The following is a 57,671-nucleotide window of genomic DNA, read 5'->3' on the forward strand; positions in this document are numbered from 1 at the left end:
AGGATATCCACCCACAAAAAGCATCGGAGCAAGGGCTATCATAGTAGTTACAGTACCACTGAAATCTGCAAACATGATCTCTTTGGTTCCATCGAATACGGCATCATGGATATCCTTACCCAATTCACGGTAGTGCCTCTCGATATTCTCCATCACCACTACTGTGTCATCCAACAACAGCCCCAACGCCAAAATGATCGCAGTCAGTGTCACTACGTTAAAGTCTATGCCCACAAGCCACATAAGAGCAATGGTCGAAGCATACACAAGAGGAATTGTCACAAGTACTACAAGTATCTGACGGAAGCTTGCCAAAAATAGGAAAACTACGATCGTGGACATGACAATAGCATCTCGAAGTGACTCAAACATATTCATGGTGCTTTGTTCAATGGTCTCTTTTTGTGTATCACTCACTTCAAAATTAATGTTGGGGTATTTGGCTTTAAACTCCTCCATCATCCCTTCAACTTTATCAATGGTCTTGATCACATCTGCGGTGATTGAACGTTGAACAGAGAGTGCGATTGCCTCTTTTCCATTTCCAAAATAAGCTGCAGAGTTCTCATAATGTCCGAAATAAACCTCAGCTACATCTGAAAGTTTTACATCACTGCTGATAGGAAGAGCTCTTAACCTGTCTACCTTCTCTCTTTTACCTTGGGATTTAAGCAAATATCGATGCTCTTCATTACTGACAAATCCTACAGCATACTCATTATCATTCTTTTGAAGTGTAGCGATCACTTGTCCCAATGAGAGATGGAAACTATCCAGCTTCTCTTTATCAATGATGATCTGTAACTCTTTTTCATACCCACCGAAAATATCTACATTGGCTACCCCTTTGGTTTTAAGAAGTTTATGTTTGATCTCACCACTTGCAAGGTCACGAATATCCTCCAATGTCAATGAGGTGCCCTCTTTAGGTGACATTGCCACTACAAGTACCGGTGCTGTGGCTTCCGTAATCTTAATGATCTGAGGCTCTTTAATATCTTTTGGCAGTTTTGCACGTATTTTAGACAGTGCATTGGTTACATCATTGACTGCAGTGTCAATGTTCTTACTGTACTCAAACTCTGCGCGGATCACAGTCACTTCATCAATAGTGTTGGAATAGGCACGACGTATCTCATCGAGAGCATAAAGCTCCTCTTCTACAGGTACGGCAATATTACTCGCCATCGTTTTGGCAGAAGCTCCCGGTTGCACAATAACAAGGGCAACTTCAGGATAGTTTGAGTTGGGAAAAAGGTTGCGGTGTATCTTTCCGTATCCCATGATACCGGCCAGCACAAAGAGAGCTAAAAAAGAGATAATGATATGAGGTTTTTTCAGAACCTTCTCTACCCAGGTAGTAGACTCTTTACTCATTTTTTTGCTCCTATGATCTCTACTTTATCGTAGGCAGGAAGCTGTGCAAGTTTCACTTCACTTGCTTGTGCTATAGGCATTGAAGGACAAGGAGAAATTAAAATACGATTACCCTCTTGCATCTGCACATCCACTTTCAATGGAGTGAACTTGCCATCTTCATATCCCATGATGAATGTACCCTCTTTTTTATGTAAAAGTGTATTGTCCGGGATCACACATCCTTTAGCTCCTTTTGTTAGAACTTCAATATTAATACTGCTTCCTACCGGCAGATTCACCTCTTTACTAAGTATCACCTCTGCACTTACCAAACCGTTTTGGGATGTAGTATAGATGGATTTGACACGACCTATCTTCTCAGCATCCCTAAATACAGGTTGATCTTTTACAATATTTGTGTTTGTTGTCGGAGCATAAGAAAATACCAGTTTTTTTACACCATTGCTCATGCTGAGAATAGGCTTGCCTGAAGCTGCAAGATCACCTTCATGAAGGAAAAGCATATCTATCTCTCCATCAAACGGCGCTACGATCTGAAGGTAAGAGAGTTGATGCTTGAGTTGTACTATTTTCTGTGTGGTATTTTCAAGAACTGACTCTTTTACTTTGAGTGATACAGCAGAGATATCCAACTTCTCTTTTGCTAAACCGCCTACCTTATAGAGCTTTAGATTTCTGGCATGGATGCTCTTTGCCAAGGCAAGATCATTACGTTGGGCACTCAAAGTCGCTTTAAGTGCCTCAATATTTGAACGTAACTCAATGGCATCAATACGTACAAGTACATCCCCTTTTTTCACTTTCTGTGACTCTTCCACAAAGACTTTTTCAACATATCCGGCCAATTTGGTTGAGAGGTTGATGCTTTTATCCGAAAGGATCTGTGCCAAGAAAGATACTTGGTTTTTCAACATTTCTTCTGTTGCTTTTACAACAGGTACGGTAACCGCTTCCACCGTAGGAAGTGCTTCATTGGCAACCTCAGCTTTCCTGCTTTCCAAAAGTCCTTTACCTTTCATTCCCAATGCTACAGCAGCGATCAAAACAACCACTGCAATTATCCCTTTTTTTATCTTCACTGTTTTACTCCTCTTTCCATTAAATAATCCAAATAATAGATACTTTTTTTATAGTTATATTTACTCTCTATCACTTTTGCAAGTGCCAATTGACTCTTCCCTTTTGCAAGAAGCAGGTCATTAAGGGTTGCTGCATCATTCTCATAACGCACCCTTTCGATCTTTTCACTTTTTTTGCTCAGACGCAGTTGTGCAGTATTGCCAAGATACTCTGCATGACTCTGTTTGATCTTCTCTACTGCCTGTGTTAAAAGTTTTTTCAGATCCAACAAGGTCTGTTCTTTTTGAAATATCGATTCCATCTTTGCAATTTTTGCTTTTTGTACATCAATGTCTCTTTTTCCAAAATCCACAAGGTTATATTTTACATTCACACCTACTTGCCAAAGTGTTTCATTGTCCCAATCTCTACTCGCTAAGTCTTCACCATAGTTTTTACCCACATAAGAGCTAAGATTTACCTGAGGGAGTTTAGCTGACCTGCTTTTGGCTATCACTTTATCTGCTTTTTTAAGTGCCATATCTTCCATCTCTACTTTTGCAAGAGTTGAAGCTTTTTTGTAGAGTCTAGATACAGAATAGTGCGGTTTTTTAACTTTTATGCGTAAAGGACTTACTCTTTTTACCCTTTTGCCTACAAGTGCACCAAGCGTAGCTTTTGTTATCTCTATATTCGAACGGATCATCTCTTGCTGTGTTTGAGAAGCACGTAAGTCTGACTGCGCTTTGATCAGATCGATCTCTGCTTTCTTACCTACTTTGACCTCATATCCTATCTGCTTGGTTAATTTTCTTAATGCATTGGTATAACTGCCTTGGGCTTTAAGTATCTCTTTTTGAGCCAAGACAGAGAGGTAGAGTGAACGGATATTATAAACCAGCTGTTCTTTGGTCAATTTTGCTTTAGCCTGAGACATCTGCCTGGCAATGCTGTCTATTTCTATCTGTCTGGTTTGTGCAAACCCCGTAAAAAGAGGAACAGCATAACTTAAACCTGCAGAAAAAAGGTCTTTTGTTGTTGTAACAGGTATGCCGCTTCCAATTGAAGTTGGAGAAAGCGGTGCAAGTGTTCGTTCAGTGTTATAATGTGTATAGTCTCCCACAACATTTAACTCTCCGTACTGCTGTACTCTGCTCTCTTTACGTTTGAGTTCGGACAACTCCATCTGTGCCTGACTCTGCTTTACCACTGTACTGTGTTTCGTTGCATACCCAATGAGCTCATTCAAAGTACTGCTGAACAAAGGCATTGTCAATAAAAGTATATAAAAAATACGTATCATATTCCCTCCCAAATTAGAAAACATTAGGATACAATACTAATCTGAACGTAAAGTGAATTCCTTAAGGTTTATTGAGGTAAGACCAACCTTTTCTTTACATCAAATTGATCTACATATTCTTTGATTGTTTTTTTCAAAGCTCTATCATCCAGTTCAAGTGCCTCTTTCATAGGGAATTTAAGAAAAAACTGGGGTGGCATAATGGAATTTTCTTTCCTGGGATTTTTCAAATATAGAAATATCGCTTCTTTGATACGTTCAGGAGAACTGTACTTCATCAAATACCGTTTATAGATCAGACTGCTGGGGATCTGCTGAGTTTGATGACAAAATACACAGGTATTATCCAATACCTGTCCCTGGTCAGATATCTGTTCTGCATATAAACACAAACTCAAAATACTGAATATCATGACTATTTTTTCCATTTTACTATCACCTCCGTTCCCTGATCTTTCTGTGAATTGATCTGAAGGACAAATCCATAGCTATGAACGACCTGATTGACAATATCCAGTCCTATACCAAAACCGCCTTCACTTTTATTTACCCGTTTGAAACGATTTAAGATCGTTTTTATATCCTTCTTTCCAATACCGATCCCTGTATCTGTTACACTGAAAAGATCCTCTGTAATTCTGATATGCAATGTACCGTACGGATTATTATATTTGATCGCATTGGAGATCAGGTTGTCAAGTAGCCGGATAGCATCATTCCGGTCCATCTGTAAAACAATATCCGAATCAATATCAGCAGTTACTTCCAAGCCTTTTGCTTCAGCCATTGCAGAAAAGTAGATCATACGTTCCTGCCCCAATCCGCTCATATCCAATGTTTCTATCTGTCGATGATAATGATGATTAAGATTGAGATAGGTAAGATCATCATATATCCGGCTAAGGGTTTTGGAAGCGATCTCTATACGTTTAAGTTCAGCTCTGTTCGCTTCACATTTTCCGAAGGTTTCTATCATTTCGACATTGGTAAGGATCGTGCTGATCGGTGTATTGAGCTCATGTGTGGTATCTTCAATGAAATGGTTCATTTGCTCTATGGAGTCACGCATAGGTGATACAAAAAGTCTTCCCAGAAAATAACCAAGTATAGAAAAAAAGATTCCTGCAGCAAACATAAATAAAATAATATTTTTTTGTAGGTTTTCAATAGGTTTGAAATCTATAGTTTTGGATACCAGCAAATAAGCAGCACCCAAATAGTAGGGTTCTATTTTAGAAATATAGTAAAGCTTTGTTTCATCTCTCTGATTATCTAACATCTGTTTTGTTTTAAATGTACCGAAGATATACTGTTTATCTATATCATAAATAGCTGATTCCATATCTTTGCTTGCAGGATATATCAATATTGCATCATTAGATTGGTGCAGTACTCTCAATTGGGATTTAATATGTTCAGATTCATATTTTATAGCTTCTCTCTGCCGGTCAAGCAAATGATGTTTTGCCGAAACATAAAATATCCAGGAAGCAAAAGAGAAAAGCAGAAAAGTTGAGCTTAAATAAATCAGTAAAAAGCGAACTAAACTTCTCTTCTCACTATGTAACAAAGCGATACCCTATATTTTTGATCGTTTCTATCTTCTCTTTACCTATGACCGATCGAAGTGTTTTAACATAAGTACGAAGTGAACCGGCACTTGGCTCTTCATCATACGCCCATAATGCTTCAAATATTTTCTCATATTCAACAAGTTCATTGGGGTATTGCAGAAAAAGAGCAAGCAGTTTTAACTCTTTGGTCTTCAAAGAGACCCGTTTATTTTTCTGTGTCAATAGCAACGATTTGATATCAAACAGCAGACCGTCTCCCAGATCTATCTTTTCTTCATGTGTCCCATAGGTACGTTTCAGCAGAGATTCTACCCTGACCAAAAGTTCTTTCAGTGCAAAAGGTTTACGAATATAGTCATCACACCCACTATCAAATCCCTGTGTAACATCTTTTACACTATTAAGGGAAGTAATAAAAATAGCAGGGGTATCCTTGCCCTCACTACGCAGTGCCTTTAAAAAATCAAACCCATTCATATGTGGGACTTTTACATCCAACAGCATCAGATCAATATATTTTTCATAAGCGATATCTTCTGCCTGTAATCCATCATATGCACAAAGTACTTGATAGCCTTTGAATTCGAGGAACTGCTTGACAGTATCACTCAGTTGCAAATCATCTTCAAGCAGTAGGATAGTTTGAGTCATCGTTTATCTGCCTTGACCTTTCCCAAATCCTTTTCCCTGTCCCATACCCCGAAAATTTGCAGGGGGAAAATTATCGAACATCCAACTTGTTATCTGTATAAGTTGAGCTTCTGTCACATTACCTTTTTGTGACGGCATCAAACCAAAACGTTGAATTTTTTGCGTCATACAGATCGCTTTCTCTTTTTGAGGGTCCAGCACATAATCCACCATAAATTTCACAGCTTCATTTTTCTTCGGATACGACATCTTTACATGTCTCATTACTCCCATGATTGGAGGTGCAACTATTTTGGATATATCAGCAGGTCTTGTTTTTGTATGACATATGGCACATTTAACATCAAAAAGCCCTTCAGCAGTTTCAGCCGCCTGTACAAAAGTCGTAAAGGCAGCAATAGTTCCCAGTGTCAATAATGTAGTTTTAAATTTCATAATACTCCTTTTTATTTTGAATACTTCTAGAAAAATATCGGACTTATACTCCATTGACTGTAACAGCCACTCTTTCTCCTGTTTTTGGCTTCAATCAGACAAATCCGACACTCTCCTGGCAAAAGTTATTCTCAATAGATGATAATCTACCAAAATGAATCAAATATGAACTTTCTCCAAATTTAAACTCACACTCGTACCTTTTCCTTTTTCAGATTGGATCTGAATCTCTATTCCTTCATCATCACAATACGCTTTAACCAAAGCCAGTCCTATTCCCTGACCTTCCTGTTTACTGTCACTTTGATAATAACGTTCATATACCCTGAGCAATTGTGTTTCATCCATTCCTATACCCTGATCCGTGATCATCAGGATACCCCTTTCCAGGGTGACCTCTATAAGTGACTCTTTTGAAGAGTACTTCATTGCATTCATTAGTAGATTATCTATCATCTTTTCAAAACCGATCTTGTCTATCTCAATGACCATCTCACCGACATCCAAAAAAAAGCGGTTTCTACCGAATGCCTCAAATATTTCTATCCGTTCTTTCAATAATGGCTCCAGCAAAAGTCTCTCTTTTTCAATAGGATGGATCTTTTTCTTAATGCTGTAAACCAACTCTTTATAAAGCCTTTCAAGTCTTACCGAAGAGGCCTCTATACGATCAAGACGCTGCAGGGATTTCTTATCCTCCCCGACACGTTTTCTAAGCATCGTACTGTTTGCCTTGATCGTAGCAAGAGGAATATTAAGTTCATGAAGTATTTCTGTACTGAGTTGAGAAAGATTTGCATCAAGTTCTGCCTTTGGGGCAAGGAGATGTTCAGCAATAATATATCCCCACCCTGCCGCCAATATAAGGACCAGGGCACTCACAATGAGAAAATTCGATTCTAAAAACCCCTCATTTTTCAGGAACCAATACATAAAACTTAAAAGTATGGCAACACTCGAAAGATAACTCAATGCTGCAAGAAGGGTCTTTTTTTTCATTTTAATCTGTTACCCATCTGTAACCCACTCCACGTACATTGGAGATATGTTCCGGGAAATATTTTTTCAACTGTGTAATGTATACTCTCAGTGATCCACTGCTCGCATTCTGTCCTGCTGCCCAAAGTCTGTTTTTAATCTCATCAATACTTACCACTTCTCCGTTCGCCTGCACAAGCAATACCAAAAGTTCAATAGCTTTCTGTGTTATATCAAGTGCCTTATCCTCAAAGTAGAGTATTTTCGCCGTTGTATCAAGACTGTATTGTCCTATACCCACTCTCTCTTTTCTAATTTGACGGCGAAGGACAGCCTGTATACGAAGTAAAAGTTCATCAAGATCAATAGGCTTTTTCATATAATCATCCGCCCCGGTACCAAACCCCCGGGTCAAAGAATCCTTGTCATCTCGTGAAGTCAAAAAGATCGCAGGGGTCATATCACCGCTATGACGCAACTTTTCCAAAAGGTCAAAACCATTTTCATAAGGAAGGTTGACATCGAAAAGATACAGATCAAACACATGCTTATAACTCAGCTCCAGTGCACTGTAAGGATCCAGCGCGCACTCTATCACATATCCTTCCTCTTCCAAAAAGTCTTCTAACGTTTCATTAAACAACCGGTCATCTTCCAATACAAGTATCCGTGCCAAAGCTTTTCCTTCTTTCCCCTATAATAATCCTGATCTTCAAATAAAATATTTATAGTCCTTTTTTAATACACTAATTGCAGGAAGCACTGAATTTCTATTTTAAGATTTTGGATATTATACCTCAATATTATTTATCATGTTATAATTTCATTCAATATCATATAAGGCTTACTCTTGAAAACCGGTCATACATTTTTCAAACATACTGAAGGGAGGATTTTAATTTTAGGCCTTGCCCTATTAGGCGGTTTTTTTCTGTGTATACTCTACTCTGCTCTTTTTTTCCCGAACTATCTGCAGCAGCTGCTCAGTATTACGGCTACAAATATCATTTTTGGAAGAATGGCAGGGCTCTCTATAGGGATCGCTTCTCAGATGGATACTTCTCTTCTTGTCATACTTAATTTTTTTATCGAATCAATTATGGTATTGATCCTCTACCCGCTTTTTGTACTGAATTGGCATAAACTTGGCCTCATTTCCTATCAACCGCTCAATCGGCTCCTGGAAAGTTCTAAAGAGAATGCGCATAAATATGAACCTGTCATTAAACGTTATGGCATGATCGGTCTCATTTTATTTGTATTGACCCCTTTTGCCATGACAGGGCCGGTAGTAGGGAGTTTTGTAGGATATCTGATCGGTTTTCGGCATCATGTGACTCTGTTTATTGTACTTTCCAGTACACTTATTGCTATCATATTATGGGTTTATCTGATCAAGAATTTTGAAGCCATACTGATCACATACAGTGACATACTCATGATAGGGCTTCTTATTGCTGCCACTGTCATGCTGTTATTGTATTTGGTAAAAAAGTAATATATCGTATCCTCTTCCCAAAATCAGCCTTGCAGACCATGATCCTGGAAAATCCAGGATCACATATACATCCCGCCATTGACTTTGAGTGTTTCACCTGTGATATAAGAAGCGTGGTCTGAAAGTAAAAATGCTACTGCTTCAGCTACCTCTTTAGGCTCACCAAATCTTGCCATTGGAATCTTGGCTGTAAAGGCATCTTTCACCTCATCTTTAAGTACATCTGTCATCTCAGTGGCAATGAAACCTGGAGTGATAGTATTATAACGTATGCTTCGAGGTGCTGCCTCGATGGCAAAACTTTTCGTCATTGCTATGGTTCCACCTTTACTTGCAGCATAGTTTGTCTGACCGGCATTTCCTGTCTCACCTACGATAGAAGCAATGTTCACTACAGAACCAAAACGTTTTTTACCCATCACTTTTACTGCTTCACGACATCCGATAAATGTTGACTTGAGATTTGCTTCGATCACTGACATAAAGTCCTCTGTTTTCATGCGCATCGCAAGTTTATCGTTAGTGATCCCCGCATTGTTTACAAGGTAAGAGAGTTCACCATCCGCTTCAACGATAGATTTAATACCGGAAACAAATGCTTCTTCATTACTTACATCAAAACCAATAGTTTCCGCTTTCCCCCCTGCAGCTTCTATTTCAGCTTTGACAGCTTTTGCTTCAGCTTCACCGCTTCTATAGTTCACCCATACTTTAAGTCCCATAGCAGCCAACGTTTTAGCGATTTGTGCTCCGATACCTCTGCTTGCTCCGGTAACAAGTACATTAGTTCCAGAAAATTTCATTTTTATCCTTATTTAGGTTTGTTTTTAGTTAGTGATATTGTAGCATTTAGGTGGTTAGACTTAGTCACAAGAAAAAAGTCTATTTTTAATATTTTCAAAAATTTTATAATCCTCCGGACTGATCTTATCTGAGTAGATCATATGATTAAGCTGCTCCATAAGATGAAATTTTGAAAGTTTATCTTCACATAATGCTTGATTGATAATCTCTATATGTTCATCCAGGTCATACTCTTCATTCACAATTCTATAGAGAAAATCTTTTGCCTCTTCATTGGAACAATCAAAGTTTTGTCCCATAATCTCACAAAAAAGTGGTGCTTCTTTCTCTATATCCCTATTATCTACTTTAATAATATGTGCCAATAGTGTACCAACTGATTCTTTTATCTTTTTTTCCATAAGTACAACCTTTTTTTACCCATATTGTAGCATAAAGCGTAGCGTGGGCATTTTTGTTTACACTACGCTTTAAACCAGCGGCTCATCCATCTCTTCAGGTATTTCAAGCCCCATGAGTTTTAACACTGTTGGAGCAATATTATTTAATCCACACCCCTCTTTTAGCTTTTCTACACCATCAGCCAAAATAAAACACCATACTTCACCTACCGTATGGTTCGTAAGCCTATGCCCTTCTCTATCACACATCTCTTCACAGTTCCCATGATCTGAAGTAAGTACAACAGCATATCCGTCTTCCTTGGCTTTTGCTATGATCTTCCCAAGCTCTGTATCTACAGCATGCACAGCTTCACGGGCTGCCTCATAATTACCGGTATGTCCTACCATATCACCATTGGCAAAATTAACTACAATGAATTCATATGCTTCGTCCATTGCCGTACGTACTGCCTCTCCGACCTGAGGTGCTGACATTTCAGGTTTCATATCATACGTTTTTACATCCGGACTGGGAATAAGCACACGGCTTTCACCGATCATCGGTTCTTCTATTCCACCATTAAAGAAAAAAGTCACATGGGCATATTTCTCTGTTTCAGCTGTATGTAACTGCTTCAGCCCGGCATTTGCAATCACCTCAGCCAAAGTATTTTCCGGTGCCTTTTTAGGAAAAAGGACCGGATAAGGAAAACTTGCATCATACTGTGTAATGGTGGCAATATGCAATGGAATATAGATTCTGTCGAACGCAGAGAAATTTTCATCCCCCAATGCTGTGGTGATCTCACGGACCCTGTCTGAACGGAAATTCGTCAGTATGACAACATCTCCTTTTTGCATCCCTTCATATTCATTAAATGCTACCGGTTCTATAAACTCATCCGTCTCATTTTTAGCATAGCTTTCATCAATATACTGTTGCGGAGTAAGTGACGTAGAAGGCTTGGCCTCAACGATTGCCCTGTATCCTTTCTCCACTCTTTCCCAGCGGTTATCTCTATCCATTGTAAAGAAACGTCCGCCTATGGTAGCAATAGAGATATCTTCATCACATATCCCCTGTATTTGCTCTATATAGGTTTTGGCAGAGGTAGGACTTACATCTCTGCCGTCAGTGATCAGATGCAAAAAAACTTTTTCCCCTCTGGACTTTGCCAGCTTTGCAAATCCTATTGTGTGTTCTATGTGTGAATGTACCCCGCCGTCACTCAGCAAGCCTATGAAATGTACACGGTCACTCGTAGCCAGTGTTTCACTCAAAACCTGATTTTTTTCTATGCTTCCATCTTCAAGTGCCAAAGAAATTTTGACCAGATCCTGATATAAAATACGACCGGATCCTATGGTCATATGCCCCACCTCTGAATTTCCCATCTGTCCTTCCGGCAATCCGACACTCAGTCCATGTGTAGAGATAAGTGCTCTGGGAGCCGTTTCAAACAATTTGTCATACGTAGGTTTTACCGCATCTTCAAAGGCATTACAAGTACTGTGCGGCTTATATCCTATACCATCTGTTATAATTAAAAGTGTTTTTTGAATACTCATGATCTGCCTTCTTGTTTCCGTCATTCCCAAATTATTTAAGAATGCTATGAAAGTCTTATATTTTATTGAAATAATAGTAAAATAAACTTTCTTAATTCTTTAATAAAAATTTTTAACCTGAATTATGCGCTATGGATGTATAAAAACAGCCTATGCCGCGTTATATTGGTTTAATGAAAGTCGCCTATGCTATACGAACTCTCCCAACTCCTGAATATCAATCTCTTCGGATATATTTCTGTTCGTGCCGGATTTGCCTTTTTTATTGCTTTTATCATTACACTTTTTATCATGCCGAAATATTTGGCATGGGCTATTTCCAAAAAAGCCAATCAACCCATAAGCAAATATGTCCCTGCACATGAAAACAAAAAGCACACACCAACCATGGGAGGAGCCATATTTTTAAGTGCTACCATATTCGCTGCATTGCTTACTGCCGATCTAAGCAATTTTTATATACTTGGAGGACTTATCACCCTTATAGGTTTCGGACTTGTCGGATTCAAAGATGATATAGGGAAAATTCTTTCAGGAGATAATCTGGAAGGACTGACGCCCAAAGGGAAAATGGGACTTCAGATCCTTGTAGCGGTTTTATCGACAGGGTTACTTCTTTTTGCAGGCTTTCCTACAGAATTTTATATACCTTTCCTCAAAACCCCTCTTTTTGATCTGGGCTATTTTTCCATACCTTTTTGGATATTGGTCTTTTTGGCCACTACCAATGCGGTAAACCTTACCGACGGTCTTGATGGTCTGGCTACAGTACCTTCTATTATTGCACTGGTATCACTCGGCCTTATCGTTTATGTTACAGGACATGCTATTTTCAGTCAATACCTCCTTGTACCGAACATCAAAGGGGTAGGAGAGGTATTGGTCCTTGCCTCAGCACTTGCAGGTGGACTTTTGGGCTTCCTCTGGTACAACTGTTATCCTGCTGAGATCTTCATGGGAGACACAGGCAGTCTTGCCATAGGCGGTTTTTTGGCTTATCTTGCTATTCTTGGAAAGAGTGAAGTACTGCTTGTACTTATAGGGATCATTTTTGTCATAGAAACTGTCTCGGTCATCTTGCAGGTAGGAAGTTATAAACTCCGTGGTGAACGCATCTTCCTTATGGCACCCATCCATCATCACTTTGAACTTAAAAAATGGGCAGAGAACAAAATCATCGTACGTTTCTGGATGATCTCATTTATTGCAAATATCCTTGCGTTGATTTCATTTAAGTTTAGATGATCAAAGCTCATCTTTGAAATAAAGAATTAAGAGTGAAGAGTGAAGAGTTATGGTAAGCTTTTCTTGCAAAAAGCCTTTATTGGATGAGAAGTAAATGAGTATTTTAGAAGAGAAAAGTTATGCTTTTTCTATTCGTATTGTAAAATGTAGTCAATATTTGCAAGAAGAGAAAAAAGAATTTATTTTGAGTAAACAACTTCTACGTTCAGGTACAGCTATAGGAGCACTCATTGCCGAAGGAAAATATGCTCAATCAAAATTAGATTTTATCAATAAACTTTCTATTGCATTAAAAGAGGCGAATGAAACAAAGTATTGGTTAAGACTTTTAAAAGATTGTAGTTATCTTCAGGAAAAATTGGCAATAAGCCTATTGGATGATATAGAAAATCTTATTAGAATGTTAGCATCTAGTATTAAAACAGCTAAAGAGAACAATCATGAAAAATAAAACAGAAGTTTTGCTCTGCAAAACATACCAACACTCTTCACTCTTCACTCTTCACTCTTCACTTAAAAAATTCCAAAGGAATTTTTCATGAAGCCAACCCTTTTCGGATACGGACTCACCACCAAAGCCATCGCTAAAAAACTGGGTGGAGGTTGTACTTTTTTTGATGACAATGTGAAAGAAGCTTACACTGACGATGAAGGAAACCATATCCTGCCTTCTTCTCTTTTTGACCCGAACAAAAGTGATCTGGAAGTGACAACACCAAGCCTCCCGCCAAAACATCCACTGATTAAAAATGCAAAACATCTACTAAGTGAATATGATTATTTCCTCTCTCCTGAACGCTCAACACTCCACGCTCAACGCTCCCAACCCTTCACGGTTTGGATATCAGGTACCAACGGCAAGACTACCACCACGCAAATGCTTACCCATCTTCTGGAAAAAAGAGGTGCACTCAGCGGGGGGAACATCGGTACACCACTGGCAAAACTGGATGCAAATGCACCTATCTGGGTGCTGGAGACAAGTTCATTTACCTTACATCATACACATACAGCTTCACCGGACATTTATCTTCTGCTTCCTATCACCCCGGACCATCTTGACTGGCACGGCACAGCAGAACAGTACGAAGCCGACAAACTCAAACCTCTGCTTACTATGAAAGAGGGTGAACTTGCACTTGTACCTAAAGGTTTAACCCTTCCTAAAACAAATGCCTATGTAGTTGAGTATGACAGTAATGCGTTCATAGCAGAGTATTTTAAACTCGATAGTTCCAAAGTACGTTTCAAAGCTGCTTTTCTGCAAGATGCCTTATGTGCTCTTGCTGTAACCAGAGTACTGTTTGATGAAGCAGATTATGATCTTATCAACCGTTTTACTCTTGATGCACATAGACAAGAAGAGTTAAAAGATGCAAAAGGAAGGCTCTGGGTTAACGACTCCAAAGCAACTAACCTTGATGCAACCATACAAGCTCTCAAAGGATATGCAGACAAACACATTCACCTTATCCTGGGAGGGGATGACAAAGGGGTGGATCTGACCCCTCTTTTTGAGACCATGAAACCCCTTGACCTTACACTATATACTATAGGAGAAAATAACAATAAGCTTTTACAGCTTGCCAATACCTATAAAATAGATGCCGTAGAATCCAAAAATATTGAAACTGCCATAAAACAGATCGATGAAGTTCTTACCTTGGAAAGTGTAGCCCTTCTTTCACCTGCAGCTGCAAGTTTTGATCAGTTCAGATCCTATAAACATAGAGGAGAGACTTTTATGAATTTTGTAAAAAAACTAAATTAAACTCCAAATTTTATATTTTTACTTTTTACTTTAAGGTTTGGCTGTTATAATTTCAGCCACTTAAACGGACATCTTGTCTTTAAGTTGGCTCCATAGCTCAGTCGGTAGAGCAAAGGATTGAAAATCCTTGTGTCGGCGGTTCGATTCCGTCTGGCGCCACCATTCAACTTCCCAATCCATAATAATTAACCAAAATCCCATAAATTCATTTACTTTTCTTAAGAAAATGCTATTTTTTGATAAAAAAACAGCTTATTAGCGCCTTTTTAACTAAAGTGAAACCCTTTAAATCTCCCGTATAAACGTCATTCAACTACAATTATTAACTATTTGTTAACTTTTTATTAATTTTATTGACATTGTTTAATGGTATTTGTTATAATTTGGGGTATTCAAAAAATCAAGGAGATTACAATGAAAAAAGCATTATTACTTTCAGTAGTAGCGTCAACAATGATCATGGCAGGTGGAGATATCGCTCCAGTTGAGCCAGTAGTAGAAGCGCCGGTAGTAGAAACATCCGGTTGGGATTTTAGCGGACAAGCGGTAGTTTATTATCAAACAGGTGATTATGCTACAGCTCCATCAGGAGCAGCAGATGCAGATCTTTTTGATCAAGATGGTTCAAGAGCAAGTGCTGGTCTTCAACTGAGAGCAGTGAACAAAGATGTATTCGCTGGAATCGGTGCAGGAGTTGAACTAACTGGTCTTTCTACACTTAATCTTGAGAACAGTGTAGTATCTGACGTAATGCAAGGGGCTGGCAATGGTGACCTTGATGATATGACCGATGGCGGTTGGATCTCTCAGGCTTACTTGACATACAGTGTTAACAACACTAGCTTCAAAGCAGGTCGTCAACAACTTCCAAAAGCACTTTCTCCATTTGCTTTCTCAGAAAGTTGGAACATATTTAAAAATACATTTGATGCTCTTCTTATTGTAAACACTGATATCCAAGATACAACATTGGTATATGCATGGGTTTATGGTGGAAACAAGAATGGTCTTGGTGTGGCTGCAAACATGACTGACTTCAATGCTATCAACGATGATAACGGTGTTCATATGTTAACTGCACAAAACAAGTCTTTTGAAGGTTTGACTTTGACAGGTACTTGGTACTATGGAAAGGACATGGGTATTACTGATGATGTAAATATCCTTTGGGGTGATGCTAAATTTGCTGTTTCCGGTTTAAATGTTGCTCTTCAAGGTGGTAGCGTAATGAGCGATGCATACCTTAATGACACAGTTGCATTTGGTGCAAAAATTGGTGGAAGCATCAATAGTATTGATCTTTCTCTAGCTTACTCAAATGTAGATGATGGCGATGCTGGTGTATTTAATGTTGGTGGTGTAAAAACTCCACTTTATACTCAAATGATCCTTAACCAGGGTGCAATCGCTTCAGACAACGATACAATCGTTGCAAGAGCTAGCATGAAAGCACTTGGCGGTAAAATTAGTCTAGCATATGACTATACAACTGATAACTCATCTACAGGTGATGATTACCAAGAACTGGATCTTGTTTATAAAACAAAAGTATTCAATGATTCTACAACACTGTTTGCAGGTTACCTCTACCAAGATTCTGACAGTTGGGCTGAGGAAAGAAACAATCTTCGTTTCTGGGCAAGATACAACTTCTAAGAACTATTTCTTAAAGTTACAACCCTTTAGAGTTCAGGCTTTCGCCTGAACTTTGACTTTTTCTTTTTATTTTCTCATTTTAATTTTTTCTTTTTGATATTATTTTAATTTGTTTATATTTTTATTTGAAATTTAAATACTATTGTGAACCCATGGGCGGCACCCCAAGGGCATTTCCTACGGGCACACAGGGATCTACCCCTACAAAATATACCAATTATGCTATAATCACGAAAAAACAAAGAACAGTGATATGCAAAAAAAACTACACCTTGTAAGCCTAGGCTGTACCAAAAACCTTGTCGACAGCGAAGTAATGCTTGGCCGGCTCAAAGAGTATGAGATCACCGATGACAACACGGAAGCAGATGTGATCATCGTAAACACTTGCGGCTTTATTGATGCGGCAAAAGAAGAGAGCATTAACACGGTACTGAACCTGCATGATGAACGCAAAAAAGACTCTATTCTGGTCATGAGCGGTTGTCTCTCAGAACGCTACAAAGAAGAGCTCCAGGCAGATATGCCGGAGATAGATATTTTTACAGGTGTGGGGGATTATGAGAAGATAGATGAACTCATCACCTCCAAGCAGAGTACTTTCTCTCCGGAAGTCTATTTGGCAACTGAGACATCAGGAAGGGTCATTACCGGTTCCAACTACCATGCTTACATCAAGATAGCAGAGGGGTGTAACCAAGCCTGTTCTTTCTGTGCCATTCCCAGTTTCAAGGGGAAACTGCACTCACGTTCACTCTCCTCCGTTGTTAAAGAGGTGACAAATCTGGCAGCACAAGGGTTCCATGACTTCTCTTTCATCTCACAAGACTCTTCAAGCTACGGAAGAGACATGGGGCTTAAAGACGGGCTCATAGACCTCATCAAAGCCATAGAGAACATAGAAGGAGTACAGAGTGCCCGTATCCTCTACCTCTATCCCAGTACAACGACTTTTGAACTCATCGATGCCATTGCTGATTCCAGCGTATTTCAAACCTACTATGATATGCCTATCCAACACATCGATGATGCTGTGCTTAAAACTATGAAAAGAGGGTTTGGAGAAGAGAAGACCATAGAGCTGCTTGAATACATGAAAAGCAAACCTAATGCTTTTCTGCGTACTTCTGTCATCGCAGGGCATCCCGGTGAGAGTGAAGAGAGTTTTCAAAAACTTTGTGACTTTATGGAGGAGTTTGAATTTGACAGATTCAACACTTTCCACTACTCAAATGAAGAGACCACCACAGCCTACACTATGGAGCAGATCCCTCAAGAGATCATCGATGAAAGAGCTGATACCTTAGGTGAAATAGCTGAAGCCTCTACATTAAAGTCATTGGAAAACATGGTAGGGAAAACGCTAACCCTTGTTATAGACGGGGAAAGTGATGAACATGAGTACTTACTCTCTGCCAGACCACTTAACTGGGCTGTAGACATCGATGGAGAGATCCTCATCAACGATACTTCAGACTTGCCTGTAGAGTATGGGAAAAGGTATGAAGCCAAAGTAACTGAGTTGGTAGGGAATCAACTACTTGCAACACTTATTAAATCCATCTAATCACGCAAAGCGTGCTCTGTCGTGGCGAACGCCCTTGAAAGCGAAGCGATTCGAGAGCCACGACGATTTTTTGCTTCGTTTTTTCTAAAAAAACGAAGAGAGAAACAATACCTCGGTTTAAATAAAAGGAACTTATGCTAAATTTAGATACATGCCATCTTAAAAATAAAAAGAATTTACTTGCTTTCTCAGCAGGTGTAGATTCCTCTTCACTTTTCTTTTTACTTTTAGAACATAATATCCCTTTTGATATTGCTATTGTTGACTATGGTGTAAGAGAAGAGAGTAAAAAAGAAGTAGCACATGCCAAAGCACTGGCAAAAAAAAATAAACTCTTTTGTCATACCATTCAAGCCCCTAAGTTTGATACCCACTTTGAAAGCAAAGCACGAAAGTTTCGTTATGAATTCTTTGAATCGCTCATACAAATTGAAGGATATGACAACCTGCTCACAGCCCATCAACTCAATGACCAGCTAGAGTGGTTCTTGATGCGTCTTACCAAAGGAGCGGGAACATCTGAACTACTTGGACTTGAACCTGTAAGCAAAAGAGATAACTATACTCTACTGCGTCCTTTATTGGAATATAGCAAAGATGAACTGCTTGAGTATTTAAAAGAAAATAACTACCCATACTTTGTCGATGAAAGTAACAGGGATGAGAAGTATGAGCGTAACAAGTTTAGAAAAGAGTTTGCAGACCCTCTTATGGCAAAGTACAAAGAAGGGATCAAACGCAGTTTTGATTATCTTAGAAAAGATAAAGAGTCTCTTGAAAAAGAATTTGAAACTCTCTACTCTCAAAAAAAGTTAAGAGTCATCAAGCTTCATACACTTGCAGCAAAAGTGAAAGCTGCTGACCTTACACTGAAAGAATTAGGTTACCTTCTTTCTGCTTCACAACGAAAAGAGATAGAAAAAGAAGAGCATTTGGTTATAGGTGGGAAATGGGCGGTAGAACTTCAAGATGACTTACTCTATATTGCACCCTACCTGACTACCGATATGCCTAAAAAATTCAAAGAGAGATGTCGAGTCTTAAAAATACCATCTAAGATCAGAGCGTATTGTTTTAAAGAAGATTTAGATATAGAAAATATATCGTAGGGTGCCGTTTGCTAACGCACCTTTAAATACCTTTAGCCCTTACGGCGAAATTTTTATTGTATGCACATTTTATGATGTGGTGGGTTGAAAACCCACCCTACGGTTTTGCCAACGGATGTGCTTTCATATACTCCTGCATCTTCTTTACAGATCCAAGCTTTGTATAAACCTGAGTTGTTGCCATAGTAGCATGGCCTAAGAGTTCACTTACATCTGCTATCCTCGCACCGTTATTAAGTAAATGTGTTGCAAAAGAGTGACGTAGTTGGTGAGGGGTTACTTTGAACCCTGCTTCTTTAAACAGTTTTGTGAGTTTATAACGTAACTGAGCACTGTTCATCGGTGAGTTGCCTTTTTCAAAGAGGTACTTCTTGGGCATAGCTTGTGCCCTATAAAGCTTGATGAGCTTTTTTAATTCACCCAAGAGTGGTAACTCCCGTACTTTATTACCCTTACCGTGTATCTGAATCCAACTCTCTTTGATATCTTCCAGTTTGAGTTCACTCAGTTCAGAGATACGAAGTCCCAAACCATAAAGCATAGATATAAGCAGTTTCTCTTCTAAATTTGCCTTACTTAAGACTTCCTCTATATATGTTTCTTCTATAGGCTTGGGGAGGCTCTGGGGGACCTTTATAGACTCATCTGCTATGAGTTTTACTGACATATGCATTTGATCTTCCAGATATTTTACAAAAGAACGAATAGCAGAGAGTTTTTTAACAATGGTCTTTTTGTGATTTTTTACTATTTTGAAACGAAAAGGGGTAATATCTAAAACAGTAACAGCATCTTCTTCATAAAAATGGCTCACCTCAGCCATCTGACGCAAAGCGATATCGTATGTTTTAACTGTCTGTTCAGAGTAACCGCGTACATCTAAAAGGTACTCAAGAAAATCATCAATGTATCCTCTTAACTCTTCACTCTTCACTCTTCACTCTTCACTTTTTATTGTGTGTTCTAACATCTTACGCGAGAGGTACTCTCTGGCTTCATCAAGTTCCATCCCTTCAAGTGAAATACTCTGTATATAAAAATCAACTTTTGTAAAAGGTTTAGGAATGACGAACTTATCCCAACTTTTCAACTGCCAAAAACTTTCAGCCGTAAAGTTCATAATAAAAATAGGGAGTTTACTTTTAAGTGCTATACCTATGGCTCCATCACTCATATGATGTCTAGGTCCTTTTGGTCCATCGGGTGTAATAAGCACCTCTTCACCTTTCTTGATACTTTTAAACGCTTGAAGCAGTACTTTGTGTGCTCCCTTTCTACTGGAGCCTCTCAATGGTCTTATATCGAGTAATTTGAGTGTACCTGCGATAAGGGAACCATCAAAATGAGAAGAGATAATAGCTGAAGCAGGATGTTGTTTATGGATAGTTCTGTAGGCTTGTGGACTCATGAAAAGTTCTCCATGCCAACATACACAAACATGTTGTTCTTCACCTATGGGTGTAATAAAATGAAATTTTTTGGAAGTAGTAAACCAAACAATACGCATCAACAGATACACAAGAGGAGGAATAACAACCTGCCCTACTTGTCGTAAAAGGTTTTTCATACCTTAAACAAGTACACCGTCAAGTGCACCCCTTGAGGTTTTAGTGATCTTCACATCTACTATCTGTCCCAAAAGCTCTTCACTCCCTTCAACAAACACTAGTTTACCGTCATCTGTACGCCCGGATACTCTTCCGTTAGGTTTAAGTTCATCAAAATAAACTGTATGTACTTTTCCCAACTGGGCATCCATGATCTCATCCAAAATTTCAGTATGCCGTGCCTGAAGACGTGTTAATCGTTCTCCTGCAATAACATTATCTATTTGGTCGGTAAATTCAGCTGCTTCAGTGTGTGGTCTAGGAGAATATTTGAATGAGAACATCTGCTCAAAACGTACCTTTTCAAGTACATCCATTGTATCTTCAAAGTCTGCATCGCTCTCCCCCGGAAATCCTACAATGATATCTGTAGAGATAGTTGCTTCCGGGCACAGTGTACGTATTTTTTCACAACGGTTCAAAAAGTTTTCTTTGGTATACCCACGCTTCATCGCTTTAAGCAATGCAGTAGAACCGCTTTGCAGAGGAACATGGATCTGTTTACATATCTTAGGGTTTGAAGCAAACTCCTGAATAAAAGCATCATCCATATGCAAAGGGTGAGGAGAGGTAAATCGTATACGCTCCAAACCTTCTATTTTAGAGATCTTCTGCAAGAGTTGTGTAAAGTCACATTTCTCTTCAGAAGAGCCAAAACGTCTTCCGTAGTTATTGACATTTTGTCCAAGAAGCATCACCTCTTTTGCACCTGTAGCCACTGCTTTTGTGATCTCCTGTACAAGTAGATCGCTTGGGATAGATATCTCATCTCCGCGCGTTGTAGGAACGATACAGAAGGTACAGGACTTATCGCAGCCTATAGAGATGTTTACCATCGCTTTAAACGGATTGGTTCTATACTCTCCAAAAGCATATGTACTCTCATCAAAATCCGTATCTACTTCTACGGCATGCTTTTTATCTACCACTTCTGTGATCTTGGAAACATTTCTTGCACCCAGTACAAAATCTACCGAGGGGGCTCTTTTAATGATCTCTTTACCTAAATGAGACGCGGTACATCCGGTAACACCTATTTTGGCATTTGGTTTTTTATGTTTATTAAATACCCCTATCTCCGAGAAGAGTTTAGCCACAGGTTTTTCTCTAACGCTACAGGTATTAATGATAATAAGGTCTGCATCGCTTAGATTTTCAGTAAGTTCGTAGGGTTCTTTTTGATTAAGTTCCGCGATTATATGTTCGCTGTCACGGACATTCATTGCACATCCGAGTGTTTCTATAAATAATTTTTTACTCATTTAATAGTTAAGTAGTGGAAGTGGGTAATGGCAGTCCGGTCTGTACCAGGGATCCTGCACACTATCTGATATACACTACTTGCTCTCCTTAGGCGATAATATGTATTTCATAGATATATTCATTATCGTCAAGACCATATTTTACTTCACGCATATACACAGAATACCCTTTTTCTTCAAAGTATTCTATCAACTCTTTAAGCTCTTTATGAGAGTTGTCTTTATCAAAATAAAATATGGATCTACTTGCTAGCTCATCTTCCAATTTTTTCAACTCTATCGTTTTAGGTTTTGCTTTAAGTGTGGTTCTAGCAAGTTTTAATTTCATCTATCATACCTTTATAAATATTAAATTTCTTTCTTCTTAATGCAATTATTATACTTTATTTTCAGTAAAGGTTTGATTAGCTATAATTCTATTCTTCAAAAACACCTCCTCCTAGACGTTCTTAACACTGTTATGTTACCTCTTGTAGCGGTATGATTGAATATTTATTAAGGAAAAATAAAATGGAAAAAATATTAGACATTATAGAAGCAATTGCACATGAAAAAAACATTTCAAAAGAAAGTGCTATAGATGCATTTAAAGAGGCTTTGATCAATACGGCAAAAAAACTTACCAGCTATACAAGCACCTTCGAAGCGATTATAGACAATGATACAAAAACCTATAATATCTATAAGGTGATCACTGTGGTTGAAGATGATGATGAACGCCTTGAAGAAGAATCGGACAGCTACATACCTCTCAGCGAAGCAAAAGAATTTGATGATTCACTTGAAATTGGTGATCAGCTCAAAGAAGAGTTTATTCTTGAAGAGCATGGCCGTACAGCATCGGCAAACCTCTTCAGAGAACTTGAATACCATGTACAGAGACGTATAGAGCAGGATCTCTTTGAAAAGTACAGAGAAAAAGTCGGAACTGTGATGCTAGGTACTGTAAACCGTGTGGATGCAGATGAAAATACCCATGTTGAGATCGGTGAGCTTAAAGGAATCCTTACACAGCGAAACCGTATCAAAGGTGAAAAATTCAAACGCGGTGATACGATCAGAGCATTACTCAGATATGTCAGTGTAGATCCCCAATACGGTCTTTTTTTAGAACTTACCCGTACCTCACCTAAATTTCTGGAAGCCCTTATGGCAAGTGAAGTCCCAGAAATAGATGATGGTATTGTCGAGATCGTCGGTGCAGCAAGAATTCCAGGAGAGAGAGCCAAAATAGCACTGAAAACGGATCAGATGAATGTCGATCCTATCGGTGCAGCAGTAGGGGTCAAGGGAGTACGTATCAACGCTGTAAGCGAAGAGCTTAACGGTGAGAACATTGACTGTATCGAATACTCTCCTATCCCGGAGATCTTCATTACACGTGCATTGAGCCCTGCGATCACACAAAGTATCAAAGTGAATGCGGATGAGAAAAAAGCCATCATCAACATTACCGGTGATCAAAAAGCAAAAGCTATAGGAAAAAGCGGGATCAATATCCGTTTGGCTTCTATGCTGACAGGATATACTATTGAACTTAATGAAGTTGAAGGTGTAACAGAAAGACAGCCTGAATCAGCAGAGAGTGGAGAAGTCGAGAAAACTAAAGATACAACTGCATTGGCAGATCTGTTTAAATAAGGTCGGGGTACCCTTACCCTGACAATAATAGATATTGTATAATAAATGTCGGGGTGAGGACACCCCGACTACAGAATTATGCTAATACTATTTGTGAAAAACTTTCCACATCCAAAGAAGCACTTCCTACCAAAACACCATCAACACCACGAATAGTCGTGATCTCTTTGATATTGTCCGGTTTTACACTTCCACCATAAAGTAAAGGTTTTTGTATAGTTCTTTTGAGTGCTTCATGCGTACTGGCTATCTCATCAGTCGTGGCACTGCGTCCTGTACCTATCGCCCAGATAGGTTCATATGCAATAATGAGATTTTCATAAGAGGTATCTATTCCTTCAAATTGAGCCAACAGGTACTCTATCACTGCTTTATCACCTTTTTCCCGTATCTCCAGAGGTTCACCAATACAATAGATGATCTCAAAATCCTGCTTTTTAAAATAAGCAAACTTTGCAGCTACAAGCTCTTGGCTCTCACCTAAAATTTCTCTTCTCTCACTGTGCCCTATAAGGATAGTCTTTATCGTAAACTCTTCGAGCTGTTCTAAACCGATTTCACCTGTATAAGCACCATTTTGCGTAGTATAGGCATTTTGGACACCTAGTGTAAAATCACCTGTATAACTATCCAGTGCTGTTGCAGGAGGAAAGATATAGACACTGTCTTCAGATCTTTTGAGCACCAATTTCTCATTTAATGCTTCCAGATAAGCTTTTGTGGTTGCTCTTGTATGATTGGTCTTGAAATTAGCTGCAAAGATCATAATTATGACTCTAATGCTTCAAGACCGGGAAGATTGATACCTTCTATCAGTTTTAAACTGGCACCACCGCCCGTACTGACAAATGTCATCTCATCCACATCACCTGCCCTTGCAGCAACGTCTGCTGTATCTCCGCCACCTACAATAGTTGTTGCATGTGTCTCTGCGATATGATGGGACATCATAATGCTTCCTTTGGAGAACTTGTCCATCTCATACACTCCCATAGGCCCATTCCAGATAATTGTCTGTGCATCATTCAGTACTTCACGGAAAAGCCTTGAACTTGCAGGACCGGTATCAAGTCCCATCCAGTCTGAAGGTATCTCTTGGGAAGGAAGGTATTTGACCGCTGTATTTTCAGAAAATTCCGGTGCTACGACAAAATCTACAGGAAGATAGAATTTTACTCCGAGATCATGTGCCTTTTCCATAATATTTCTTGCTTCATCCAGAAGATCATCTTCTACCAAAGAGTTACCTATCTCATATCCCTGTGCTTTCAGGAAGGTAAATGCCATACCTCCTCCGATAATGACCTTGTCTACTTTACTGACAAGATTTGTCAAGGCTTGCAGTTTTCCGGATACTTTTGAACCGCCTACAACTGCAACAAACGGTCTGACAGGATCTTCAAGGACCTTGCCGAAGAAATTCACCTCTTTACTCATCAGAAAACCTGCTGCTTTATGCTCTACATCAAACTGTTTGGCAATGGCATAGATGGAGGCATGTTTTCTGTGGCATGCGCCAAACGCATCGTTGACATAAATATCTGCAAAAGAGGCCAGTTGTTTGGCAAATACTTCATCATTATCGGTCTCTCCCGCTTCAAAACGAAGATTTTCAAGCAAAAGTACATCTCCTGCCTGCATTTGGGCCGCCTTCTCTTTTGCATCAGGGCCGACAACATCTTCTGCCATAAAGAGATCATTTTTGATCTTCAGCAAAGTATGCAGTCTTTTAGCAATCGGTTTGAGAGAATATTTTTCCTCATATTTTCCCGGCTCCGGTCTTTCATAATGTGAAGCCAGAATGATCTTACAGTCCCTGTCTATACAATAACGGATCGTAGGCAATGCTGCACGGATCCGTCTGTCGTCCGTTATATTGCCGAATTCATCTTTCGGGACGTTAAAATCACAACGTATGAATACTCTTTTACCATCAATATCAATATCTTTCAATGTACGCAACATCCACTTTTCCTTATTTTTTACTCACAAGAACTGCCATATCCACAAGACGACATGAATAACCCCACTCATTGTCATACCAGGAGAGAACCTTCACCATATTACCGCCTATCACTTGAATCGTATCAAGAGGGACCACTGTACTCAGCTCCTCTCCTACAAAATCCTGAGAGACCCTGTACTCTTCATCTACACCCAAAATACCTTTGTGTGAGCCCTCACTTGCTGTTTTGAATACTTCTTTTATTTCATCAAGTGTTGTCTCTCTGCCCAGTGTCACCGTAAGATCGACCATGGAAACATCCGGTGTCGGTACTCTGATTGCCTGTCCGTTGAGTTTTCCCGCAAGGTTCGGCAGTACTTTTGCAATAGCTTTGGCTGCTCCTGTTGTTGTCGGTACAAGATTCACTGCACCAGAACGCCCTTTCCTCGGATCTTTCTTGTGTTTACCGTCCAATATGGGCTGAGAAGAGGTATAGGAGTGGATCGTTGTCATCAAACCATTCTCTATGCCGAATGCATCATCAAGCACTTTTGCTACGGGAGCAAGACCGTTGGTTGTACAACTTGCATTTGAGACGATCGCCTGACCTGCATACTCTTCTTCATTCGCACCGATAACAAAGGTCGGTGTATCATCTTTTGCAGGAGCTGAAAAAACAACTTTTTTAATACCATTCTCAATATAGGGCTGCACACTCTCCTGCGTCAGGAAAGCACCTGTACATTCCAGTACAACTTCCGCTCCATAGTCGGAAAAATTCAGTTTTGCAGGATCACGCTCTGCAAGGATCTTGGCCTTGTCATTTCCAATGGTCAAATAACCATCGCTCACGTTCACATCTTTACGTGTGCCATGTACAGAATCATATTTTACATTGTACTCCAACATTTCCGATGTACCACTTGCATTGACAACTACAAGCTCAATATCATCTCTGTCCGCTATGATACGTGCAACACATCTGCCAATTCTTCCAAGTCCGTTAATTGCTACTTTTACAGCCATACTCAACCCTTATGCTTTTTATGCTAAAATTGCGTAATTTTACACTAAATGAGGTTATCTTTTGGTTAAACAAGACAAGCAAGTTGTAGCGATGTTCGGAGGAAGTTTCGACCCTCCGCACATCGGACACCAGCGTATCGTTGAAAAAGCGGTACAAAGTTTGGATATCGATAAACTGCTTGTTGTACCAGCCTATCTGAACCCCTTTAAAACATCTTCACTTGCCAGCGCAACACAGCGCTTGGCATGGTGTCATACACTTTTTGATCCTCTGGACAAGGTGATTGTAGATGACTATGAGATAAAACAGGGAAAAAGTACGACTACCTCACAGAGTATAAAACATTTCAACACAGTGTATGATGTCAAATATCTCATTATCGGTTCTGACAACTTGTCAACTTTGACAAAATGGCATAACTTTGAATGGCTCAATGCCCATATTATATGGGTCATCATTACAAGAGGGGAACACTCTCTGGACCTTAGTGCCCTCAGAAAATGTAAGATATTGACACTTGATATCCCCATCAGTTCAACAGATATCCGGGAGGCCAAAGATCTATGCTATGTTGACAAAAAAATTCAACACTCTGTTAAAGAGATAATAAAGGACAACAAAGAAATGACAATAGAAGACAGAATAGAAAATATCGTAAAAATACTTGATGAGAAAAAAGCTGAAGAAATAGAAGTATTCAACCTGGATGATGCAGATTATATCGCTGACCGCGTAGTGATCGCAAACTCACTCAACTTGAAGCATACGCAAGCACTTTTTGAACATCTCAAAGAGGGTCTGAAGCCCCAGGGAGAAACATTTCTTCATGCCGATATGAGTGACGAATGGGTTGTTGCTGATCTGGGTGATATACTCATACATATCATGATACCTGAATATAGACAACGCTATTCACTTGAAACATTTTTAAGTGAACTCGTTGAAAATCAAAAGAAAAAAGAAAATTAAGGCAGAGGGAGTACTCCTTCATGCCCTGAACCTGTTAATGCTTCAAGCAGTAAAAAAAGTACTATCGTCAAAACAGGCGAAAAAATAACCCACCAATAATACCTCTCTTTCACAAGAAAAATCATCAACCCGCCCCATGCCGCTATGACCAGTATCAGATGTGCAATAAAAATGGGTACGACCGGCCGGGTTAAATTACCGACTACACTTAAAGAGATGATCATAGCAAAAGAAGCCAAAGCTATCAAAAGTTTTTTTATATTTTTATTTCTGCTGTATTGAAAAAAAATAATAGCTACTGTGGCTATAATAACTAGAATAATGAGTGCTTTCATACTCTCTTCCTTTGCTTCATCCCCTGCGAATTCCGCAGATATATCCTATAGATTACAGCTTGTCTACAACTTCAATACCGAGTATAGCCAGCCCTTGTTTAATAGTTTTGGCCGTAAGGTCCGCAAGTGCCAGACGACTCATCTTTGTCTGCTCATCCACACCCTCTTTCAAAATAGGATTCTGCTCATAAAAACGCATAAAGAGAGTCACAAGTTCATAAAGATATGCAGTGATTTGATTTGGTGCCGCATCTGCTGCTGCACGGTTAAGCACATCTTCAAAACGAAGCAGCATCACACTTAAACGATGTTCAAGTACATCACCTATGACAATACTGCCTTTGATCTCACCCCTGAAACGTCTGAAGATACTTTGTATCCTTGCATAGGCATACTGCATATAAAGAGAGGTATTTCCTTCAAAACCTAACATCTTATCCCAATCAAAGATATAATTGGATTCACGATTGATGGAAAGATCTGCATATTTTACTGCTCCGATACCGATGATCTGGGCAATCTCCTCTATCTCTTTTTGAGAGTAGTTCTCTTTCTCCTTGATCGCTGCTTTAGCTTTGACAACTGCTTCATCCAGGAGGTCTATCAATTTGACAGTACCTCCGTCACGCGTTTTAAAAGGCCTTCCGCTTTTATCCATCATTGTTCCGAAAGCCACATGTTCAAGCTTCACATCCTCAGGTACAAAACCTGATTCTTTTGCTATTTTAAAGACTTGTTTAAAATGCCCTGCCTGTCTTGCGTCAACAACATAAGAGATACGTTTGGCCCCAAGTACATTCGCTCTGTATCTAAGTGCTGCAAGATCCGTAGTAGCATAAAGATACCCCCCGTCTCCTTTTTGAACGATCACCGGGATCTCTTCACCCTCAAGAAATACACACTGTGCACCATTACTCTCTGTAAGAATATTCTGTTCGATCAGATCTTCGATCACCTGAGGGAGATCCTCGTTATAAAAACTTTCTGCTTTGACATCATCCCGTGTCAACTTGACACAAAGCTTGTCATAGACATCTTCACAATGCCCTAAAGAGATATCGATGAACTTTTGCCAAAGATTGAGACAATGCATATCACCACTTTGGATCTTGACCACATATTCTCTAGCCTTATTTGCAAAATCTTCATCTTCATCAAAACGCTTCTTGGCATTTTTATAGAACTGTTCCAGATCTTTAAGATCGCTGCTCCCTTTACTCCCCGTCTCTTCAAGATAGGCAATAAGCATACCGAACTGTGTACCCCAGTCCCCAATATGATTTTGACGAATCACCTCATCACCCAGGAACTCAAGCAGGTTTGACAATGTATCACCAATGATCGTTGAACGCAAATGTCCCACATGCATCTGCTTTGCCATATTCGGGCCAGAGTAGTCTACCACCACTTTAATAGGGTTTTCCCTCTTGTTCACACCTAATCTCTCATCCTCTAACGCCCGTTGGCATTGTTCTGCTACCCATGAAGGATCGATCCATAAGTTGATGAATCCAGGTCCAGCTATCTCTGCTTTCATGACTACACCTGTCAGGTCAAGATGAGCTACGATATCTTCTGCGATCTGTCGTGGATTTTTACCCAGTTTTTTAGCCAATGCCATAGCACCATTGAATTGATAATCACCAAATTCAGCTTTGGTCGCTTCTGTAACAGACATAGGCTCAGTGTCTATATCGGCTTTGATAAAAGCATCTTTAATGATTTGATTAATATGTGATTTTAATTTCATAAATTTTCCGTAAATATGGAGTTATAGTAGAGTATAGCAACTGCTATTATAGATTTCTAGACCGCCCAGCGTTGAACGCTGAACGCTACTTTTTTAAGCGTTTTCGCTTTTTTTCTCTTCGGTTTTTGCTTCAACTTTTGGTTCTTCTTTGGAAGCGATCTCTTTAGGCTCTTCTTCATCCTCTTTAATTGCTTTTTTAAAGTCTTTAATACCTTTTCCCATACCCTTTGCAAGATCTGGAATCTTTTTTGCTCCGAAAAGAAGTACAACGATCGCTAGTACGATCAATAGTTCCGGCATACTTGGCATACCCATAGTTCATCCTTTGTCTGCATCTGTCATGAATGCAATTTTAAAATTTTAATAATTATACTTAAAAATGTTTAACCTAACCTAGCCCAGCCAGGTTTGGATAAATTTCTCTTCATCTTTTTTGCTTTGTTTCAACCTTGCCGCTTTTGCAATAATAACGAATTTCCTGGCCGCTTCCTCTACCGTATCATTGATGATCGTAAAATCATACTCCCCTACAGCCAGTATTTCCTCTTTTGCATTTTCAATACGTTTGATGATCACATTCTCATCATCAGTGCATCTTGCACGAAGTCTGGTTTCCAGCTCTTTCAGTGTAGGCGGTGTAATAAAAGCTGAAGTCGTAATATCATTCATCTTTGTTGCTCTTACCAGACGGTGTCCCTGAACATCAATATCGAAAATAACCAGTTTTCCTTCCCGAAGAGCTTCTCTTACCGGCTTTAAAGAAGTACCGTAATAGTTTCCGTGTACCTGTGCATACTCCAGGAAATTGCCTGCTTTGATATCTTCTTCAAAACTCTCTTTTGTGACAAAAAAATAATCTTTACCGTCTTCTTCTCCGACTCTGGGACTTCGGGTCGTAGTAGAAATAGAGAAATAATACGCTCCTATCTCTTCGGAAGCAGCCTGGATAATGGTACTTTTACCTGCACCGCTTGGACCGGAAAGTACTAAAATCGCTCCCTTATGTACCTCTTGCATCTATTTCCCGTCCTTAAATCTTATTTTGATCGTAACTTCTGCACCTTTAAGGAGTTTTTTTATTTTTTTGACCTTCATCCCTTCTACTGCACTTAGAAGCGCTTCTTCGAAAGTAGCACTTTTTTCTCTCTTTTTTCTGCTTTTTTTCAGCTTCCGTTCTTCTTTGTTCTTTTCTGAATGATCACTTTTTTTCTTTTTTTCTTTCTGGTCCGACAGTTCAACAGGTTCATCCTCTGTCAATACTTGTTCGGTATCTTCTTCTCTGTCGTTAGCTGTTTCCTCTTCTTCCATATCCAAAAGTGCTTTGATCCTGTCTATTTCATTGGGATCTAGTACTTTTGTATCTTCTTCTGCTGCTTCATCTTCAGATTCTTCCAGGTCATCATTATCCTGCATATCATTGGAAAGCGGGAAGATCGAAGGAAATTCTGTTATCTGCTCTGCTGTTTCCTCTTTTTCTATACTCTCAAATACCTCTGTGATCTGTGAAGGCAGAAAAGGTTTTTTAATGATACTGTCAAAAAGTTTACCCTCATCACCCACCTCATCACGGCTCGATAAAAAAACTTTTTTCCTTACCATCAGATTTTCCAGAACCTTTTTCATTTCATCCACAAAAGATGCTTCATCTACAAATATGACATCATATTTGTCTCTTGAGACAGCCCCTATATTATCGACCTCTTCAAGATCGATATTGTCTTCACGTACGCAAAGGTTAATAAGCCTGGAAACCACAGGATTGATGTTGATAAGTAAAATATGCATGCCAGAATGCTCCAAAAGAATATTGATATCATTATAATATAACTCTGGTTAGGGCTTGATTTTGAAAATGTATATGAAAGATAGTGGTACGCCCATCAGGATTCGAACCTGAGACCTTCGGTACCGCAAACCGATGCTCTATCCAGCTGAGCTATGAGCGCACAAAACAATGTAGGAGCAGAATTTTAGCGAAATTAGCTTTATTTTTCAAGTAGATTCATACTGCCGAACAAATTTAATGCTTTTTCATTTGAAATAAACGTATGATTGTAGGGATGTTCCATCTCTATGGTCTTAAAGTTTTCCAAAGAAAGTCTCTTCTTCAGCTCTTTTGCATGTGTACCGAACAGTATGAGTTCAGGTCTCTCCTTTTCCAGAGAAGCTAAAAGACTTTGTATGAACGGTCGCCATGATCTGACATGTTTTGCAGAACTTTTTTTGTCTGTAAAGATCAATGCTGTATTAAGAAGCAAAACACCATTTTTTTCAAAGTTGACCCTGAGTTCATCAATGGAGCTGATCAGTTCCCTCTTGTCTATCCCGGAGATAGCCTCCTGAGACAGATCTTCCTCTGAAAGATCCCCTCTGGCCAACAATGCCATTTTTACAAAATTTCGTAAACTTGTAGCACGGTTCACCTCTTTGCTTAATCCTTTGTCAGAAAAGATATTTTTTACTTTCCCGTCGATAAAAGCATAGCCGTTTGCACTCTCTTTGCGGGGGTAGGGATCCTGTCCGAACAGGATATACTTTACTTTATGTCTCGGAAGAGTTTTAAATGCATTAAGATACTCTGTCCGGGAAGGGAAATAGCCTCTGTCCTCTTCCAGAAAATCACGATAGGTTCTATCCAGTTTTATATAGGCTTCAGAGAGCAGCACCTCCCAACTTTCATCCAATATGCTATTCATTGACAGGTTGTTCTTTTTTGATCTTGTCAAACTTGATAATAAGCTCTATTCTCTTGACAGGAATACCCAGTTTTTCAGAGATAGCCTCTCTGCTCTCCCCTGCATCTATGAGCTGCATGACCTCTTTATGTGCCGAAAAGTTTTCTATGACATCTTTAACAGCGACCCGCGATGCCTGAAGATTGGAGATCGTTGTATCTTTCACTTCAAGTATCTCCTGCAATACTTTATTCTCTGCCAAAAGCTTTTTATTATTGTTGTAAAGATAAAAAAGTATACCTGTCAACAATAAAAGCAATCCTGAAATAATATATTCCATTTAACTCACCTCCATGATAATGAAAAGGATAAAAACAAAGCCAAGGTATCCGTTCACTGTAAAAAAAGCTTTGTCTATCTTTGTAAAGTCTTTATTGACAAGATAGTGTTCATAAGTTAGCATCACTGCAGCAAAAAGTACTGCACATTGCGCCCATATCCCCATACCTGCATCGATAACAAACCAAGCCCAGAAAACAACTGCCAAGAGATGAAATACCTTTGCAATATTCATTGTATTCTTTGCCCCGAAACGGGAAGGTATGGAATGCAGACCATTGGCTTTGTCAAACTCCATGTCCTGTAAAGAGTAAAGCAGGTCAAATCCCGCTACCCAGAACATCACACCCAGGGCAAGATAGACAGACCATGTCGTTATCTCTCCGGATACTGCTACCACTCCGGCAATAGGGGCAAGTCCCAAACTTACTCCCAATATAAGGTGTGCTGCTGCCGAGAAACGTTTAAACACCGTATAGGCACCCAGGACGATCAATATAGGCACAGAAAGCTGCAGTGCCAACGTATTGATAAAATATGCAACCCCTACAAAAAGCAGTGCATTGACAATGATGAATCCCATCATTTGGACATTGCTTACTCTTCCGTCTACAGAAGGCCTGTTTTTTGTACGGGGATTAAGAATATCAATATCTCTGTCAAGATAACGGTTGACACCCATAGCGAAATTTCTTGCACTTATCGCTGCTAAAGTACCTAAAAAGAGTAACTTCCATCCAAACCAGCCCGAACCACTGTCATGATAGGAAGCTACCAGCATTGCTATAAATATAAAAGGTAAAGAAAAAACAGAGTGCTTAAACATCACCAATTCAGAGAAATGACTTAACTTCTCAACAAAAATATTCCTTTTTAACTCTTTACTCTTCATTCTTCACTCTTCACTATCTACGGGTGTGGGATTTTAAGCTGACTGTTCAAAGACCAGGCAATAGCTATAACCAAGCCACCGATCGCATAACTGTTACCTATAATATCATAACTGAAAAGCAGATAGAGTATCCAGAGCAGTATCGCACCCAAAGGTGTCGGTACCCCTACAAAATATTTGGCAGCTTCTCCTACTTCTACTTTAATATTAAATTCGATCAGTCTTCTCAGTCCGGAAACAATATAGAAAATAAAGATAAGCCCCAGGATCAACTCTTCCATACCTGAGCTCTCTTTTGTAATGGCATAGTAAAGCAGAAAAGAGGGCATGACAACAAAGGAGATAAAATCAGCATAACTGTCTACCTGTATCCCGAATTCTGTGGAGAGATTATATTTTCTTGCTACTTTACCATCGGCAATATCCAATGCTCCGGCGATCCATGCTAAAATAATAGCAGTAAAAAAATCACCATGTACAATAAAATGTATCGCTATTATTCCGGCTGCAATATTACCAAAGGTGATAAGATTGGCAATATTAAAACGGTTATTCTTGTCAAAAAGGCCCATTACTTCTCCAAAAAAACATTTATCACATTTTACCCTCTTAACACTTAACGCTTATCTCTTAACACTCAGTATGGTATGATTACGCTATGAATACTATGCAACAATTAGCCCTTATCGGTCCGACTGCATCAGGGAAAACAGCACTCTCCATCAAAGTGGCACAAAAAATGAATGCCTATATCCTCTCGATTGACTCACTCTCCATTTATAAAGGCATAGATATTGTTTCAGCAAAGCCTGGAGTGGAAGAGAGACAGGGGATTGAACATTTTGGAATGGACTGTCTCTACCCTGATGAGAATTTTGATGTCACAACTTTTATCAAACTTTATCATGAGGTTCACAGCAAAGCATCCCGAGAAGGAAAGAATCTTGTTATCGTAGGCGGAACTAGCTTCTACCTTAAAATGCTGATTGAAGGCATCAGTACACTCCCTGACATCTCAGAAAATACAAAAAACCAAACAAAAGAGTATTTGAAAGATCTGAACAGCACCTACCAGTGGCTCTATAATCTGGATCCGGAATACATGGGAAAAATAGCATCCAACGACCCTTACCGCATAGAAAAAGCTTTACATATCTATCTTGAAACTTCTCTTTTACCTACAGAATATTTCAGACAGTTTCCTCCACAGCCGACGATCACAGATCCTCTGCCTGTCTACCAAATAGATATCGGAAGAGACATACTCAGAGAACGTATTGCATTGCGTACATCAATAATGATAGAAGAGGGTCTTATCGATGAGATATCTGCTTTGGAAAAAAAATATACACGTAAACCCCACTGTATGAAAGCCATAGGGGTCAAAGAGACATTGGCTTATTTAGATGGTATCTATACAAAAAAAGAACTTTCAGCAAAGATCACGACCAATACTGCACGACTTGCCAAAAGACAAAAAACATTTAACAATTCCCAGTTTGAGAATGTGGTAAAAGGCAGTGTGGAAGAGTTGGAGAAATTGTTACTTAATTAAGATCAAGTAACAGTCACCTGCTACTCATTCCCTACTATCTGCTGCCTGGTTTTAGTATCCGCTTGCGCTTATCATATAGTAAAGATAAGAGATCAGTGGCTGTACATAGAAGATCGCTGCTACTGTTGCAACTGTAGCCAGACCAACTACTGCCATCAGTGGCTTGGAGAGGTTGTAGTAGATCGTATCGACATCTTTTACCGGATCTTTCAGGAACATATACACGATCAGTTTCAGATAATAGTATGCTGCAATAGCCGAGTTCAGACCCATCACGATCGCTAGCCATATATAGCCTGAATTTACTGCAGCCTGCATCACATAGATCTTACCCCAAAAAACAGAGAATGGCGGTACCCCTGCAAGAGAGAGCATAAACAGACCCATGATGACCGCACCTACCGGCATAATTTGAATGAACCCTGCAAACTTTTCATAAGGGTGGTCATATCTTTTACTAAATCTTCTATGTTTATGCCGGGAGATCCATAGCATAGTAAATGCTCCCAGGTTAGTGAACATAAAGAGTGCATAATAAAGGAAGATCGCTGTCGTCCCTTCTGTAGTATCAAGAGCCAAAGCTGCCACGATGAAACCTGCATGGGAGATAGATGAGTATGCCAGCATACGTTTGACATCTTCCTGCACCAATGCCATAATGTTCGCAAGTGTCATCGTAAGTACTGCAAGTACCAGGATAATGATCCTTACCCATTCAACTCCGAGATCAATATACATACCGAAAATTCTAACAGAAACAACAAATGCTGCTATTTTCGGGACAACGGACATATACCCGGCCAATGGTGCAGAAGCTCCCTCGTAAACGTCCGGTGCCCATGTATGGAACGGGAAGAGTGACAGTTTAAAGGCAAATGCTACAAGCAGCAATACAGATGAACCAAAGATAGCGATCATCAATCCTGTTTCATCCAAACGCGTTGCAAGCACTTCCGATATCTTGTAAAGCTCAATAGATCCAGTCATACCATAGATCACTGCTGAACCCATTGCATAGAATGCTGCCGCAAGTGCACCCATTGTAAAGTATTTTACTGCTGCTTCATAAGAGTTGCTTCTGTTGTGCAATGCTATCAGTGTGTAAAGTGAAAGTGACGCTGTTTCGATCCCTACAAAAATAAGAATGAGATTGTCACTTGCTGCCATGAACTGGAATCCTGCGATCATGAACAAAAAGAGTGCAAAGAATTCAGGATAGGAATACTCATGGAATCTTTTTGAAGTCAATGCCAATGGAATGAATATCATAGATCCTACAATGATCATCAATTGAGAGATAATAGAGATACCATCAATAAGCATTACATCAAAGAAGCCACGTTCATTGACATTAAGGCCCAATACCGCACCAAAATCAATAAAAAGAATCAGAAGCGTTAACATAACATACAAAGACTTATGTAATTTATCATTGATAAGATCAAGGATCAAAATAATCAATCCGCCTGCAATGGCAATCAGCATAGGTGCAAGTGTGATAAGGTTTAGACTCTCTAAACTTACATTAATTGGCTCTAACATTACTTCACCTCCCCAGTTTTTGTAACAGATCTGGCTACTTGTATCATATCTTTAGCCTCTTGAGTAATCGCCTTTTCATCCATAAAAGTCAACATTGCTTTTACAGAATTATCAATAGGATCCAATACCGGTTTAGGATAAACACCCAACCAGACCACAATAATAACCAATGGTACCAGTGACCATGTCTCTTTAGCATCAAGGTCTTTCAGTGTTTTGTTCGCTTCATTCGTAACAGGACCGAAAAAACTCTTTTTATATACAGTAAGCATATAGACCGCACCGATAATAATAGAGGTTCCTGCCAAAATAGTCATGATCGGTGATACGTGATAAAAACCAAGAAGGACAAGGAATTCTCCGACAAATCCGATAGTCAAAGGCAATCCAACTGCTGCCATAAGCATGATACCGAATATCACAGCATACTTCGGCATGACCGAAGCCAATCCGCCAAACTCACTCATAAGCTTCGTATGTCTTCTGTCATAGATCACACCTACAAGCATGAACAGTGCACCCGATACAATACCGTGTGAAAGCATCTGGAAAACAGATCCTCCTATACCCTCTGCATTCATTGCAAAAATACCAAGCATAATGATACCCATATGTGATACGGAAGAGTATGCGATTACCTGTTTTATATCTTTTTGCGCATAGGCTACCATTGCTGTATAGATGATCATAATAATGGAGATCACAGCAATAGGTGTGATCATCATTACAGATGCATCAGGGAACATCGGAAGAGAGAATCTTACAAATCCGTAAGTTCCCATCTTAAGCAGTACAGCGGCAAGTATTACTGAACCGATAGTCGGTGCCTGTCCGTGTGCATAAGGCAACCAGGTATGGAACGGGAACATTGGTACCTTGATCGCAAAACCAAAGAAAAATGCTGCAAAAAGCCAGAGCTGATAATCAACCGGCAAGACAAGTGCATACCAATCTGTAATAGCAAAACTCCATACCCCTGTAAGGTTATGATATACATAAGCAACAAATAGCATACCTACAAGCATAATAAGTGATCCTGCAAAAGTGTAGAGGAAGAACTTAATAGAGGCATAGACTCTCAACGGCCCACCCCATGCACCAATGATATAGAGCATCGGAACCAATGAAAGTTCCCAATAGAGATAGAAAATGATCGCATCAAGCGCTACGAAGACACCGATCATGGTCATCTCCAGGAAAAGAAGCGTGATGATCATGTTCTTAATGTTCTCTGTAATGCTCATACTCACCATACCGATCAGTGTCATCAATGTCGCCATGATAATAATGAACAGAGATATACCATCAACACCCAGATAATAACTTACCCCGAAATCCGGGATCAAAGGGATCATCTCTACAAATTGCATACCTGCATTCGAAGTATCGAAACTGAACCATAACCATAAAGAAAGCAGAAACTCTATGGCTGCTACTGTAATACCATATGCTCTGGCACTCTCTTTATGTACAACAAACCCCAACAACCCTGCGATCGCCGGGAAAAATACTAATACACTTAAAATATTATCCATCTATCTTCTCCTTAACCTAGCACCGCTGAAACCGCTGCAACTACCAAGAGCAACACTGCACCAACAGCCATCCAATTTAGATAGTTTGAAAGGTTACCTGTTTGCATCTTTCTTGAGCCATCACCACTTTTATAAATAAATTTAGCAATACCGTCTACTGTGGCATCTACTATTTTCATGTCTACACTTTTCCACATCATTTCTGAAATCATCGCATAAGGTTTGGAGATAAATTCTGCATACAACTGCGGGATATAATATTGATTTGCAAGAAGCTTATAAATAAAGCTGTTCTCAAGCTTTTCATCTCTTTTAAGTCCTTTGGCATATTTTTTATATGCCAATAATATACCGCCTACTGCAAATACTAGGACTATAAGCCCCAGGATCCATGCAATATGATGAGTATGTTCACTCATATGATATTCCGGCAGGAGTCTGGTTACAAAATGTTCGAAACTTCCCATACCAAAACCGGCTATCACTGCCAGGATCGCCAGTGGAGACATAGCAACAAGTACAAATTTGTACATTTCATGCGGATGAATACCGAATGCTTTATATCTTTCATCACCTTCAAAGGTCAGGAATACCTGTCTGAAACTGTAGAATGCTGTCATTCCTGCTGTGATAACTAGAATTGCCCAAAGTACCAATGTACCTTCATTATAAGCTGTCTCAATAATGGCATCTTTTGAGAAGAATCCTGCAAAGAACGGAATACCTGCCAATGCCAAAGATGCGAGACCCATATAGATATAAGTCCACTTCATCGCTTTTTTCAATCCACCCATCTTAAAGATATCAAGCTCATCATGCATAGCATGCATCACGTTACCTGCCCCCAGGAAGAGAAGTGCTTTAAAGAACGCATGTGCCGCAAGGTGGAACAATGCGATCCAGTATGCACCGAGGCCTGCTGCTGCGAACATATATCCCAACTGGGAAAGTGTAGAGAATGCAATGATTCTTTTAAGATCTCTGTTCACCAGTGCCATCGAAGCTGCAAAAAATGCTACGAATGTACCAAGTGCCGCAATAAAGAAACTCACTTCAGGTGTCATGGCGAAAAGAGGATTTGCTCTAATCACGAGGAAAACCCCTGCTGTTACCATGGTAGCTGCGTGAATCAATGCAGAAACAGGTGTAGGGCCTTCCATCGCATCTGTAAGCCATGTATGAAGCGGGAATTGAGCTGATTTACCCATCGCACCAATAAAGAGTGCAACGGCTGCAGCATTAAGAATACTTCCGCTTAAATTAGGCAATGCCGAAAAAACAACATCATATTGAAGACTTCCTACATTCCAATAGAGTATAAAAAGTCCTACCAACATACCAAGGTCGGCAATACGGTTCATAATGAATGCTTCATTTGCTGCCCATGATGGAGAGATAGAGGGGTTCTCTTCTCTTGAAACATCCTCTTTATGGTACCAGAAACCGATAAGTAACCAGGAACAAACACCCACGCCTTCCCAACCGATAAAGAGGCCGGCAAAGTTATCACTCATGACCAGGATCATCATAGAGAAAACGAATGCAGAGAGATAAGAAAAGAATCTATTGAAACTCTTATCATGATCCATGTATCCGATAGAATAAATATGAACCACTGTAGAAACCAAAGTAACCACGGTCATCATTGTTACAGAGACTTGATCTACAAGGAATCCGAACGGAATCGTTAAGTCACCCGCAGAGATCCACTCCATCATTGTTACATGTATGGATGTACCTGTAGTATAGACATAAAATGCCAACATTGCTGAAGCTACGAAAGAGATAAAAAGCAGTGAAGATGCTATTATCCCTACAAATGTCTGTCTAGGACTCATTCCAAAAAGAGCTGAGAACATTGAACTTGCAAATGGAGCAAAAAGTGCTATATATACTAAATTTTCCATCATTACCCCTTCATACTTGCAAGATCATCAAGATCAAGACTACCGTATTTTTTATACAATACGATCAAAATACCAAGTCCGACTGCCACTTCACTTGCTGCAATAGCAATGATGAAGAATGCAAACATTTGACCAGTCAGGTCATTATAATAGTGTGAGATCGCTGCAAATGCTATATTCACTGCATTGAGCATTACCTCTGTTGCGAAGAAAAGCATCAAAAGATTTCTTCTTCTCAATACACCCATTAATCCTATAGAAAAAATCAGTGCTGAGACGATAAGGTAGTGAGAAAGACCTATCATTTTGCATCCTTTTGTGTCAAGATTTCATCATCTGCAGCCATATCTTCGGTGAGACTCTGATCCATTTTTTTACCAGCAAGGATGATCCCTGCGATCATTGCTACAAGCAGCATTACCGCTGCTACCTCAAACGGGACGAGATACTTTGTAAAAAGTACGATCCCTACATCCTGCGCATTTCCTACACCTGCATGCATAGGATAAAGTGCCTGAACTGCATCACTGTGAATCGGTGCCGCGAACATTAAAACCAGGACCAATGCACTTAAACCGCCAAGTAAAAATACCAGTCCCGGATTTGTATTTTTTTCTTTAATGTCTCTTGTCGCATCAAAGAACATCATTGCAAATGAGTAGAGTGCCATGATCGCACCTACATAAACAATGAGTTGGACCACTCCCAGGAAATCTGCACCCAGGATAAAGAAAAATCCTGAGATAAGTACCATTCCTGCTGCCAATGATGTCATTGCATAAAGCACATTCTTACTCATGACTGTAATAAGGAAAAGTCCTATTGTCAAAGCCGAAAATAGATAAAAGGCTACTATTTCATACATATCTACTCCTCCTAATACGCCAGTGGCGTTTTTTTAATATTGTCATCAGCATTTGGAGACACGGCACCAAATCCATCATACTCTTGTTGCAGGTTAAGCTGATCTATAGGCGTCAACATATCTTCAAAGAGTGAAAAGCTTGCTCTCTGCTCAGAAGCATTCTCATATCTCGGTCCATGTACGATAGCAAGTTCCGGACACACTTCTGCACAATATCCACAGAAGATACAACGACCGAAGTTGATCGTATATTCACTGACCTCTTTACGCTGGTTCTCATCATATCTTGTCTCCATAGTAATACAGTTTGAGATACAGATCTTTTCACAAAGTCCGCATCCGATACATCTGTAGTGGCCACTCTCAAGCAGTCTGAGCATATCATGGATAGCTCTATACCGTGGAGAGATAGGAAGTTTCTCAAACGGATACTTCACTGTATGCATCTGCCCGCGGAAAAGTGCATTGATCATCTCTCTGAGTGTAACCCAAAGTCCTATAAACAGTTCACCTTTAAAGGTTCTGTTGACTACCTGTTTAAACTTATCCAAACCATGCGTAGGTGTTTCACCCAAGTCAAGTGTTTTGTAGTTCTGTGTCCCTACATTTCTATTTTTAAATTGTTCTAAACCCATACTTTCTCCTTACACCATCATCACAAAACCAGTGATCACTACATTGATCACTGCAATTGGCATCAAGACTTTCCAACAGAGCCACATCAACTGGTCCGGTCTTACATGCGGCCATGCTGCTCTTACCCATAACATCAAGAAGAAGAAGAATCCGACTTTCAAGACAATTGTAAGCCAACCAAGCGTACCTTCACTGTACCCGCCAAGGAATACGATCGCTGCAATGATAGAGATCGTGATCATGTTGGCATACTCACCGATGAAGAACATCCCCCATCTCATACCCGAATATTCAGTTGCATATCCTGATACAACTTCTGCTTCATGCTCAAGCAGATCGAACGGTGTTCTGTTCGTCTCTGCAAATCCTGCGATAAGGAAAAGGATAAATGCTACAGGCTGTTGCCAAATGAGCCATGACCCGATCCCTGCTGATTGTGCATTATTGAAGTCTACAAATGAAAGTGAACCAACAATCATAATAGGTGCCAAGATAGAAAGTCCTGTAACTACTTCATAACTCAAGAACTGTACTGCTGTTCTTGCTGCACCGATGATACCCCATTTATTTGCCTGTGACATACCTGCCAACAAAGGACCGTAAAGTCCAGATGCCATCATACCCAGTACAAATAGAATACCGATATTCAGGTCTGCTGCGATAGAAGGTACAAATGTACCGCCTAATAACGGAATGAACTCAGGAATAGTAAAATCCGGGAACACAGGTACTGCCGCCAATGCAATAAATGCTGTTGCCGCAGTAATGATCGGTGCTATCATGAAGATGAATTTATTTGCATTTTGTGGAACAATATCTTCTTTGGTAAAAAGTTTGATCCCGTCTGCTGCAAGCTGTAGCAAACCATAAGGTCCTACGTGCATAGGCCCTAACCTTCTTTGCATAAATGCAAGTACCTTTCTTTCGATGAATGTACCAAATCCAGCAATGGCAGAGATCACTGCCAGGATGATAATGGCTTTGATAAGCACACCTGCTGCTGTAACTTCCGGTAAATTTTCTACGAGTGTTGTTTCCATATTTACACCTTTCTCATTGTTACTGTTTTATATCTGGACTCACCAAAGAGGCCATACACATCTTTCGCACTTTTAAAGTCAGAAAGTTTTGTGATATCACCTTTGATCTTATCGTCAATGATCACATCTGCGATAATACTTCCATTCTCAAATACGATTTCTACCTTGTTACCCAGCTTTTCCGCTTTTTCTGTACTGGCATAAAGTCCAAACGGTTCAAATATCTCATGTGCTTTATCCGTGAAGTCACTAAATTGTCTTCCCGGATTACATCTGTAAACGATCTCTCCCTCAAGGGCTGATGCTTCATCAAACTTTTCAACTGCAGGCATTTTTGCTTTTCTGCTGGATGTTTTTAAAAGATAACCGCGGTTCTCTGTACCATCATTATTGTATCCATTGGGCAGGCTGTCGAACTTCACTGATTTATATCCTTTGGATACAGGAAGTTTCTCTGTCCAGTCAATTGTTTCTTCCGGTGCACCGATCAATGCATCAACAATATCATTAAGCTCGTACCCGCCATACTCCAAGGCTGCATTGGTAGGTACAACTCTTTTTGACATGTTGGTGAGTGTACCCTCTTGCTGGTTCATTGCCGGCATATCAAGGTCACCGTCTCCAAGGGCAGAGAGTCTGAAATCACCATTTTCATTGTATCCGACAGTATATCCTTCTGCTTCATCATCAAGATCACAGATAAGTGCAACACCCAATGCATTTGACTTAGGTGGAGCCATGACTACATCGATCTCTGACGTCTGTTCAATCAAAGCAATGAGTTTTGCAAGATTCTCTGCCTTGTCATGATAGTAGAAATCTTCACCGATCATCATAGAGAAAGACTCTTTTTTCTTCATCATTTTTGCAAATACTTCTTCAAACTTCTCAGAGTTACCGCCTAAAAGATCCACTAAGCCATTACGTTCGATGGTGATCTCTTTCTCTACCATCTCCGGCACTTTCTTAGTAACTTCTTTCTCTTCGCCTGTCTCTTCATCTTTTACCATTTCAGTGACATCTTTCATCACCTTTTCTTTAATGGTCTTCTTTTCAGAACTTTTGAAGCTTGCAATGTATTCTTTAACATCATCAGGAAGTTTCTCTTTATCTGCAAACAGGTCCAATACAAGATAAAGCGCTGCTTCTTCAAGTCCCGGTTTATGCGTAAAACACTCTACATTTTTACCAAATGAAGGGATCAGTGTGTCCCCTACCGGATGGAAGTAAAGTCCTGCACCTTTGTTCATCTTCTGAACATTGTTAAATGCATATTTGAGTCCCGGGCTGTCATTTCTAAGTGCAGTACCTACAGCGATCACAAAATCACTCTTTTTCATCACTGCATCTGTATCTGTTGTGTAAAATCTATTGCCTGATGCTTTTTGATAATATGTCAAAAACTTCTGGAAAGCTCTTACTTCAGGATTATAAAGTTTGATCCCCATTTTCTCTTTAAGCGTCTGAAGCATCAGTGCCTCTTCATTGGTGATCACAGAATTAAAACGAATGGTTTGGGCTTTTTTGAATGCTTCTACCGCTTTCTCGAAGGCCTGCTCATCTTTTACTACGTCTCTGTTCTCAAAATCATAGGCAAAACGTGCAGCTCCATCAAGTGATACATAGTTCCACTCATTGGTAACACGATAGATCTTTTCACTTCTGTCTTCAATAGAAGTCGGCTTCACTTCATAGTAAATCTGGAATCCGTCAGAAGAGTGTGCAGATACGGCAGGTACTCTTTTCAGATCCCAGGCATTTGAAGTATATTGGAAATCCCTGCTTACCAATGCTCCTACAGGACACACAGCTGCACACTCACCACAATCTGAACAATCAGTGAATTCTGTACCGTTACTTGGTGCAATCACAGATTTTTGAAGCTTGTTCCACATTGCGTAAGCATCTTTAGGCATAGTCTCTTTAAAGCCTTTATCGAGAGCTTCCCCGCCTCTTTTGACTGTAGTCAATGCTGCATCACCTATCATATCTTTACAGACGGTTGTACAGCGTTCACATACAATACAAAGCCCTGCATCATAATGCAGTACCGAACTCCAGTTCGTTATTTCTCTTTTCGTATCCGGGATCATGTATGACTGGGAATCAACCCCCAGTTCCAGTGTATAGTTCTGAAGTTCACACTCTCCACTCTTGTCACATACACCACACTGAAGCGGGTGATTGACATCATACACTTCCATGATCGCACGACGCTCTTCAAGGATATTTGGTGTATCAACCGTGATCTCCATACCCTCTTTTACTTTTGCATTACATGCATATACCTGTTTCCCGTCAGCTTCTACAAGACAGAGACGACACGCCAGTGTTGGCGAACATCTTGTCAAGTAACATATAGCCGGAATAAAAACGTCATTGGCACGTGCTGCATTAAGAATATATTCCCCCTCTTTAACTGCAAATTCTTTACCATCAATTTTAATATTGACTGTACTCATATTATTTCCCTGCCCTTTCAAAATCTAACCTGCTAAATCTATAAGAGGATAACAAAGCCCCACTTAATCCCATATCAAAAGTGGGATTAAGTGCTATGGTTCCTTTCATAGATGTATCAATCTTAAACACACGATCAAAGTTTACCCCATCGATGGTATAAGAGATATTCTCTCCATCCTGAAGTTTTGTTGCCATTGCAAATTGTTGTGAGCCTAATAAAAATGCTTCTGTTTTCAAAGATCCACACTTCTGCGTAAATGCAGAAAACTGCTCTGCCGGATTGCAGTGATATATGACTGCACCATCAAAACCGTCTATCTCTGAAACCTCTTCCAATACTCTGTTCACAGAAGTTTTCATACTTTTTAACAAGTATCCTCTGTGTTCATTCCCCACACTGTCAAAGTAATCCGGCAAGCTATCAAACTCCTGCGCTTCAAACCCTCTGTCTACAGGCAGCTCTTTTGTATAATCTATTGTATATTCTGCATTTAAGCCTAAACTATTTGCAATATCATTCAATACATATCCCCCATACGGTAATGCAACATTCATCGGTACGACACGTTTATCTATCGTTGTGAGCGTTCCCTCCTGTTGATTCATTGCCGGCATATCCAGATCTCCGTCTCCAAGCGCAGAGAGAGTAAAATCCGCCGGAGCATTATATCCGACTGTTTTCCCTTCTGCTTCATCGTCCAGGTCACAGATCAGTGATACACCCATCGCATTACCCGCAGGAGGTACACAAACTACGTTAAAGCCTGCATACTGTTCAAGCAATGCGATCAGTTTTGCAATTTGCACTGCTCTTGGATGGGCATAAAGATCAGCACCGACCACCAATGAAAAACCGGATTTTTTGATCAATGATTTTCGTAATGCATCAACTTCCTCTTCACCGATGTTGCTCTCTGCACTTAAGTTACCGATATCCAGATCATCCAGGAATTCTCTGATCGATTTAGGGACTTCAACATCTCTGAGTAAAGTATCAACCAGAAGTGCTGCTGCACCCTCTTCGCTTCCTGCTTCATATTTGATGAACTGTGTGACAATATTTTGTATCTCAGTATCTTCCAATGGATGCATATAAGCTACTCTGGCACTATGCCATTTACTTGCCATATTGATATGGTATTTCACTGTAGGACTGTCATCATTGACCTTTGTCCCCAAAATGATGACCGCTCTTGATTCAGAGATCTTTTTAAGTGTACCGGAATAAAGGCTTTTGCCTGTTATCGTACTGTAGGCTTGCATGAATTTCTGATAATTCCTGGCTTCATGCGATACAAGCTTATATCCTTTTTTCTCTTTCAGTTTTTGAAGGATCAGGGCTTCTTCATTGGAGATCTGACTGCCAAAAATAATACTCTCTGCCGTTTCAAATGCTTGAACCGCCTTCCTGAATGCTTCTTTGTCTTTTGTAACATTTTCATTGGCATAATCAAAACCATATCTTCCCGCACCACAAAGATTTGAGAATTCAAAGGCATTGGTCACACGGTAGATCCTGTTATTTTTCACTTCATAGGTCATCTGGCAACCGCCGCCACAATGTGGGCAGGCACTTGGTATCTTTTCAAGTTCCCAGGCATTACTTGTATACTTAAAGTTCGTATCTACCAATGCTCCCACAGGGCATACAGCTGCTGCTTCACCCAAAGAAGCATAATTCTTCTCTTTTTTCACATTAATGATCGTGGAAGAGTATCCGCCAAACTTTAACTGAAGTGCTTCGTCTCCTGTGATCTCTGTAGAGACCCTCACACACTTTTCACACATGATGCAGAGTGCAGGGTCATAAGATACATGCCCCCAGTTCTCTACAGGCCTGTGCTGGTCGCGCGCAGTAAAGGATTGTTCTTCTAAACCAAACTCCATCGTTTTATTTTGAAGCTCACACTCCCCACTCTTGTCACACACACCACACTCTAATGGGTGATTTACATTATAGAGTTTCATGATGTTTTGGCGCTCTTTATTGAGTCCATCATTCTGTGTATTGATCACTGCACCGTCAGTTGCTTTCTCCTGGCATGAGAGGATCATGCCGTCAACACCCTCTACATCAACCATACACATACGGCATGAACCTATGGGCTGTACTTTAGTCAGATAACACATGGTCGGTATATAAATACCATTCTCTCTAGCAATATCCAGGATCGTTTTCCCAAAGGTACTTTTACATGTTTTGCCATCAATGGTAACGGTGATCTCTTTCCCTTTATGTATAGAATTATGTATACCCATATTACACCGCCACCATTGAGATATAGTAACAACGCATGCAACGTTCAGCTTCAGCCATGGCTTCTTCACCTGTAAAACCAAGGTTCACTTCTCTGTTATTCGTTCTACGCTCATCTACACCGAGTTTTTCACTCTCTGCCCGTGGAAGCCCGGGCATCCAACCGGTGACCTTCTCATTTTTATCATAGACTTTGAGTTTTGCCAAATGGTCTTCCATGATCTCATCATCTGACAATGTACACTTGCCATCATAGATATAACGGCTGATCACGGATGCAGCTCTTCTTGCCTGTCCTACAGCATTCACAATGGTCATCGGTCCATATTCGCAGTCACCCGCAGCAAAAAGCCCCGGACGGGATGTCATATAGTCTTTACCATTGGTGAGAAGTGTATTCCAGCTTGTAAGTTCGATATTCCACTCTTCCGGTATGATCTGCAGATCGGCTGCCTGTGAAACCGCAGGGATCAGATAATCACATTCGATCTCAAAATCTCCATCTTCTATCTTTACAAGCTGTGCTCTGCCGCCATCCGGATCCGGAACAAGTTCAAATCGGTTGACTTTAAGTTTGGTGATATTTTCACCATCATCATAGATCTCTTCGATCGCAGAGTGAAAAATAAACTCAACACCTTCTTCAACTGCTTCATGATACTCTTCATAGGTCGTATTGCGGATAATCGTTTTTTCATCACGGCGGTAAAGCATGATCACTTTTTTAGCCCCTTCACGGATGGAACATCTTACAACATCCATAGAAGTAAATCCACCTCCTACACATACAACGACTTTGTCTTTAAGCTCATTAGATGCCGGTGAACCTATCTTATACTTATGCCACAAATTGACCTTGTCAAGCATATCTATCGCACCCCAGTAACCACCCATTTTCGGGTTTTCATTGTTCGCACGCACTTTCTTGGAAAGCCTTGTACCAAAACCAAGCAGTGTTGCATCATACTCGGCATCTATCTCTTTAAGACGTTCTGCATCAACTCTATGGTTGTTTGTAATACTTACTGCTTCCATTTCAAGTACAAGATCGATATCTTTTTGGTATTTGCCGATAGGCATACGATACTCAGGTACACCTACGGCTACTTCACCGCCGTTTACCGGCAATTCTTCAAAGATATCTACTTTGATCCCCTCAAGTGCCAAATAATACGCAGCGGTCAGGCCTGCAGGCCCTGCACCGATGATCGCCACTTTCTTACCATCATTTCTTAATGGTTTAGGCTCTTTGGGATGTAACCAAGACAGGTCATGATCTGTTTCATAATCCGCACCCAAACGCTTAAGTTCCATAATAGAGATAGGTTCATCAAGGTTCGCACGGCGACAGGCATCTTCACACGGGTGTGGGCAGACACGGCCGCAGGTATGTGCCAGTGGCATCGTCTGTCTGGTTGCCGCCAAAGAGTCTGTAAACACCATGTCTCTTACACCCTCGATATATGCAGGGATGTCAACATGTGCCGGACACATATCGGTACATGGTGCCGTTACCTTAGCGATATAGGAAGTATCACCTCCATAATGTTTAGAAGGCATTTGACCATCAATACATCTGTCAAACTGATCCTTGTAGTGCTCCATCAGGTCCAGAATAGGTTTAGGTACTGTTTTCCCGATCTCGCACTTAGAGGTAGTCATCATTGTCTGAGAGATCTCTTTCAAGTGTGCAATATCATCATGCGAACCTTCACCTCGAGCGATTTTGTCGAGTAAATCATAAAGGATCCTACCACCCCATCTACCTGGAGCACAACGTCCACATGCCTCTGAATACTCTTGGTACTGTGCAGCATACTGTGACGCTAACTCAACAGCATCAATATCTTCATCAAAGATGGCAACACCATCCCAGCCGATAAATGCTTTAGAGTTTGTATCTCCATAATAGGTTTCAGGCAGTTTAAACCCTGATTTACCCCACTCTTGGGATGATTTACCGCGATTATCGATAAATTCATCCCTCCAAGTAGAGAATACGATACCTGACATTATTTGGCCTTCTCTTCTGTCTCAGCTTCAGCTTCCTGGGCTGCTGCTTCTATTTTCTCTACTCTGGCTTTTCTGGTCTCTTCATCTACTTTTTTCACCACAATGGTCCAATCTACTTCATTGAACTTCAATGAGTTCATCAAATCATGTCCTGTGGCTCTTATGACATCAGCACTCTTTTGAATAGAAGAAAAATCCCCTACTTCAAAAAGGAATATTCCTACTTCACCGACCTTGATACCTTTATCAATAAGTTCGACCATTCTGTCATAAAAATCATCTTTTAAATGTCTTAAATCATATCTTTTCATTATATATTTGTCCTCCTGCCTACGCGGCTACACTTTGTTCCGACCGCTTCGGTTTCAAACCTAAAAAAGTGAAACTCCTCACCTTTTCTAACGGTTCTCATCTGTCAACTTCACCGAATACGATATTGGTAGTACCAATGATCGTAACAACATCTGCTATATAAGTACCTACAAGAATCTCCTGAAGCAATCCTGTATGGAAGAAACTCGGTGCTCTACACTTCAGTCTGTAAGCATACGGCTCACCTTCTGATTTGATATAGAAACCAAGTTCACCTTTTGGTGACTCAGTTGGGACATAAACTTCACCTTTTGGCGGTCTCATCCCTTGTGTCACAAGTACGAAGTGCTGCATTAATGCATAGTTCTGTGTCATGATCTCTTCTTTTGGTGCAGAGATATATTGTGGTGCATGTGCCATCAACTGTGGTTCGGTCTTCGCATACATAGGAATAAGCTGTTCCAAGATCCTTACGGATTGTCTCATCTCTTCCATATAGAGTCTGTAACGACCATAAGAATCACATCTGTCACTTACAGGAATATCAAAATCAAGCTCCGAATAAAGCTCATACGGTTCCTCTTTTCTGATATCATACTTCACGCCGGAACCTCTGAGCATTGGTCCTGTACAGCCCCATGAAAGAGCATCTTCTGCTGAGATAACCCCAACATTTTCCAAACGCATCTTCCAAATACGGTTTTCCGTTAAAAGTGCTTCATACGTATGTTCTACTTCATGATTCACTTTCGCACAAAATGACGCCAACTTTTCTACCCAACCTGCAGGAAGATCAAGAGGTACACCACCGATACGTACTGAAGAGTGGGTCAATCTTGCTCCACAGTAATCTTCCATTAAGTCCATCGCAAATTCACGTTCACGGAATGCATAAAGGAAGACTGACATTGCACCAACATCAAGTGCATGTGTTGCAATAAAGAAGAGGTGGGAGATGATCCTGTTGAGTTCCAGCAACATAGTTCTGATAACCTGTGCTCTTCTTGGTGCTTCTATACCAAGTAACTTTTCTACTGCCAATGCATACGCATAGTTATTGGATGTAGATGCGATATAGTCCAATCTGTCTGTTGTAGGCAGAAACTCATTATAGGTCATATTCTCAGCCATTTTCTCGATACCTCTATGAAGGTAACCGATATCCGGATAAGCTTTTACGACCTGTTCACCATCCAGTTCAAGTACCAGTCTGAGCTGACCGTGTGCCGAAGGGTGCTGAGGACCGAAGTTGATGACCATTGTGTTGTCATCACGCTCAAAATTGAGGTTTTCAAAAAATGGCGTTAATTTATTGACTTGTTGCATACTCTCCCCTTATCTTCTCTCATCTAATTGTTTAGATGATTTCGTATAATCAACTAAAACTGTTTCACTATATTCTATAGGGTTCTCTTTTTCACCCTCAGAGATATCCGCTCCAAATGGTACTTCATATCCTACTCTTGAGAAACGTTTTGTATCGTATCTGTCAATACGTGACGGATCTCTGTTCTCAGGTCCTATCACATCTCTGTACTCTTTACCGAAGATCTTATCTACCTCATACCATGAAGCAAACTCATCTCCGATCATCGGATACGTTTTAAGAAGCGGGTGTCCTTCCCAGTCATCAGGCATAAGGATACGCTTGAGGAAAGGATGGTTATTTACTTTAATACCGAACATATCGAACATTTCACGCTCTGCAAAGTTCGCAGATTTGAAAAGTGGTGTAATACTCTCTATAGCTTCACCTTTTTTAAGACGGCATACCACTCTTACTCTTTTTGCTTCATGAATGTTAAGCAGTTGGTAAAAGAGCTCAAATTCGCCATCCTGTGCCAGATAATCCACAGCACTCTGCTCGGAACATTGGGTATAGCCACACTTCTCTTTCAGTATAGTCATGATCTCAACATTCTTTTTTGCATCTATATGTACTACCAGCTGTCCTACCTCAACATAAGACTCTTTTGCTTTTCTTCCCAAAGCCTTTACAACATCCGCAAAATGACTTCCTTCCGCTACTTCTTCTCTGGCTACACGAGGTGCTACCCAAAATCTGTCTGTATAGTATGATTTGCCCTGAACATTGTCTTTTGGAGTATATTTTCTCATTACACTAACCTCAAGTTTTGTTTTGTATTGTTATTCATATTTGCTGACTCTCTTCTGATCTTCTTTTGAAGCATCATCAATGCATACTGAAGAGTTTCAGGTCTTGGGGCACAACCTGGAAGATAGATATCTACCGGGATAATACGGTCAACCCCCTGTACAGTTGCATAAGTATTGAACATACCACCTGTATTTGCACATGAACCCATAGAGATGACCCATTTAGGCTCTGTCATCTGATCATACAGTCTTCTTGCAAACTCTGAGTGCTTTTTAGAGAGCGTTCCTGCAAGGATCATCACATCTGCCTGTCTTGGAGAGGCTCTAAAGATGGTCCCCATTCTGTCAAAGTCATAACGTGATGCTCCTGATGCCATCATTTCGATCGCACAACATGCGAGTCCATAGGTAAGCGGCCAAAGGGAGTTCGAACGCCCCCAGTTCACGAGTTTGTCTACCGAAGTCAATGCTATCGGCAAGCCTGCTGCTGAGGCGTAATTTACTTGATGCTGTGCCATTCAAGTGCTCCTTTCTTCCATGCATATACGAAACCAATCGTAAGTAGTAATATAAATAGTATCATTTCCACAAAACCGAACCAACCCAGCAGTTTAAAGTCGATCGCCCACGGGAACATAAAGATGATCTCTACATCAAACAAGATGAACAGAAGCGCTATCAGGTAAAATTGTGCAGAGATGGTATTTGGTTGTTTTGTTACCTCCGGTCCACACTCATAAATGGTAAGTTTTAGCTTTTCTGTGTCCAGTTTGGCCAGTTTTCTACTAATAAAACGAGCCGCTATAAGCGTTGCAGGAAAAGCAACAGCTGTCAGTGCAAATAAAACAAATACACCAAAATACGGATGTTCTGTAATTACATGAGTCATATTAATCCCTTAAAGTTTATTCTTTTTGACAATCCCCTCTTTTAGCCCCATTTACATATGTGCAGAGAATTCTCAGAATATTACTCCTATATTAACTGAAACATAGTTAAAAAAGTTTTGGCTTGATTTTCTTTAAAAGGTTTGTTGATACGGATGTAACTATGTGAAACAGAAAAAAGTGCTACAATGTCAAAAAATATTATCAGGACAGGGAATGAAGAATTTTACAAATATACTTTACTGGATCGCTATGGTGGGTTTGGTCGTTTACTTTTCCTACACCAAAGGATGGATATTCGCCAACTTTGAATCCATTACTGCCAAACAGGCACAAGAATTACTGCAAGATGACCAAAATGTAACACTTTTGGATGTAAGGACCGTAAAAGAGTTCAAATCCGGTCACCTGAGGAATGCAAAACTTATTCCCCTGAGTGAACTGGAAAAAAACCTGGATAAACTTCAGGCAGACAAACACAAAAAGATCATCGTCTACTGCCGCAGCGGGAACCGAAGTGTCTCAGCTTCGCGTATTTTAGAAAAAAACGGGTTCACCCCGCTCAACGTAAAGCAGGGTATCATCGGACTTATGGGCGTGAATATGGAGATCGTGAAGTAGGTTTACTTTTTAGAAAATCCGCTTTTCTTTACTATTTTCTTTTCATCAGAGAGAAGCTTTCTCTCTACTTTTTTCACATCTTCTTCGGGAGCTAGATTTTCAGGAGTGATACCACGAGAAACCAATGTCTCTCTTACTGCTTTATTGTTTACAATATGTTCCGCTGAAATTTCTCTCTCACTTCTCATCTTATTTTCTTTTGCATTAAAAATGGTAATTTCAGTGGCAAAATCTTTTGCTTTTAAAAGTATTGTAGGCATAAAGTCAGCTAGAGGTTTATTGCCAGTATTCCATTTATCTTTCATCTGTTGTGTACTTTTATTGAACAGTGCACGGTCACCTTTACTTCGGATGAGAGCAAAATTTTGATTGCCTCCTGTTTGTTCATAGATGACTTGAGATAGTTCTTTTTCTGTACCTTTGAGTTTATGTCTGGCTTGGACTCTCTCATATTCCAATATTTTTTGCTCTATGAGTTCTGCTTTTCTTGTTTGCATAGCAAAATAGGTTTGGGCAAAAGCTATCTCTTTTTTGCTACTGTCACCATTTTGAGCTATAAGGTAACAGGCATACCTTGTAAGCATAATGTCGTCTACTTCTTTTGTCGCTCCCTTGGGCATTTGTATCGTTTTCCCGATGTCAGCAAAATGATCCTCTATCTCTTGTCCTGAGAGTTCACAAGCTGTTCTTGCTTTCAAGATGACATTTTTAAAATTGTCCCATTTGCTATAGCCTAAAAGCTGCTGTAAATCTCGTGCCAACCAAAACTCTATGCCCTCTTCTGTCTTATGAGAAAATGACTCAAAATTATTCGTGAGTGAATGTATGATTTGTATTTCCAAAACGTCCATCCTTTAATATTTTAGAAAGTATGACACACTATTCTCTATAAATGTAAAAATATGTCAAATTGTCATGTTTTTATTTCCCACGCATTATCTTCGGCATAGGTATGTAATTCTTTTAAAGTTTTATTGAATCCACTTCTTAAATATATATTATACTCAGGAGCAATATCATCAGGTAGTTTCATTATTAGTTCTATAGTTTTAGAAAACTCTTCTAATCCCATAATTGTATTTAATACAATATAGGCAACTAAAGATTTAACCGAACCAAGATTATTCTTTAAAACATTTTTATCATCCCAAAAATGTAATTCACTAAAATGATTATTTTCTATTGACAACGAAAACCCTTCATCTCCAACAAATATATCAAAACTTTGTCCACTATGTGAAATTTTGTCTCGATATGACCTTAACCAAGAAAAAAACTCTCCTTGATTAAAATAAAATTTTGCTAATTCACTAGGAATTTTATGTCTAGTCATCAACTCATTAATTGTTAATAATTTATTATTCAATTTAATAACACTATTAAAACTGGTTTTACAATTTTTTGAAAAATTCTTTTTTATTTGTTTTTTGTCAATATATTCAAATCTATTCCATATGACATTTATTAACTCTTGGAGTAAATCATAAAGGCTTCTTGATACTTTAAAAATATACTCCAATTCTGTTGCTACATATTTTGATAGAATAACAGAATCAATTTTATCCCGCATTGTATGAAATAAATTAATTTTTTCTATACTTGCTGATAAATTTTGAATGTCATCTAAAATATAGGAAATAAATTTTGATTTCTCTTTAAAATTAACTTTTTTTAACATAACATTGAAGAAAATCAATTTTAAATCATATTCTAATATAGGTTGTTTCGCAAAATACAAACCATCTATAAGATCAACTATTTTCATTCTAATAAAATTATTATTTGCACGAACATACTTTTCCCATTGATTATTTCTATATACTGGAAACAAGGGAATTGTTCTATCTTGTAAATCAATTTCACTAATTTTTAAATGAGTAAGAGTTTTAAAATTAACCTTAGCCATCATCTTCCCTCCACCACAGCAATCTCCTCTTCACCCAATCCATACAGTTCATACACCGTCATATCTATCTCTTTATCAGTAGCATCTATTTGAGCTTGTAACTCTAAGAGCTCTTTTTGGTAACTCTCAAAATACTCTTCCCATTCGTCTTATTCTTTGAGGCTTAGCTTGACCTTTTTCTTTTTGAGTTCAGCTAGAAAGGTTTTGAAGTCATGTTCATAAAAGGCTTCTAGTTTTTTGCTGAGTTTTTCTAGGTCGAAGTTGTCTTTGGTGTTTTTCAAGTAATTTCGGAATACAGAGTTTTGAAAAAGGGTCATGGTGTTGCACCTAATATAATTTAGTTTGAAATATTATAGCATATGTGGTCGGTGAAGCGACCCTACGTGTTGAATGTATTTTAAATATTCTCTTTACTTTGTTTTCGGTCGGTGAATCGGACACTACGTTGTTTTTTGATTGTTTATGGTCGGTGAACCGACCCTACGAAAAAAATTAATACAATTCACGTAGGGTCGATTTATCGACCACTCTTATGTATACGTTTAAATGATGAATATTGCCAATCGGCTGATTTATTTACCCATCCATGTTTCACTGGATTATTATACATATACACAACCTTTTCTTGAAAATCTTTTTCATCTCTAATTGTATGTTCATAATACTTCTTCTGCCATACAGGTTTATAACCTTCTTTGGTTCTACTTTTTGATTGTTCCGAATGTGCATAATATTTTGGATCACAATATTTTGAGAAATACTGTTTGATCGTTCTGACAATATGAGGATAATCACTTGCATAAGTTGGTGTGATGATCATATGTAAATGATCCGGAAGCACTACAATTTCATTAATTCTATAGTTGTATTGTATTTTACTTACACGAAAACTCTCTCTTAGCAGTATAATATTTTCAATAAGAATAGGGTTTCGATGATGAGTTACAATGGTTAAATAGTAGCTGTATCCATCTTCAAATACTCTTTTATAATTTGCCATATTTCATTATAGTATGAAACTATATTTTATGTTAAAAAAATGTCAAATTGTCATATTTTTGATTTATTTTGAATGTATATTGTGGTCGGTGAACCGACCCTACGGGAATTGAATGAATTTTAAATATTAAATTTATTTTATAATTTGTATTTGTTTGTGGTCGATAAATCGACCCTACGGATTAATAATTGAACCCTCTGAATAACCCTAGATACTCAAATAACTTGTAGGGTCGGTTCACCGACCCTAAACCTTGAACCCCATACTCTTGGAACCTTCAAAACTGGAACCCAGCTCTTTTTCTATCTCTTCAAGAAAATCCTGATTTGTAAAGACACTTTCATCTCTTACAGCCACTTTATAGGCTGTGTTTTTGATGATAAGATTGATCTGACCGCCTGTGAGTTCATATTTGGCCAGCTCTGCCATATCGAAGCCCTCTTCATAGTCTGCATTTTCAGGGAGCATGAACTGCCAGAGTCTCAGGCGTTGTTTTTTACCCGGTTTCTTGAACTCTATCTTGTAGTTAAAGCGTCTGGAGAATGCTTTGTCTATATTGCCGAGCAGATTCGTCGTAGCGATGAGTATACCTTCGAATTTTTCTATCTGCTCCAAAAAGATATTTTGCATCTGGTTATGCATCTTGTCAGCAGAAGACCCTGTACCTTCAGATCTGGAACTCAAGAACTGGTCCGCTTCGTTAAGCAGTAAAATAGGCTCTACTTTTGCCTTTATACTCAACTCCTGAAAATCATCAAATATCTTTCTTACATTCTTCTCACTCTCTCCCACATACATAGATAGGATCTTGGAGCAGTCAAAAGAGAGGATAGGCTTTTTGAGTGTCTTTGCCAGGCTCATTGCTGTCATCGTTTTACCTGTCCCTGCTGCACCATAGAAAATAATACGTGCATCAATACCTTTACGCTTATCTTTGATCCCCCACTCTCTGAGTTTTTTAAAGACCTCTTTGTCAACCTGTTTGACAACATTGTTCAGTGTCTCTCTGGTTTTTGGATGAAGTACTACATCATCAAGTGTTGTTGTAGGTTTCAGATACTCAAAAAGCTCCTGTTCCTGTACAAGTGCATCTAACTTAAGCTTAGTCACTTTCTTCTTTTTCTTAGGATGAATAATGCGCTGCATCACTTCTTCTTGCAGGTAGAACGAACGGCTGACTCCTCCAAACATATTAAGTATCTCTTCGTAATCTATAATGTCTTCGGTAATAAGCTTTGCACCATCTTCAAGCAGGGCTCTGTTTTTTATCTTTTCATACTCATCAAAAGAGATGAGTTCTATAAGGGTATTCATATCTCTAAACTGACCTTCTCCTCCACTATACTCCTCTTTAAGCAATGCAAGGAAGATACGTTTTTCTTTCTCGTCAAGCTCTTTTTCTTTAAAGAACTCTTCAACCACAATAGGGGTCTCCGTCATTTTAACACGCTCTTCTATACGTGTTGTCAAAAGAGTCAACTTGTTTTTGAGTCGTCCAATGCTTAAAGAGTTGTCTGCAAAACCTTGTTTAAACGTGGCTATCTTATGCAAAAGCGCCACCATGTCAAACTGGTCCTGCAAGTACTCCAG

The 57,671-nt window shown here is 39.5% G+C and carries 59 protein-coding genes and 2 tRNA genes (2 of these 61 running past the window's edge); 12 read left to right on the forward strand and 49 right to left on the reverse strand.

Features of this window, described 5'->3' with window-relative positions; all coding sequences use genetic code 11:
- From ACZ48W_RS05120 to ACZ48W_RS05160, 9 genes are all read right to left on the reverse strand, one after another.
- A protein-coding gene (locus ACZ48W_RS05120) for an efflux RND transporter permease subunit (protein ID WP_464830284.1) crosses the window boundary here: on the reverse strand, nt 1-1,377 show its beginning. The gene continues 1,731 nt to the left of window position 1, outside the view; only the first 1,377 of its 3,108 coding nucleotides appear in the window; the start codon lies at nt 1,375-1,377; the stop codon falls past the left edge of the window.
- The gene (locus ACZ48W_RS05125; RefSeq protein ID WP_464830286.1) at nt 1,374-2,459 is read right to left on the reverse strand and encodes an efflux RND transporter periplasmic adaptor subunit; all 1,086 of its coding nucleotides are present in this window, start codon (nt 2,457-2,459) and stop codon (nt 1,374-1,376) included. The genes ACZ48W_RS05120 and ACZ48W_RS05125 overlap by 4 nt, the downstream gene beginning before the upstream one ends.
- Entirely contained in the window at nt 2,456-3,742 is a 1,287-nt protein-coding gene (locus tag ACZ48W_RS05130; protein WP_464830288.1) for a TolC family protein, read from the reverse strand. Before ACZ48W_RS05130 ends, ACZ48W_RS05125 begins: the two co-directional genes overlap by 4 nt.
- 68 nt (nt 3,743-3,810) lie before the next feature.
- Nucleotides 3,811-4,170, reverse strand: coding sequence for a hypothetical protein (locus ACZ48W_RS05135; protein ID WP_464830289.1), 360 nt, complete (start codon nt 4,168-4,170; stop codon nt 3,811-3,813).
- Nucleotides 4,158-5,312: a sensor histidine kinase gene (locus ACZ48W_RS05140; RefSeq protein WP_464830290.1), complete on the reverse strand. Its 1,155-nt coding sequence runs from the start codon at nt 5,310-5,312 to the stop codon at nt 4,158-4,160. Before ACZ48W_RS05140 ends, ACZ48W_RS05135 begins: the two co-directional genes overlap by 13 nt.
- Complete coding sequence (locus ACZ48W_RS05145) at nt 5,302-5,967, reverse strand: response regulator transcription factor (RefSeq protein ID WP_464830291.1); 666 nt, start codon at nt 5,965-5,967, stop codon at nt 5,302-5,304. Before ACZ48W_RS05145 ends, ACZ48W_RS05140 begins: the two co-directional genes overlap by 11 nt.
- A 3-nt stretch (nt 5,968-5,970) precedes the next feature.
- Entirely contained in the window at nt 5,971-6,402 is a 432-nt protein-coding gene (locus ACZ48W_RS05150; RefSeq protein WP_464830292.1) for a hypothetical protein, read from the reverse strand.
- Nucleotides 6,403-6,561: 159 nt separating this feature from the next.
- Nucleotides 6,562-7,401: a sensor histidine kinase gene (locus ACZ48W_RS05155; protein ID WP_464830293.1), complete on the reverse strand. Its 840-nt coding sequence runs from the start codon at nt 7,399-7,401 to the stop codon at nt 6,562-6,564.
- A 1-nt stretch (nt 7,402) separates the two neighbouring features.
- Nucleotides 7,403-8,056, reverse strand: coding sequence for a response regulator transcription factor (locus ACZ48W_RS05160; protein WP_464830294.1), 654 nt, complete (start codon nt 8,054-8,056; stop codon nt 7,403-7,405).
- 174 nt (nt 8,057-8,230) lie between these two features.
- Between ACZ48W_RS05160 and ACZ48W_RS05165 the strand changes: the two genes are divergently transcribed.
- Entirely contained in the window at nt 8,231-8,878 is a 648-nt protein-coding gene (locus ACZ48W_RS05165; RefSeq protein ID WP_464830295.1) for a small multi-drug export protein, read from the forward strand.
- A gap of 59 nt (nt 8,879-8,937) precedes the next feature.
- Here the strand turns inward: ACZ48W_RS05165 and fabG are convergent, their stop codons facing one another.
- From fabG to gpmI, 3 genes are all read right to left on the reverse strand, one after another.
- Nucleotides 8,938-9,681 (reverse strand): 3-oxoacyl-ACP reductase FabG, encoded by a 744-nt coding sequence (fabG, locus tag ACZ48W_RS05170; RefSeq protein WP_464830296.1) that lies wholly within the window; start codon nt 9,679-9,681, stop codon nt 8,938-8,940.
- Between the two features lie 60 nt (nt 9,682-9,741).
- Nucleotides 9,742-10,083 (reverse strand): hypothetical protein, encoded by a 342-nt coding sequence (locus tag ACZ48W_RS05175; RefSeq protein WP_464830297.1) that lies wholly within the window; start codon nt 10,081-10,083, stop codon nt 9,742-9,744.
- Nucleotides 10,084-10,152: 69 nt separating this feature from the next.
- Nucleotides 10,153-11,658: a 2,3-bisphosphoglycerate-independent phosphoglycerate mutase gene (gene gpmI, locus ACZ48W_RS05180; RefSeq protein ID WP_464830298.1), complete on the reverse strand. Its 1,506-nt coding sequence runs from the start codon at nt 11,656-11,658 to the stop codon at nt 10,153-10,155.
- A 162-nt stretch (nt 11,659-11,820) separates the two neighbouring features.
- Between gpmI and mraY the strand changes: the two genes are divergently transcribed.
- The 7 genes from mraY to tilS all read left to right on the forward strand — a co-directional run bounded on the left by mraY (nt 11,821) and on the right by tilS (nt 18,982).
- Nucleotides 11,821-12,879 (forward strand): phospho-N-acetylmuramoyl-pentapeptide-transferase, encoded by a 1,059-nt coding sequence (gene mraY, locus ACZ48W_RS05185; protein ID WP_464830299.1) that lies wholly within the window; start codon nt 11,821-11,823, stop codon nt 12,877-12,879.
- A gap of 94 nt (nt 12,880-12,973) precedes the next feature.
- Nucleotides 12,974-13,330, forward strand: coding sequence for a four helix bundle protein (locus tag ACZ48W_RS05190; protein ID WP_464830301.1), 357 nt, complete (start codon nt 12,974-12,976; stop codon nt 13,328-13,330).
- Between the two features lie 87 nt (nt 13,331-13,417).
- Entirely contained in the window at nt 13,418-14,650 is a 1,233-nt protein-coding gene (murD, locus tag ACZ48W_RS05195; RefSeq protein ID WP_464830302.1) for a UDP-N-acetylmuramoyl-L-alanine--D-glutamate ligase, read from the forward strand.
- A gap of 86 nt (nt 14,651-14,736) precedes the next feature.
- A tRNA-Phe gene (locus tag ACZ48W_RS05200) sits at nt 14,737-14,812 on the forward strand.
- Nucleotides 14,813-15,064: 252 nt separating this feature from the next.
- A complete protein-coding gene (locus ACZ48W_RS05205; protein WP_464830303.1) occupies nt 15,065-16,306 on the forward strand; it encodes a hypothetical protein in 1,242 nt (413 codons plus the stop codon).
- 253 nt (nt 16,307-16,559) lie between these two features.
- Complete coding sequence (rimO, locus tag ACZ48W_RS05210) at nt 16,560-17,873, forward strand: 30S ribosomal protein S12 methylthiotransferase RimO (protein ID WP_464830304.1); 1,314 nt, start codon at nt 16,560-16,562, stop codon at nt 17,871-17,873.
- A gap of 134 nt (nt 17,874-18,007) precedes the next feature.
- Nucleotides 18,008-18,982, forward strand: coding sequence for a tRNA lysidine(34) synthetase TilS (gene tilS, locus ACZ48W_RS05215; protein WP_464830305.1), 975 nt, complete (start codon nt 18,008-18,010; stop codon nt 18,980-18,982).
- Between the two features lie 97 nt (nt 18,983-19,079).
- Here the strand turns inward: tilS and ACZ48W_RS05220 are convergent, their stop codons facing one another.
- From ACZ48W_RS05220 to ACZ48W_RS05235, 4 genes are all read right to left on the reverse strand, one after another.
- Complete coding sequence (locus ACZ48W_RS05220; RefSeq protein WP_464830306.1) at nt 19,080-19,916, reverse strand: tyrosine-type recombinase/integrase; 837 nt, start codon at nt 19,914-19,916, stop codon at nt 19,080-19,082.
- Between the two features lie 3 nt (nt 19,917-19,919).
- The gene (locus ACZ48W_RS05225; protein ID WP_464830307.1) at nt 19,920-20,549 is read right to left on the reverse strand and encodes a lysophospholipid acyltransferase family protein; all 630 of its coding nucleotides are present in this window, start codon (nt 20,547-20,549) and stop codon (nt 19,920-19,922) included.
- Nucleotides 20,550-20,552: 3 nt separating this feature from the next.
- Nucleotides 20,553-21,851 (reverse strand): tRNA (N6-isopentenyl adenosine(37)-C2)-methylthiotransferase MiaB, encoded by a 1,299-nt coding sequence (gene miaB, locus ACZ48W_RS05230; RefSeq protein WP_464830308.1) that lies wholly within the window; start codon nt 21,849-21,851, stop codon nt 20,553-20,555.
- An 88-nt stretch (nt 21,852-21,939) separates the two neighbouring features.
- A complete protein-coding gene (locus ACZ48W_RS05235) occupies nt 21,940-22,179 on the reverse strand; it encodes an HP0268 family nuclease (RefSeq protein ID WP_464830310.1) in 240 nt (79 codons plus the stop codon).
- 182 nt (nt 22,180-22,361) lie between these two features.
- Between ACZ48W_RS05235 and nusA the strand changes: the two genes are divergently transcribed.
- Nucleotides 22,362-23,492, forward strand: a complete 1,131-nt coding sequence (gene nusA / locus ACZ48W_RS05240) for a transcription termination factor NusA (protein ID WP_464830311.1) — start codon at nt 22,362-22,364, stop codon at nt 23,490-23,492.
- A gap of 76 nt (nt 23,493-23,568) precedes the next feature.
- On the opposite strand, the gene ACZ48W_RS05245 is transcribed toward nusA, so the two are convergent.
- Genes ACZ48W_RS05245 through gap form a run of 3 tightly spaced genes read right to left on the reverse strand, consistent with a single transcriptional unit; the run spans nt 23,569 to nt 26,463 of the window.
- The gene (locus tag ACZ48W_RS05245; protein ID WP_464830313.1) at nt 23,569-24,258 is read right to left on the reverse strand and encodes a triose-phosphate isomerase; all 690 of its coding nucleotides are present in this window, start codon (nt 24,256-24,258) and stop codon (nt 23,569-23,571) included.
- Nucleotides 24,259-24,260: 2 nt separating this feature from the next.
- Nucleotides 24,261-25,457, reverse strand: a complete 1,197-nt coding sequence (locus ACZ48W_RS05250) for a phosphoglycerate kinase (RefSeq protein ID WP_464830314.1) — start codon at nt 25,455-25,457, stop codon at nt 24,261-24,263.
- Nucleotides 25,458-25,467: 10 nt separating this feature from the next.
- The gene (gene gap / locus ACZ48W_RS05255) at nt 25,468-26,463 is read right to left on the reverse strand and encodes a type I glyceraldehyde-3-phosphate dehydrogenase (protein ID WP_464830315.1); all 996 of its coding nucleotides are present in this window, start codon (nt 26,461-26,463) and stop codon (nt 25,468-25,470) included.
- A 61-nt stretch (nt 26,464-26,524) separates the two neighbouring features.
- On the opposite strand from gap, the gene nadD reads away from it, so the two are divergent.
- Nucleotides 26,525-27,433, forward strand: a complete 909-nt coding sequence (nadD, locus tag ACZ48W_RS05260; protein WP_464830317.1) for a nicotinate (nicotinamide) nucleotide adenylyltransferase — start codon at nt 26,525-26,527, stop codon at nt 27,431-27,433.
- Here the strand turns inward: nadD and ACZ48W_RS05265 are convergent.
- From ACZ48W_RS05265 to ACZ48W_RS05310, 10 genes are all read right to left on the reverse strand, one after another.
- Nucleotides 27,430-27,768, reverse strand: coding sequence for a hypothetical protein (locus ACZ48W_RS05265; protein WP_464830318.1), 339 nt, complete (start codon nt 27,766-27,768; stop codon nt 27,430-27,432). The genes nadD and ACZ48W_RS05265 overlap by 4 nt on opposite strands.
- A 52-nt stretch (nt 27,769-27,820) precedes the next feature.
- Nucleotides 27,821-29,518, reverse strand: a complete 1,698-nt coding sequence (argS, locus tag ACZ48W_RS05270; protein ID WP_464830319.1) for an arginine--tRNA ligase — start codon at nt 29,516-29,518, stop codon at nt 27,821-27,823.
- A gap of 93 nt (nt 29,519-29,611) precedes the next feature.
- Nucleotides 29,612-29,833 carry a Sec-independent protein translocase subunit TatA/TatB gene (locus tag ACZ48W_RS05275; RefSeq protein ID WP_464830320.1) on the reverse strand — a complete coding sequence of 74 codons (222 nt, stop codon included), beginning with the start codon at nt 29,831-29,833 and terminating at the stop codon, nt 29,612-29,614.
- A gap of 78 nt (nt 29,834-29,911) precedes the next feature.
- Nucleotides 29,912-30,535, reverse strand: a complete 624-nt coding sequence (gene gmk / locus ACZ48W_RS05280; RefSeq protein WP_464830321.1) for a guanylate kinase — start codon at nt 30,533-30,535, stop codon at nt 29,912-29,914.
- Nucleotides 30,536-31,303 (reverse strand): hypothetical protein, encoded by a 768-nt coding sequence (locus ACZ48W_RS05285; RefSeq protein WP_464830322.1) that lies wholly within the window; start codon nt 31,301-31,303, stop codon nt 30,536-30,538. It lies immediately after the preceding gene.
- An 84-nt stretch (nt 31,304-31,387) separates the two neighbouring features.
- A tRNA-Arg gene (locus ACZ48W_RS05290) sits at nt 31,388-31,464 on the reverse strand.
- 39 nt (nt 31,465-31,503) lie between these two features.
- The gene (locus tag ACZ48W_RS05295; RefSeq protein WP_464830323.1) at nt 31,504-32,214 is read right to left on the reverse strand and encodes a uracil-DNA glycosylase family protein; all 711 of its coding nucleotides are present in this window, start codon (nt 32,212-32,214) and stop codon (nt 31,504-31,506) included.
- Nucleotides 32,207-32,533: a sigma-70 family RNA polymerase sigma factor gene (locus tag ACZ48W_RS05300; RefSeq protein WP_464830324.1), complete on the reverse strand. Its 327-nt coding sequence runs from the start codon at nt 32,531-32,533 to the stop codon at nt 32,207-32,209. The genes ACZ48W_RS05295 and ACZ48W_RS05300 overlap by 8 nt, the downstream gene beginning before the upstream one ends.
- Entirely contained in the window at nt 32,534-33,424 is an 891-nt protein-coding gene (mqnP, locus tag ACZ48W_RS05305) for a menaquinone biosynthesis prenyltransferase MqnP (protein WP_464830325.1), read from the reverse strand. It abuts the gene before it with no gap.
- A 17-nt stretch (nt 33,425-33,441) separates the two neighbouring features.
- Entirely contained in the window at nt 33,442-33,996 is a 555-nt protein-coding gene (locus ACZ48W_RS05310) for a CDP-alcohol phosphatidyltransferase family protein (protein ID WP_464830327.1), read from the reverse strand.
- Between the two features lie 95 nt (nt 33,997-34,091).
- Between ACZ48W_RS05310 and miaA the strand changes: the two genes are divergently transcribed.
- Nucleotides 34,092-34,979: a tRNA (adenosine(37)-N6)-dimethylallyltransferase MiaA gene (gene miaA / locus ACZ48W_RS05315; RefSeq protein WP_464830328.1), complete on the forward strand. Its 888-nt coding sequence runs from the start codon at nt 34,092-34,094 to the stop codon at nt 34,977-34,979.
- Nucleotides 34,980-35,030: 51 nt separating this feature from the next.
- On the opposite strand, the gene nuoN is transcribed toward miaA, so the two are convergent.
- The 15 genes from nuoN to ACZ48W_RS05390 form a co-directional block, all read right to left on the reverse strand.
- Nucleotides 35,031-36,521 carry an NADH-quinone oxidoreductase subunit NuoN gene (gene nuoN / locus ACZ48W_RS05320; RefSeq protein WP_464830329.1) on the reverse strand — a complete coding sequence of 497 codons (1,491 nt, stop codon included), beginning with the start codon at nt 36,519-36,521 and terminating at the stop codon, nt 35,031-35,033.
- Nucleotides 36,521-38,056: an NADH-quinone oxidoreductase subunit M gene (locus tag ACZ48W_RS05325; RefSeq protein WP_464830330.1), complete on the reverse strand. Its 1,536-nt coding sequence runs from the start codon at nt 38,054-38,056 to the stop codon at nt 36,521-36,523. Before ACZ48W_RS05325 ends, nuoN begins: the two co-directional genes overlap by 1 nt.
- 11 nt (nt 38,057-38,067) lie before the next feature.
- Nucleotides 38,068-39,963, reverse strand: a complete 1,896-nt coding sequence (gene nuoL, locus ACZ48W_RS05330) for an NADH-quinone oxidoreductase subunit L (protein ID WP_464830331.1) — start codon at nt 39,961-39,963, stop codon at nt 38,068-38,070.
- A gap of 2 nt (nt 39,964-39,965) precedes the next feature.
- Nucleotides 39,966-40,268 (reverse strand): NADH-quinone oxidoreductase subunit NuoK, encoded by a 303-nt coding sequence (gene nuoK, locus ACZ48W_RS05335; protein WP_464830332.1) that lies wholly within the window; start codon nt 40,266-40,268, stop codon nt 39,966-39,968.
- On the reverse strand, nt 40,265-40,828 hold the full coding sequence (locus tag ACZ48W_RS05340) for an NADH-quinone oxidoreductase subunit J (protein WP_464830333.1): 564 nt from the start codon (nt 40,826-40,828) through the stop codon (nt 40,265-40,267). Before ACZ48W_RS05340 ends, nuoK begins: the two co-directional genes overlap by 4 nt.
- An 11-nt stretch (nt 40,829-40,839) precedes the next feature.
- Nucleotides 40,840-41,463 carry an NADH-quinone oxidoreductase subunit NuoI gene (nuoI, locus tag ACZ48W_RS05345; RefSeq protein WP_464830334.1) on the reverse strand — a complete coding sequence of 208 codons (624 nt, stop codon included), beginning with the start codon at nt 41,461-41,463 and terminating at the stop codon, nt 40,840-40,842.
- Nucleotides 41,464-41,472: 9 nt separating this feature from the next.
- A complete protein-coding gene (gene nuoH, locus ACZ48W_RS05350) occupies nt 41,473-42,504 on the reverse strand; it encodes an NADH-quinone oxidoreductase subunit NuoH (protein ID WP_464830335.1) in 1,032 nt (343 codons plus the stop codon).
- 2 nt (nt 42,505-42,506) lie between these two features.
- Nucleotides 42,507-44,966, reverse strand: coding sequence for an NADH-quinone oxidoreductase subunit G (locus tag ACZ48W_RS05355; RefSeq protein ID WP_464830336.1), 2,460 nt, complete (start codon nt 44,964-44,966; stop codon nt 42,507-42,509).
- Nucleotide 44,967: 1 nt separating this feature from the next.
- Nucleotides 44,968-47,226, reverse strand: a complete 2,259-nt coding sequence (locus ACZ48W_RS05360; protein WP_464830338.1) for a 2Fe-2S iron-sulfur cluster-binding protein — start codon at nt 47,224-47,226, stop codon at nt 44,968-44,970.
- Between the two features lies 1 nt (nt 47,227).
- On the reverse strand, nt 47,228-49,237 hold the full coding sequence (locus ACZ48W_RS05365) for an FAD-dependent oxidoreductase (RefSeq protein WP_464830339.1): 2,010 nt from the start codon (nt 49,235-49,237) through the stop codon (nt 47,228-47,230).
- Nucleotides 49,237-49,548 carry an NADH-ubiquinone oxidoreductase subunit E family protein gene (locus ACZ48W_RS05370; protein ID WP_464830341.1) on the reverse strand — a complete coding sequence of 104 codons (312 nt, stop codon included), beginning with the start codon at nt 49,546-49,548 and terminating at the stop codon, nt 49,237-49,239. The genes ACZ48W_RS05365 and ACZ48W_RS05370 overlap by 1 nt, the downstream gene beginning before the upstream one ends.
- A 97-nt stretch (nt 49,549-49,645) precedes the next feature.
- Entirely contained in the window at nt 49,646-50,875 is a 1,230-nt protein-coding gene (nuoD, locus tag ACZ48W_RS05375; protein WP_464830342.1) for an NADH dehydrogenase (quinone) subunit D, read from the reverse strand.
- A 9-nt stretch (nt 50,876-50,884) separates the two neighbouring features.
- The gene (locus tag ACZ48W_RS05380; RefSeq protein ID WP_464830343.1) at nt 50,885-51,667 is read right to left on the reverse strand and encodes an NADH-quinone oxidoreductase subunit C; all 783 of its coding nucleotides are present in this window, start codon (nt 51,665-51,667) and stop codon (nt 50,885-50,887) included.
- The gene (locus ACZ48W_RS05385) at nt 51,667-52,185 is read right to left on the reverse strand and encodes a NuoB/complex I 20 kDa subunit family protein (RefSeq protein WP_012084008.1); all 519 of its coding nucleotides are present in this window, start codon (nt 52,183-52,185) and stop codon (nt 51,667-51,669) included. Before ACZ48W_RS05385 ends, ACZ48W_RS05380 begins: the two co-directional genes overlap by 1 nt.
- A complete protein-coding gene (locus ACZ48W_RS05390) occupies nt 52,167-52,556 on the reverse strand; it encodes an NAD(P)H-quinone oxidoreductase subunit 3 (RefSeq protein ID WP_464830344.1) in 390 nt (129 codons plus the stop codon). Before ACZ48W_RS05390 ends, ACZ48W_RS05385 begins: the two co-directional genes overlap by 19 nt.
- 214 nt (nt 52,557-52,770) lie before the next feature.
- Here ACZ48W_RS05390 and ACZ48W_RS05395 point away from each other — a divergent pair, with 214 nt between their 5' ends.
- Entirely contained in the window at nt 52,771-53,175 is a 405-nt protein-coding gene (locus ACZ48W_RS05395; protein WP_464830345.1) for a rhodanese-like domain-containing protein, read from the forward strand.
- A 2-nt stretch (nt 53,176-53,177) separates the two neighbouring features.
- On the opposite strand, the gene dinD is transcribed toward ACZ48W_RS05395, so the two are convergent.
- The 5 genes from dinD to ACZ48W_RS05420 all read right to left on the reverse strand — a co-directional run.
- Nucleotides 53,178-54,017: a DNA damage-inducible protein D gene (gene dinD, locus ACZ48W_RS05400; RefSeq protein WP_464830346.1), complete on the reverse strand. Its 840-nt coding sequence runs from the start codon at nt 54,015-54,017 to the stop codon at nt 53,178-53,180.
- A 71-nt stretch (nt 54,018-54,088) separates the two neighbouring features.
- The gene (locus tag ACZ48W_RS05405; protein WP_464830347.1) at nt 54,089-55,081 is read right to left on the reverse strand and encodes a hypothetical protein; all 993 of its coding nucleotides are present in this window, start codon (nt 55,079-55,081) and stop codon (nt 54,089-54,091) included.
- Between the two features lie 149 nt (nt 55,082-55,230).
- Nucleotides 55,231-55,398, reverse strand: a complete 168-nt coding sequence (locus ACZ48W_RS05410; RefSeq protein ID WP_464830348.1) for a hypothetical protein — start codon at nt 55,396-55,398, stop codon at nt 55,231-55,233.
- A gap of 200 nt (nt 55,399-55,598) precedes the next feature.
- Nucleotides 55,599-56,081, reverse strand: coding sequence for an REP-associated tyrosine transposase (locus ACZ48W_RS05415; protein ID WP_464830349.1), 483 nt, complete (start codon nt 56,079-56,081; stop codon nt 55,599-55,601).
- Between the two features lie 246 nt (nt 56,082-56,327).
- Nucleotides 56,328-57,671: the 3' portion of an ATP-binding protein gene (locus tag ACZ48W_RS05420; RefSeq protein ID WP_464830351.1), read on the reverse strand. 390 nt of this gene lie beyond the right edge of the window; only the last 1,344 of its 1,734 coding nucleotides appear in the window; its start codon lies off the right edge, out of view; its stop codon occupies nt 56,328-56,330.

It is taken from the genome of Sulfurovum aggregans (assembly GCF_055385215.1).

Bases quoted from the DNA above. Each gene is read 5' to 3' on its own strand.
- ACZ48W_RS05360 (WP_464830338.1), bottom strand. From the start codon at position 47,226: ATGGGTATACATAATTCTATACATAAAGGGAAAGAGATCACCGTTACC.
- nusA (WP_464830311.1), top strand. From the start codon at position 22,362: ATGGAAAAAATATTAGACATTATAGAAGCAATTGCACATGAAAAAAAC.
- ACZ48W_RS05285 (WP_464830322.1), bottom strand. From the start codon at position 31,303: ATGCATATTTTACTTATCAACATCAATCCTGTGGTTTCCAGGCTTATT.
- mraY (WP_464830299.1), top strand. From the start codon at position 11,821: ATGCTATACGAACTCTCCCAACTCCTGAATATCAATCTCTTCGGATAT.
- ACZ48W_RS05205 (WP_464830303.1), top strand. From the start codon at position 15,065: ATGAAAAAAGCATTATTACTTTCAGTAGTAGCGTCAACAATGATCATG.
- ACZ48W_RS05145 (WP_464830291.1), bottom strand. From the start codon at position 5,967: ATGACTCAAACTATCCTACTGCTTGAAGATGATTTGCAACTGAGTGAT.
- ACZ48W_RS05310 (WP_464830327.1), bottom strand. From the start codon at position 33,996: ATGGGCCTTTTTGACAAGAATAACCGTTTTAATATTGCCAATCTTATC.
- rimO (WP_464830304.1), top strand. From the start codon at position 16,560: ATGCAAAAAAAACTACACCTTGTAAGCCTAGGCTGTACCAAAAACCTT.
- mqnP (WP_464830325.1), bottom strand. From the start codon at position 33,424: ATGAAGAGTAAAGAGTTAAAAAGGAATATTTTTGTTGAGAAGTTAAGT.
- ACZ48W_RS05190 (WP_464830301.1), top strand. From the start codon at position 12,974: ATGAGTATTTTAGAAGAGAAAAGTTATGCTTTTTCTATTCGTATTGTA.
- miaA (WP_464830328.1), top strand. From the start codon at position 34,092: ATGCAACAATTAGCCCTTATCGGTCCGACTGCATCAGGGAAAACAGCA.
- ACZ48W_RS05150 (WP_464830292.1), bottom strand. From the start codon at position 6,402: ATGAAATTTAAAACTACATTATTGACACTGGGAACTATTGCTGCCTTT.
- ACZ48W_RS05370 (WP_464830341.1), bottom strand. From the start codon at position 49,548: ATGAAAAGATATGATTTAAGACATTTAAAAGATGATTTTTATGACAGA.
- nuoD (WP_464830342.1), bottom strand. From the start codon at position 50,875: ATGCAACAAGTCAATAAATTAACGCCATTTTTTGAAAACCTCAATTTT.
- ACZ48W_RS05175 (WP_464830297.1), bottom strand. From the start codon at position 10,083: ATGGAAAAAAAGATAAAAGAATCAGTTGGTACACTATTGGCACATATT.
- ACZ48W_RS05300 (WP_464830324.1), bottom strand. From the start codon at position 32,533: ATGGAATATATTATTTCAGGATTGCTTTTATTGTTGACAGGTATACTT.
- nuoK (WP_464830332.1), bottom strand. From the start codon at position 40,268: ATGATAGGTCTTTCTCACTACCTTATCGTCTCAGCACTGATTTTTTCT.
- ACZ48W_RS05130 (WP_464830288.1), bottom strand. From the start codon at position 3,742: ATGATACGTATTTTTTATATACTTTTATTGACAATGCCTTTGTTCAGC.
- ACZ48W_RS05355 (WP_464830336.1), bottom strand. From the start codon at position 44,966: ATGAGTACAGTCAATATTAAAATTGATGGTAAAGAATTTGCAGTTAAA.
- nuoN (WP_464830329.1), bottom strand. From the start codon at position 36,521: ATGTTAGAGCCAATTAATGTAAGTTTAGAGAGTCTAAACCTTATCACA.
- ACZ48W_RS05365 (WP_464830339.1), bottom strand. From the start codon at position 49,237: ATGTCAGGTATCGTATTCTCTACTTGGAGGGATGAATTTATCGATAAT.
- ACZ48W_RS05235 (WP_464830310.1), bottom strand. From the start codon at position 22,179: ATGAAATTAAAACTTGCTAGAACCACACTTAAAGCAAAACCTAAAACG.
- ACZ48W_RS05415 (WP_464830349.1), bottom strand. From the start codon at position 56,081: ATGGCAAATTATAAAAGAGTATTTGAAGATGGATACAGCTACTATTTA.
- miaB (WP_464830308.1), bottom strand. From the start codon at position 21,851: ATGAGTAAAAAATTATTTATAGAAACACTCGGATGTGCAATGAATGTC.
- ACZ48W_RS05295 (WP_464830323.1), bottom strand. From the start codon at position 32,214: ATGAATAGCATATTGGATGAAAGTTGGGAGGTGCTGCTCTCTGAAGCC.
- ACZ48W_RS05340 (WP_464830333.1), bottom strand. From the start codon at position 40,828: ATGTATGAAATAGTAGCCTTTTATCTATTTTCGGCTTTGACAATAGGA.
- ACZ48W_RS05265 (WP_464830318.1), bottom strand. From the start codon at position 27,768: ATGAAAGCACTCATTATTCTAGTTATTATAGCCACAGTAGCTATTATT.
- ACZ48W_RS05225 (WP_464830307.1), bottom strand. From the start codon at position 20,549: ATGAAAAACCTTTTACGACAAGTAGGGCAGGTTGTTATTCCTCCTCTT.
- ACZ48W_RS05380 (WP_464830343.1), bottom strand. From the start codon at position 51,667: ATGAGAAAATATACTCCAAAAGACAATGTTCAGGGCAAATCATACTAT.
- ACZ48W_RS05410 (WP_464830348.1), bottom strand. From the start codon at position 55,398: ATGACCCTTTTTCAAAACTCTGTATTCCGAAATTACTTGAAAAACACC.
- ACZ48W_RS05275 (WP_464830320.1), bottom strand. From the start codon at position 29,833: ATGGGTATGCCAAGTATGCCGGAACTATTGATCGTACTAGCGATCGTT.
- nuoI (WP_464830334.1), bottom strand. From the start codon at position 41,463: ATGGGTTTAGAACAATTTAAAAATAGAAATGTAGGGACACAGAACTAC.
- ACZ48W_RS05395 (WP_464830345.1), top strand. From the start codon at position 52,771: ATGAAGAATTTTACAAATATACTTTACTGGATCGCTATGGTGGGTTTG.
- tilS (WP_464830305.1), top strand. From the start codon at position 18,008: ATGCTAAATTTAGATACATGCCATCTTAAAAATAAAAAGAATTTACTT.
- argS (WP_464830319.1), bottom strand. From the start codon at position 29,518: ATGAAATTAAAATCACATATTAATCAAATCATTAAAGATGCTTTTATC.
- ACZ48W_RS05405 (WP_464830347.1), bottom strand. From the start codon at position 55,081: ATGGCTAAGGTTAATTTTAAAACTCTTACTCATTTAAAAATTAGTGAA.
- gpmI (WP_464830298.1), bottom strand. From the start codon at position 11,658: ATGACGGAAACAAGAAGGCAGATCATGAGTATTCAAAAAACACTTTTA.
- ACZ48W_RS05385 (WP_012084008.1), bottom strand. From the start codon at position 52,185: ATGGCACAGCATCAAGTAAATTACGCCTCAGCAGCAGGCTTGCCGATA.
- ACZ48W_RS05155 (WP_464830293.1), bottom strand. From the start codon at position 7,401: ATGAAAAAAAAGACCCTTCTTGCAGCATTGAGTTATCTTTCGAGTGTT.
- nuoH (WP_464830335.1), bottom strand. From the start codon at position 42,504: ATGGAAACAACACTCGTAGAAAATTTACCGGAAGTTACAGCAGCAGGT.
- ACZ48W_RS05250 (WP_464830314.1), bottom strand. From the start codon at position 25,457: ATGTTGCGTACATTGAAAGATATTGATATTGATGGTAAAAGAGTATTC.
- gmk (WP_464830321.1), bottom strand. From the start codon at position 30,535: ATGCAAGAGGTACATAAGGGAGCGATTTTAGTACTTTCCGGTCCAAGC.
- ACZ48W_RS05325 (WP_464830330.1), bottom strand. From the start codon at position 38,056: ATGGATAATATTTTAAGTGTATTAGTATTTTTCCCGGCGATCGCAGGG.
- ACZ48W_RS05245 (WP_464830313.1), bottom strand. From the start codon at position 24,258: ATGATCTTTGCAGCTAATTTCAAGACCAATCATACAAGAGCAACCACA.
- ACZ48W_RS05390 (WP_464830344.1), bottom strand. From the start codon at position 52,556: ATGACTCATGTAATTACAGAACATCCGTATTTTGGTGTATTTGTTTTA.
- gap (WP_464830315.1), bottom strand. From the start codon at position 26,463: ATGGCTGTAAAAGTAGCAATTAACGGACTTGGAAGAATTGGCAGATGT.
- nuoL (WP_464830331.1), bottom strand. From the start codon at position 39,963: ATGGAAAATTTAGTATATATAGCACTTTTTGCTCCATTTGCAAGTTCA.
- ACZ48W_RS05135 (WP_464830289.1), bottom strand. From the start codon at position 4,170: ATGGAAAAAATAGTCATGATATTCAGTATTTTGAGTTTGTGTTTATAT.
- murD (WP_464830302.1), top strand. From the start codon at position 13,418: ATGAAGCCAACCCTTTTCGGATACGGACTCACCACCAAAGCCATCGCT.
- fabG (WP_464830296.1), bottom strand. From the start codon at position 9,681: ATGAAATTTTCTGGAACTAATGTACTTGTTACCGGAGCAAGCAGAGGT.